Annotated in this window: 58 protein-coding genes (2 of these 58 running past the window's edge); 33 read left to right on the top strand and 25 right to left on the bottom strand. The window is 69.9% G+C overall.

Translation table 11 applies throughout. The annotated features are described in order from the left end of the window. The 3 genes in view from HDA39_RS31580 to HDA39_RS31570 are tightly spaced (at most 37 nt apart) and all read left to right on the top strand, a layout consistent with a single transcriptional unit that may run on beyond the window. On the top strand, positions 1-317 hold the 3' portion of the coding sequence (locus HDA39_RS31580; protein ID WP_184801414.1) for a hypothetical protein. Its footprint begins 22 nt before the window's first position; the window shows 317 of its 339 coding nt (coding positions 23-339); its start codon lies beyond the left edge, outside the window; it ends in the stop codon at positions 315-317. Beyond that, entirely contained in the window at positions 314-745 is a 432-nt protein-coding gene (locus HDA39_RS31575; protein WP_184801413.1) for a MerR family transcriptional regulator, read from the top strand. The genes HDA39_RS31580 and HDA39_RS31575 overlap by 4 nt, the downstream gene beginning before the upstream one ends. A gap of 37 nt (positions 746-782) precedes the next feature. Beyond that, the gene (locus HDA39_RS31570) at positions 783-1,118 is read left to right on the top strand and encodes a YnfA family protein (RefSeq protein WP_184801412.1); all 336 of its coding nucleotides are present in this window, start codon (positions 783-785) and stop codon (positions 1,116-1,118) included. Positions 1,119-1,210: 92 nt separating this feature from the next. Here the strand turns inward: HDA39_RS31570 and HDA39_RS31565 are convergent, their stop codons facing one another. The 4 genes from HDA39_RS31565 to HDA39_RS31550 are packed head-to-tail and all read right to left on the bottom strand — an operon-like array spanning position 1,211 to position 3,384. Then, complete coding sequence (locus HDA39_RS31565) at positions 1,211-1,612, bottom strand: arsenate reductase ArsC (RefSeq protein ID WP_337925976.1); 402 nt, start codon at positions 1,610-1,612, stop codon at positions 1,211-1,213. Continuing rightward, on the bottom strand, positions 1,609-2,319 hold the full coding sequence (locus HDA39_RS31560; RefSeq protein ID WP_184801411.1) for an aquaporin: 711 nt from the start codon (positions 2,317-2,319) through the stop codon (positions 1,609-1,611). The genes HDA39_RS31565 and HDA39_RS31560 overlap by 4 nt, the downstream gene beginning before the upstream one ends. Continuing rightward, the gene (locus HDA39_RS31555; protein WP_184801410.1) at positions 2,316-2,996 is read right to left on the bottom strand and encodes an arsenate reductase/protein-tyrosine-phosphatase family protein; all 681 of its coding nucleotides are present in this window, start codon (positions 2,994-2,996) and stop codon (positions 2,316-2,318) included. Before HDA39_RS31555 ends, HDA39_RS31560 begins: the two co-directional genes overlap by 4 nt. A 37-nt stretch (positions 2,997-3,033) precedes the next feature. Next, positions 3,034-3,384 (bottom strand): ArsR/SmtB family transcription factor, encoded by a 351-nt coding sequence (locus tag HDA39_RS31550; protein ID WP_184801409.1) that lies wholly within the window; start codon positions 3,382-3,384, stop codon positions 3,034-3,036. Between the two features lie 81 nt (positions 3,385-3,465). On the opposite strand from HDA39_RS31550, the gene HDA39_RS31545 reads away from it, so the two are divergent. Continuing rightward, positions 3,466-4,863: an FAD-dependent oxidoreductase gene (locus tag HDA39_RS31545; protein ID WP_337925975.1), complete on the top strand. Its 1,398-nt coding sequence runs from the start codon at positions 3,466-3,468 to the stop codon at positions 4,861-4,863. On the opposite strand, the gene HDA39_RS31540 is transcribed toward HDA39_RS31545, so the two are convergent. Next, complete coding sequence (locus tag HDA39_RS31540) at positions 4,864-5,616, bottom strand: SAM-dependent methyltransferase (protein WP_184801405.1); 753 nt, start codon at positions 5,614-5,616, stop codon at positions 4,864-4,866. 177 nt (positions 5,617-5,793) lie between these two features. On the opposite strand from HDA39_RS31540, the gene HDA39_RS31535 reads away from it, so the two are divergent. Both HDA39_RS31535 and HDA39_RS31530 read left to right on the top strand, forming a co-directional pair. Beyond that, positions 5,794-8,100 (top strand): glycosyl hydrolase family 95 catalytic domain-containing protein, encoded by a 2,307-nt coding sequence (locus HDA39_RS31535; RefSeq protein ID WP_184801403.1) that lies wholly within the window; start codon positions 5,794-5,796, stop codon positions 8,098-8,100. A gap of 17 nt (positions 8,101-8,117) precedes the next feature. Further along, the gene (locus HDA39_RS31530; RefSeq protein WP_184801401.1) at positions 8,118-8,648 is read left to right on the top strand and encodes a hypothetical protein; all 531 of its coding nucleotides are present in this window, start codon (positions 8,118-8,120) and stop codon (positions 8,646-8,648) included. Here HDA39_RS31530 and HDA39_RS31525 read toward each other — a convergent pair. Next, the gene (locus HDA39_RS31525) at positions 8,645-9,565 is read right to left on the bottom strand and encodes a helix-turn-helix domain-containing protein (protein WP_184801399.1); all 921 of its coding nucleotides are present in this window, start codon (positions 9,563-9,565) and stop codon (positions 8,645-8,647) included. The two genes, HDA39_RS31530 and HDA39_RS31525, sit on opposite strands and share 4 nt — an antisense overlap. A 172-nt stretch (positions 9,566-9,737) precedes the next feature. Between HDA39_RS31525 and HDA39_RS31520 the strand changes: the two genes are divergently transcribed. Next, entirely contained in the window at positions 9,738-10,070 is a 333-nt protein-coding gene (locus tag HDA39_RS31520; protein ID WP_184801397.1) for a PadR family transcriptional regulator, read from the top strand. Then, the gene (locus HDA39_RS31515) at positions 10,067-11,341 is read left to right on the top strand and encodes an HAAS signaling domain-containing protein (RefSeq protein WP_184801395.1); all 1,275 of its coding nucleotides are present in this window, start codon (positions 10,067-10,069) and stop codon (positions 11,339-11,341) included. Before HDA39_RS31520 ends, HDA39_RS31515 begins: the two co-directional genes overlap by 4 nt. A gap of 9 nt (positions 11,342-11,350) precedes the next feature. On the opposite strand, the gene HDA39_RS31510 is transcribed toward HDA39_RS31515, so the two are convergent. The 4 genes from HDA39_RS31510 to HDA39_RS31495 form a co-directional block, all read right to left on the bottom strand. Next, positions 11,351-12,118, bottom strand: a complete 768-nt coding sequence (locus HDA39_RS31510) for a GNAT family N-acetyltransferase (RefSeq protein WP_184801393.1) — start codon at positions 12,116-12,118, stop codon at positions 11,351-11,353. A gap of 228 nt (positions 12,119-12,346) precedes the next feature. Next, positions 12,347-13,390: an adenylate/guanylate cyclase domain-containing protein gene (locus HDA39_RS43895; protein ID WP_337925974.1), complete on the bottom strand. Its 1,044-nt coding sequence runs from the start codon at positions 13,388-13,390 to the stop codon at positions 12,347-12,349. A gap of 16 nt (positions 13,391-13,406) precedes the next feature. Next, a complete protein-coding gene (locus tag HDA39_RS31500; RefSeq protein WP_184801391.1) occupies positions 13,407-13,814 on the bottom strand; it encodes a cyclic nucleotide-binding domain-containing protein in 408 nt (135 codons plus the stop codon). Positions 13,815-13,900: 86 nt separating this feature from the next. Then, positions 13,901-14,578 carry a TetR/AcrR family transcriptional regulator gene (locus tag HDA39_RS31495; protein WP_184801389.1) on the bottom strand — a complete coding sequence of 226 codons (678 nt, stop codon included), beginning with the start codon at positions 14,576-14,578 and terminating at the stop codon, positions 13,901-13,903. Positions 14,579-14,638: 60 nt separating this feature from the next. Between HDA39_RS31495 and HDA39_RS31490 the strand changes: the two genes are divergently transcribed. From HDA39_RS31490 to HDA39_RS31470, 5 genes are all read left to right on the top strand, one after another. Then, a complete protein-coding gene (locus HDA39_RS31490; protein WP_202893173.1) occupies positions 14,639-15,331 on the top strand; it encodes a hemerythrin domain-containing protein in 693 nt (230 codons plus the stop codon). A gap of 98 nt (positions 15,332-15,429) precedes the next feature. Further along, positions 15,430-16,689, top strand: coding sequence for a glycosyltransferase (locus HDA39_RS31485; protein WP_184801387.1), 1,260 nt, complete (start codon positions 15,430-15,432; stop codon positions 16,687-16,689). 107 nt (positions 16,690-16,796) lie between these two features. Further along, positions 16,797-18,323 (top strand): DUF4185 domain-containing protein, encoded by a 1,527-nt coding sequence (locus tag HDA39_RS31480; protein ID WP_184801386.1) that lies wholly within the window; start codon positions 16,797-16,799, stop codon positions 18,321-18,323. Beyond that, positions 18,320-19,918, top strand: a complete 1,599-nt coding sequence (locus HDA39_RS31475; RefSeq protein ID WP_184801385.1) for an RICIN domain-containing protein — start codon at positions 18,320-18,322, stop codon at positions 19,916-19,918. Before HDA39_RS31480 ends, HDA39_RS31475 begins: the two co-directional genes overlap by 4 nt. A gap of 152 nt (positions 19,919-20,070) precedes the next feature. Then, the gene (locus HDA39_RS31470) at positions 20,071-20,289 is read left to right on the top strand and encodes a hypothetical protein (RefSeq protein ID WP_202893172.1); all 219 of its coding nucleotides are present in this window, start codon (positions 20,071-20,073) and stop codon (positions 20,287-20,289) included. 136 nt (positions 20,290-20,425) lie between these two features. Here HDA39_RS31470 and HDA39_RS31465 read toward each other — a convergent pair whose 3' ends face one another. Further along, positions 20,426-21,988, bottom strand: a complete 1,563-nt coding sequence (locus tag HDA39_RS31465; protein WP_337925972.1) for a threonine/serine exporter family protein — start codon at positions 21,986-21,988, stop codon at positions 20,426-20,428. 366 nt (positions 21,989-22,354) lie between these two features. Between HDA39_RS31465 and HDA39_RS31460 the strand changes: the two genes are divergently transcribed. The 5 genes from HDA39_RS31460 (at position 22,355) to HDA39_RS31440 (ending at position 27,890) form a co-directional block, all read left to right on the top strand. Then, positions 22,355-23,512 (top strand): Gfo/Idh/MocA family protein, encoded by a 1,158-nt coding sequence (locus tag HDA39_RS31460; RefSeq protein ID WP_184801384.1) that lies wholly within the window; start codon positions 22,355-22,357, stop codon positions 23,510-23,512. Continuing rightward, the gene (locus tag HDA39_RS42685) at positions 23,509-24,651 is read left to right on the top strand and encodes a dihydrodipicolinate synthase family protein (protein ID WP_184801383.1); all 1,143 of its coding nucleotides are present in this window, start codon (positions 23,509-23,511) and stop codon (positions 24,649-24,651) included. The genes HDA39_RS31460 and HDA39_RS42685 overlap by 4 nt, the downstream gene beginning before the upstream one ends. Beyond that, positions 24,648-25,463 carry a TIM barrel protein gene (locus HDA39_RS31450; protein ID WP_184801382.1) on the top strand — a complete coding sequence of 272 codons (816 nt, stop codon included), beginning with the start codon at positions 24,648-24,650 and terminating at the stop codon, positions 25,461-25,463. Before HDA39_RS42685 ends, HDA39_RS31450 begins: the two co-directional genes overlap by 4 nt. A gap of 28 nt (positions 25,464-25,491) precedes the next feature. Then, complete coding sequence (locus HDA39_RS31445; protein ID WP_337925971.1) at positions 25,492-26,250, top strand: sugar phosphate isomerase/epimerase family protein; 759 nt, start codon at positions 25,492-25,494, stop codon at positions 26,248-26,250. Between the two features lie 218 nt (positions 26,251-26,468). Continuing rightward, the gene (locus HDA39_RS31440) at positions 26,469-27,890 is read left to right on the top strand and encodes a diguanylate cyclase domain-containing protein (RefSeq protein WP_337925970.1); all 1,422 of its coding nucleotides are present in this window, start codon (positions 26,469-26,471) and stop codon (positions 27,888-27,890) included. A 19-nt stretch (positions 27,891-27,909) separates the two neighbouring features. On the opposite strand, the gene HDA39_RS31435 is transcribed toward HDA39_RS31440, so the two are convergent. The 4 genes from HDA39_RS31435 to HDA39_RS31420 are packed head-to-tail and all read right to left on the bottom strand — an operon-like array spanning position 27,910 to position 30,018. Next, positions 27,910-28,374, bottom strand: a complete 465-nt coding sequence (locus HDA39_RS31435) for a hypothetical protein (RefSeq protein WP_184801381.1) — start codon at positions 28,372-28,374, stop codon at positions 27,910-27,912. A gap of 31 nt (positions 28,375-28,405) precedes the next feature. After that, positions 28,406-28,888, bottom strand: a complete 483-nt coding sequence (locus HDA39_RS31430; protein WP_184801380.1) for a GNAT family N-acetyltransferase — start codon at positions 28,886-28,888, stop codon at positions 28,406-28,408. 21 nt (positions 28,889-28,909) lie between these two features. After that, the gene (locus tag HDA39_RS31425; protein ID WP_184801379.1) at positions 28,910-29,776 is read right to left on the bottom strand and encodes a Fic/DOC family protein; all 867 of its coding nucleotides are present in this window, start codon (positions 29,774-29,776) and stop codon (positions 28,910-28,912) included. Continuing rightward, the gene (locus HDA39_RS31420; RefSeq protein ID WP_184801377.1) at positions 29,773-30,018 is read right to left on the bottom strand and encodes an antitoxin VbhA family protein; all 246 of its coding nucleotides are present in this window, start codon (positions 30,016-30,018) and stop codon (positions 29,773-29,775) included. Before HDA39_RS31420 ends, HDA39_RS31425 begins: the two co-directional genes overlap by 4 nt. 143 nt (positions 30,019-30,161) lie before the next feature. Here HDA39_RS31420 and HDA39_RS31415 point away from each other — a divergent pair, with 143 nt between their 5' ends. Further along, positions 30,162-31,742, top strand: a complete 1,581-nt coding sequence (locus tag HDA39_RS31415) for an alkaline phosphatase D family protein (protein ID WP_184801375.1) — start codon at positions 30,162-30,164, stop codon at positions 31,740-31,742. A 42-nt stretch (positions 31,743-31,784) separates the two neighbouring features. Here HDA39_RS31415 and HDA39_RS31410 read toward each other — a convergent pair whose 3' ends face one another. Together HDA39_RS31410 and HDA39_RS31405 are read right to left on the bottom strand one after the other, a co-directional pair. Then, positions 31,785-32,606 carry a polysaccharide lyase family protein gene (locus HDA39_RS31410; RefSeq protein ID WP_184801373.1) on the bottom strand — a complete coding sequence of 274 codons (822 nt, stop codon included), beginning with the start codon at positions 32,604-32,606 and terminating at the stop codon, positions 31,785-31,787. After that, complete coding sequence (locus HDA39_RS31405) at positions 32,606-34,192, bottom strand: alkaline phosphatase D family protein (RefSeq protein ID WP_337925969.1); 1,587 nt, start codon at positions 34,190-34,192, stop codon at positions 32,606-32,608. The genes HDA39_RS31410 and HDA39_RS31405 overlap by 1 nt, the downstream gene beginning before the upstream one ends. A gap of 120 nt (positions 34,193-34,312) precedes the next feature. On the opposite strand from HDA39_RS31405, the gene HDA39_RS31400 reads away from it, so the two are divergent. Next, positions 34,313-35,185 carry an aldo/keto reductase gene (locus HDA39_RS31400; RefSeq protein WP_184801369.1) on the top strand — a complete coding sequence of 291 codons (873 nt, stop codon included), beginning with the start codon at positions 34,313-34,315 and terminating at the stop codon, positions 35,183-35,185. A 79-nt stretch (positions 35,186-35,264) separates the two neighbouring features. Continuing rightward, a complete protein-coding gene (locus HDA39_RS31395; protein WP_184801367.1) occupies positions 35,265-35,600 on the top strand; it encodes a tetratricopeptide repeat protein in 336 nt (111 codons plus the stop codon). Positions 35,601-35,635: 35 nt separating this feature from the next. On the opposite strand, the gene HDA39_RS31390 is transcribed toward HDA39_RS31395, so the two are convergent. Further along, positions 35,636-36,766 (bottom strand): hypothetical protein, encoded by a 1,131-nt coding sequence (locus HDA39_RS31390; RefSeq protein WP_184801365.1) that lies wholly within the window; start codon positions 36,764-36,766, stop codon positions 35,636-35,638. Between the two features lie 146 nt (positions 36,767-36,912). Between HDA39_RS31390 and HDA39_RS31385 the strand changes: the two genes are divergently transcribed. The 3 genes from HDA39_RS31385 to HDA39_RS31375 all read left to right on the top strand — a co-directional run bounded on the left by HDA39_RS31385 (position 36,913) and on the right by HDA39_RS31375 (position 39,093). Then, on the top strand, positions 36,913-38,037 hold the full coding sequence (locus HDA39_RS31385; protein ID WP_184801363.1) for an LLM class flavin-dependent oxidoreductase: 1,125 nt from the start codon (positions 36,913-36,915) through the stop codon (positions 38,035-38,037). Next, on the top strand, positions 38,034-38,639 hold the full coding sequence (locus tag HDA39_RS31380) for an FMN reductase (RefSeq protein ID WP_184801361.1): 606 nt from the start codon (positions 38,034-38,036) through the stop codon (positions 38,637-38,639). The genes HDA39_RS31385 and HDA39_RS31380 overlap by 4 nt, the downstream gene beginning before the upstream one ends. 79 nt (positions 38,640-38,718) lie before the next feature. Further along, positions 38,719-39,093 (top strand): YciI family protein, encoded by a 375-nt coding sequence (locus HDA39_RS31375; protein WP_184801359.1) that lies wholly within the window; start codon positions 38,719-38,721, stop codon positions 39,091-39,093. Between the two features lie 42 nt (positions 39,094-39,135). Here the strand turns inward: HDA39_RS31375 and HDA39_RS31370 are convergent, their stop codons facing one another. From HDA39_RS31370 to HDA39_RS31355, 4 genes are read right to left on the bottom strand one after another with little or no spacing between them, the layout of a single operon-like run. Beyond that, positions 39,136-39,978, bottom strand: coding sequence for a fumarylacetoacetate hydrolase family protein (locus HDA39_RS31370; protein WP_184801357.1), 843 nt, complete (start codon positions 39,976-39,978; stop codon positions 39,136-39,138). Then, positions 39,975-41,519, bottom strand: a complete 1,545-nt coding sequence (locus tag HDA39_RS31365) for a hypothetical protein (RefSeq protein WP_184801355.1) — start codon at positions 41,517-41,519, stop codon at positions 39,975-39,977. The genes HDA39_RS31370 and HDA39_RS31365 overlap by 4 nt, the downstream gene beginning before the upstream one ends. A gap of 47 nt (positions 41,520-41,566) precedes the next feature. Then, entirely contained in the window at positions 41,567-42,394 is an 828-nt protein-coding gene (locus HDA39_RS31360; protein WP_184801353.1) for a carbohydrate ABC transporter permease, read from the bottom strand. Then, positions 42,394-43,275 carry a carbohydrate ABC transporter permease gene (locus tag HDA39_RS31355; protein ID WP_238356187.1) on the bottom strand — a complete coding sequence of 294 codons (882 nt, stop codon included), beginning with the start codon at positions 43,273-43,275 and terminating at the stop codon, positions 42,394-42,396. The genes HDA39_RS31360 and HDA39_RS31355 overlap by 1 nt, the downstream gene beginning before the upstream one ends. A gap of 204 nt (positions 43,276-43,479) precedes the next feature. On the opposite strand from HDA39_RS31355, the gene HDA39_RS31350 reads away from it, so the two are divergent. The 7 genes from HDA39_RS31350 to HDA39_RS31320 are packed head-to-tail and all read left to right on the top strand — an operon-like array spanning position 43,480 to position 52,376. Beyond that, complete coding sequence (locus tag HDA39_RS31350) at positions 43,480-44,805, top strand: ABC transporter substrate-binding protein (protein WP_184801349.1); 1,326 nt, start codon at positions 43,480-43,482, stop codon at positions 44,803-44,805. 5 nt (positions 44,806-44,810) lie between these two features. After that, positions 44,811-45,863, top strand: coding sequence for a Gfo/Idh/MocA family protein (locus tag HDA39_RS31345; protein ID WP_184801347.1), 1,053 nt, complete (start codon positions 44,811-44,813; stop codon positions 45,861-45,863). Continuing rightward, complete coding sequence (locus HDA39_RS31340; protein ID WP_184801345.1) at positions 45,860-48,103, top strand: heparinase II/III family protein; 2,244 nt, start codon at positions 45,860-45,862, stop codon at positions 48,101-48,103. The genes HDA39_RS31345 and HDA39_RS31340 overlap by 4 nt, the downstream gene beginning before the upstream one ends. Further along, the gene (locus HDA39_RS31335) at positions 48,096-48,884 is read left to right on the top strand and encodes an amidohydrolase family protein (protein WP_184801344.1); all 789 of its coding nucleotides are present in this window, start codon (positions 48,096-48,098) and stop codon (positions 48,882-48,884) included. The genes HDA39_RS31340 and HDA39_RS31335 overlap by 8 nt, the downstream gene beginning before the upstream one ends. Then, the gene (locus HDA39_RS31330) at positions 48,881-49,684 is read left to right on the top strand and encodes an amidohydrolase family protein (RefSeq protein WP_184801342.1); all 804 of its coding nucleotides are present in this window, start codon (positions 48,881-48,883) and stop codon (positions 49,682-49,684) included. Before HDA39_RS31335 ends, HDA39_RS31330 begins: the two co-directional genes overlap by 4 nt. Then, positions 49,681-51,042 carry a hypothetical protein gene (locus HDA39_RS31325; RefSeq protein WP_184801340.1) on the top strand — a complete coding sequence of 454 codons (1,362 nt, stop codon included), beginning with the start codon at positions 49,681-49,683 and terminating at the stop codon, positions 51,040-51,042. Before HDA39_RS31330 ends, HDA39_RS31325 begins: the two co-directional genes overlap by 4 nt. 20 nt (positions 51,043-51,062) lie before the next feature. Continuing rightward, positions 51,063-52,376, top strand: a complete 1,314-nt coding sequence (locus HDA39_RS31320; RefSeq protein ID WP_184801338.1) for an aspartate aminotransferase family protein — start codon at positions 51,063-51,065, stop codon at positions 52,374-52,376. On the opposite strand, the gene HDA39_RS31315 is transcribed toward HDA39_RS31320, so the two are convergent. Beyond that, on the bottom strand, positions 52,377-53,144 hold the full coding sequence (locus HDA39_RS31315) for an SDR family NAD(P)-dependent oxidoreductase (RefSeq protein WP_184801336.1): 768 nt from the start codon (positions 53,142-53,144) through the stop codon (positions 52,377-52,379). A gap of 97 nt (positions 53,145-53,241) precedes the next feature. On the opposite strand from HDA39_RS31315, the gene HDA39_RS31310 reads away from it, so the two are divergent. After that, a complete protein-coding gene (locus tag HDA39_RS31310; RefSeq protein ID WP_184801334.1) occupies positions 53,242-53,781 on the top strand; it encodes a GNAT family N-acetyltransferase in 540 nt (179 codons plus the stop codon). A gap of 14 nt (positions 53,782-53,795) precedes the next feature. Here the strand turns inward: HDA39_RS31310 and HDA39_RS31305 are convergent, their stop codons facing one another. Next, on the bottom strand, positions 53,796-54,002 hold the full coding sequence (locus HDA39_RS31305) for a hypothetical protein (RefSeq protein WP_184801332.1): 207 nt from the start codon (positions 54,000-54,002) through the stop codon (positions 53,796-53,798). Positions 54,003-54,083: 81 nt separating this feature from the next. Here HDA39_RS31305 and HDA39_RS31300 point away from each other — a divergent pair, with 81 nt between their 5' ends. Further along, positions 54,084-54,458 carry a hypothetical protein gene (locus HDA39_RS31300; protein WP_184801330.1) on the top strand — a complete coding sequence of 125 codons (375 nt, stop codon included), beginning with the start codon at positions 54,084-54,086 and terminating at the stop codon, positions 54,456-54,458. A 63-nt stretch (positions 54,459-54,521) separates the two neighbouring features. On the opposite strand, the gene HDA39_RS31295 is transcribed toward HDA39_RS31300, so the two are convergent. Beyond that, positions 54,522-55,367: the 3' portion of a DUF72 domain-containing protein gene (locus HDA39_RS31295; protein WP_184801328.1), read on the bottom strand. 42 nt of this gene lie beyond the right edge of the window; 846 of the gene's 888 nt are visible here — the last part of the coding sequence; its start codon lies off the right edge, out of view; the stop codon is at positions 54,522-54,524.

The raw sequence follows: 55,367 nt of genomic DNA, 5'->3' as shown, positions 1-55,367 counted from the left end.
GGAGTTGGGTTCCGGAGGCGTGCACGCTTCCTACAGCTGAGCAGCCGTTGCGGGTTGCTGAGTTCGATGGGTTGTTTGCTGAGGGGTTGCTTGGGGTGGAGCGGCAAGGGCCTACTGAGCTGGAGCTGGTGCTGAAGGCATCTTGTGAGGTGGTTGCTCGGGAGCTGGTGGCGCGGGAGAGCGAGTGTTGTTCGTTCTTCGGGTTTGTGTTCAGTGGGGGTGACGACGGGGAGCTACGGCTGCGGGTGAGTGTTCCGGTGGCGCGGGTCGACGTGCTGGATGGGCTGGCGGCGCGGGCTGCGGGGGTGTTGGCGTGACGGGGAGTTGGTTGCGGACTGGGCAGGTTGCTGAGGCTGCGGGGGTTAACCAGCAGACTCTGCGGTACTACGAGCGGCGCGGGTTGTTGAGCGAGCCGGATCGGAGTCCTGGTGGGCATCGGTTGTACTCGCCGGCGACGGTGACTGTGTTGCGGGTGATCAAGGCGGCGCAGCGGCTCGGGTTCACTCTGGAGGAGATTTCGGAGTTGCTGGAGGCTGGGCGGCATCGTCATGGGCGGAAGGCTGACGCCGGGTTGCAACGGCGGGCTCGGGAGAAGTTGGTGGATGTCGAGGCGAAGATCGTTGACTTGAACGTGATTGCAGGGAGTTTGCGGGCGGCGCTCGACGCGGGGTGTGACGAACTGGTCGACTGCGCGCACAATCCTGCCTGTCCGCTGCCGTTCGCGGATCTGGGGCGGGACCGGTGAAAGGCCTGTACGGCGGGCGTTCGGTACCTTCGCACTCATGACGTTCGCGAAGTCGATTGCGCTGTTCGTGCTGGCGGCCGTGGCCGAGATCGGTGGGGCGTGGTTGATCTGGCAGGGGTGGCGGGAGCATCGTGGTGTGCTGTGGATCGCCGGCGGGATCGTTGCCCTGGGCGCCTATGGGTTCGTCGCGACGTTCCAGCCGGATCCGAACTTCGGGCGCATTCTGGCGGCGTACGGCGGAATCTTTGTCGCGGGCTCGCTGGCTTGGGGCATGATCGTCGACGGGTTCCGGCCGGATCGGTGGGACGTGATCGGCGCGTCGGTTTGTCTGGTGGGGGTCGCGGTCATCATGTACGCGCCGCGGAGTACGTGAGGTGGTTCGATGAGGCTCGAGGTGCTGCAAGTGCCGGACTGCCCGAATCTGCAGCCGATCCTTCGTGAGGCGCTGCGAACGGGTCGGTGAGGTCAGGCGGTCTGCAGTTCCTTGGCGAGTTTCTCGATGCGGGTGCGGATGTCGTCGCGGACCTGGCGGACGACCTCGATCGGTTGGCCGGCAGGGTCGGTGAGAGCCCAGTCCTCGTAGCGTTTGCCGGGGAAGATCGGGCAGGCGTCGCCGCAGCCCATGGTGATGACGACGTCGCTGTCCTGGACTGTTTCGGTTCTCAGGAGTTGCGGGACGGCGGTGGTGATGTCGATGCCGACCTCTTGCATGGCTTCGACGGCGACAGGGTTGAGCTGGTCGCGGGGTTCGGAGCCGGCCGAGCGGACCTCGACGGTTTCGCCGGCGAGGTGGCGGAGCCAGCCGGCGGCCATTTGGGAGCGGCCGGCGTTGTGGACGCAGACGAAGAGGACGACGGGTTTGGTCACTTGGGGGCTCCGGTTTGGTGTGGGGTGACGGTCCTGGCGGGGTAGAGGAGGGCGAGGACGCCGATGCCGAGGGCGGCGCCGAGGAGTTGGGCGGCGATGAAGCCGGGGAGGGATCCGGGCGCGATGCCGGCGAAGGTGTCGCTGAAGGCGCGGCCGATGCTCACGGCGGGGTTGGCGAACGAGGTCGACGAGGTGAACCAGTACGCCGCTCCGATGTACGCGCCGACAGCAGCCGGTACGACGGCTGATCGGCCGGACCGGCCGAGAGCGAAGATCAGTACGACGAGCCCCGCGGTCGCGACGGTCTCGCCCAGCAGCAGGTGCCAGCCGCTGCGGTCGGTGGTCGACCAGGAGACGGCCGGTTCGGCGTACATGAGGTTGGCGAGGATTGCGCCGGCGATCGCACCGATGGTTTGGGCGGAGATGTAGGCGGCGAGGTCTCGCAGAGGCAGGCCGGTGCTGGTGCGGCGGCCCAGCCAGTGGTCGACGGCGGAGACGACGGGGTTGAAGTGTGCGCCTGAGACCGGGCCGAGCATGAGGATCAGTACGGCGAGGCCTAGTGCGGTGGCGAAGGCGTTTTCGAGTAGTTGCAGGCCGCGGTCGCCTGGGGACAAGGAAGCCGCTGCGATTCCTGATCCGACCACGACGGTGACCAGGAGACCTGTGCCGAGTGCCTCGGCGAGCGCCCGCCGCCAGAGGGCAGTCACTGGGTGACCGGTGAAAGCACCGGGACCAAGCGATCGACGCGGTCGGCGATCTCTTCGTAGGCGTTCTCGAACGCCGCGTCGGTGTCGGTCGCGGCGGGGTCGGGGATCGACCAGTGCAGCCGGGGACGGGCGGCGGCCGGGAGGTGCTCGTACGCGATGTCGCACACGGCGATCATCAGGTCGTCGGCGGCGACCACCTCCTCCACGGGCGAGGTGCTCCAGTGGGACGGATCCAGGCCGTGCTTGCGGGCGACCCGTACGGCGCGCGGGTGCGGCGCCGCCGCCGGTCGAGTGCCGGCAGAGAGCGCGGGGATGTGGCTGCGGCGCGACCAGATCGAGGCGGCGAGCTGGGATCGGGCCGAGTTGTGCGTGCAGACGAAGACGACGCGCGGTGCTGTGAGCGAGGGCGTTGCCAGCGACTCCAGCGCTTCGGTGACCAGGCGGACGTAGGTCCGGCGGCGGTCGCCTTCGGAGCGGCTGCGGGCGACCAGGCCGGCGTCCTCGAGCACTTTGAGGTGATGGGCGATGAGGTTGGTCGGCAGGTCCAGCACGGCGGACAGCTCGCCGGGGGCGGCGTCCCCCGCGACAAGGGTGTCCACGATCGCGAGCCGCGCCGGATCGCCGAGTGCGGCGTGGATGCGGGCTCGCTCAGTCAGAGATAATCGCTCAGCGTTCATTGACTCAATGATTACTGAGCTAGTTCACGCCGTCAAGCTAGCCGGCGGGAACCGCGAGCAAGGACGAGATTCGCCGGAGGGTTTCGGGGATCGGCCAGTAGTAGACCCAGGTCCCGCGGCGTTCACAGTCGACCAGGCCGGCCTCGCGGAGGACCTTCAGGTGGTGGGAGATGGTCGGGCCACTCACGTCGAACTTGTCGGTGAGGTCGCAAACGCAGGTCTCGCCGGTGTTCGACGCGATGAGCGACATCAGGCGGAGGCGGATCGGGTCGGAGAGGGCCTTGAAGAGCGCCGCACCCTCGACCGCCTGCGCCGGATCCAGAGCCGCCTCGGAGATCGGCGTACAGCAGGTGCCGGCCGACCGGACAGTGAGCCCTTGTTTCGACATGGGTCTATCTTGACTCTTGTCTAATCAACAGGCAAGCTGATGATCGTTGATTAGATGAACGTCGATACAGGGAGACGGATCGTGAGCGAGCAGAGCGGTGCCGGGCCGGTTGTGGTCATCGGAGCAGGGCCGGTTGGGCTGGCAGCCGCCGCGCACCTGGCCGAGCAGGGCGTTGACTTCCTGGTCCTCGAGTCCGGGCCGGGCGTCGCGGCGGCGGTCGAGGAGTGGCGGCACGTGAAGCTGTTCAGCCCGTGGCGCTACGACATCGACAGCGCGGCCCGCCGCCTGCTGGAACAGGCCGGCTGGGTGGAGCCCGATCTCGGCAGGTTGCCGACGGGCGGCGATTTGATCGACTCCTATCTCGAACCGTTGACGAAGACTCCGGAGCTGAACGACCGGATCCGGTACGACGCGCAGGTCGTCGCGGTGACTCGGGTCGGGTTCGATCGCGTGCGGACAGCGGGGCGCGAGCAGGCGCCGTTCTTGATCCGGCTGGCCGACGGAGGCGAGATCCTCGCGTCGGCCGTGGTCGACGCGGCCGGTACCTGGCGGCGGCCGAACGTGCTCGGTGGCTCCGGAATCCCGGCGCGCGGCGAGGCAGAAGTTGCCGACGGCATCGTTCACGCGCTGCCTGACGTCCTCGGACGTGATCGGGAACAGCATGCCGGGCGTCGTACGGCGGTCGTTGGTGCTGGGCACTCCGCCGCGACCACGCTCCTGGATCTGGGCGCGCTGGCTGAGGAAGTCGCCGGGACGGAGATCGTTTGGGTTGTGCGCGGTGCCGATCAGGCCCGCACGTACGGCGGGGGCGACGCCGACGAACTGCCCGCCCGCGGCGCACTCGGGAGCCGCTTGAAGAAGCTCGTCCAGTCCGGCCGGGTGGAGCTCGTCAGCGGCTTCCGCATCGACGCCGCTGCCCGCAACGCTGACGGGCGGGTCGAGTTGGCAGCCGGTGAGCGTCGCGTTGTCGCAGACGCGGTCGTCAACTCGACGGGCTTCCGGCCTGATCACGACATGGTTGGTGAGCTTCGGCTCGACCTGGATTCGATCATGGGGTCGACGCGGGCGCTGGCGCCGTTGATCGATCCGAATCTGCACTCATGTGGGACGGTGCCGCCACACGGCGTTGATGAGCTGGCTCATCCCGAGCCCGGGTACTACGCGATCGGGGCGAAGTCGTACGGGCGGGCGCCGACGTTCCTGCTGGCGACCGGGTACGAGCAGGCGCGCTCCGTCGTCGCGGCGCTCGCGGGTGATTGGAAAGCGGCTCGCGACGTACAGCTTGAGCTGCCGGAGACCGGTGTGTGCTCGTCGAACCTCGCGTACGGCGACAGCAGCGGCGAGACCGCCGGCGGATGCTGCGGACCGGCGCCGCAGGCCGTCGAGATCTCTCCCCCGGCGGGCCGAGGCCTTGCCACGGGCATCAGTGGCGGCCTGCTGACCGTCATCGACGAGAAGCCGGCAGGCTGCTGCGGTTGATCAGGTGCGCGCGATGACGCGGGTGAGGCCCAGCGTGCGGCCGTTGTCGGCGCGGAGCATCTGGGCCTCTTCTCGCCCCGGCGTACCGGCGTCCAGGTCGCAGGCGTCGTTCCACTGGAGCCAGTCGTGCCAGCTGTGGGGCAGGCGGTCGGCGAGCTCGACGGTGACCAGGCCGGTCTTCTCCCAGTGGTGGCGCCACCAGGCGGGGCTGTGCCAGGCGCAGAAGTCCCATTTCCAGTACGACGCCAGATGCGGCGGCGGAAGCGTTTCGGGCTCGTCGATCGAGCCGGGGAGGGAGATTCCCAGCCGGCCGCCGGGTTTCAGGAAGCGGGTGAGGTAGCCGAGGTAGAGGTCGTCGGTGCCGAAGTAGTGGTACGCGCCGATGCTGATGACGGCGTCGAAGAAGTTCTCGGCGTACGGCAGGGCGTGGGCCTCGGCGTGGATCGGGTGAACCTGGTCGTCCACGCCGGCTTCGGTGATGCGGCGGAGGTTCTCGTCGGGCTGGATCCACAGGTCGGTTGCCCACACCTCCACGCCGTACTCCTTGGCCAGGAAGATCGAGCTCAGCGCCGTACCGCAGCCCAGGTCGAGGACACGCTGGCCCGGCTGGAGCGGCAGGTGCTCGATCAGGGCCTCGGCCTGCCAGAGCGGGTTCGGGCCCATGGACGCGTCGACCATCCAGCGGGCCGGGTACCCGGCGGAGCGCGGGTACCGGTCGTTCTTCAGCAGTTGGGCGAGTTCGGCATCATCCATTGGATCGAAGTGTGGAGAAGCACCCGCGGCCGGGCAAGCGAATAAGTGTGCGGTGGTTCGTCGAAGGGGTGTACCAGACACGAGGAGCTGATCTACCGGCCGACGTTGCACGGGTGACGCCGTCCAGATGGCAGATCCGCGGGGCCTCGCGAGGACGGCCGCGCTTAGGGTGATCCGGTGCTGAAGCGTGAGGTGGTTGAGCGGGTTGCCGACGGCGTACCGGCAGGGCGGCTTTGGTACGCCGGGCCCGCGGAGCGGTGGTTCGAGGCGTTGCCCGTGGGCAACGGGTTTGTCGGCGGGATGGTTTACTCCGGGACCGACGCCGAGCGGGTGCGGTTGTCGGCGTCAACGGCCTGGTCCGGCGCACCGGGAAGCAGCGACCTCAGCCCGACGGCGCTGAAGTACCTGCCGCAGATCCGGCGGCTGCTGCTCGCGGGCGAGTACGCCGAGGCGCAGGCGCTGGCGGGCCGGCATCTGCTGGGGACGCCGTCGTCGTTCGGGACCAACGTGTCGTTGCCGGAGCTCCTCGTCGAGCACGGGATCGACGGCGACGTCAGCGGGTACGAGCGGTCGCTGGAGTTGAGCGACGCGATCGTCCGGTCCCGGTTCACGCGCAACGGCGTGGCCGTGGAGCGTGAGGTGTTCGCGAGCAATGTCGCCGGAGTGCTGGTGGTCCGGGTGACCAGCAGCGCACCCGTTTCGCACAAGGTGAGCTTCAGCGGGGACGGGATTCCGGCCGAGGTCACGGTGGACGGCGAGACGCTGATCTTGCGCGGGCAGGCGTACGAGGAGCTGCACAGCAACGGGAAGGTCGGCAGCACCGTCGAGATCCGGGCCGAGGTGCTGACCGACGGGACGGTCGAGGCGAGCGAGGCCGAGGACGTACTCGTCGCGACCGGGACGACGGTCACGGTGATCGTTGCTGTTGGCACCGATTGGCTGGGTGCTGATCCGGCGGAGCAGGCGAGTGAGCGGCTGCGCGACGTACCGGCGTACGAGGTGCTCGAGCAGGCGCATGTCGAGGATCACGCGGCGTTGATGAGTCGAGTGGGGCTGGAGCTCGGGATGAGCGTCAGTCTGCCGACCGACGAGCGGCGGCGGTTGTTTGCCGAGGGCGCCGATGATCCCGAGTTGGTTGCCTTGTACTTCCAGTACGGCCGGTACCTGACAATCGCCGGCTCGCGGCAGAACTCGCCGCTTCCCCTGGCACTGCAGGGATTGTGGAACGACGGCCGCGCGTCGAGCGGGCCCTGGACCAACGACTTCCATCTCGACATCAACACCCAGCAGAACTACTGGGCCGCGGAGATCACCAACCTCGGCGAGTGTCATCAGCCGCTGTTCGGGCTGATCGACGGGCTGCGGGCGAGCGGGAGTGTGACCGCAGCGGAGATGTACGGCGCGCCGGGGTGGGTTTCGCACACCGTGTCGAATGCGTGGAGCTACACCGCACCCGGCTGGGGGCTCGGGTGGGGACTGCACGTGACCAGCGGGATCTGGATCTCGTTGCAGCTGTGGGAGCACTTCGAGTACCACCGGGATCTGGAGTTCCTTGCCTCACGGGCTTATCCGGTGCTGAAGGATGCGGCGCAGTTCTTCCTGGCGTACCTGACCGAGGATCCCGAGACGGGTTACCTGCTCAGCGGGCCGTCGGACTCGCCGGAGAACTGGTACCTGTCGCCGGACGGCGAGAAGTGCTCGATCTCGCTGGGGAACACGACGGACCGGGTGCTGATCGAGGCGCTGTTCCGGATCTGCGGCGAGGCGTCCGAGCTGCTCGGCATCGACGAGGGCTTCCGCGCGGAGGTCGCCAAGGCACGGGAGAAGTTGCCGCCGTTCCAGGTCGGCAAGCACGGCCAGCTGCAGGAATGGCTGCACGACTTCGACGAGGCCGAGCCGAACCACCGGCACACCTCGCACCTGATTTCGGTCTACCCGGAGCGGCAGATCACGCCGCGTGGGACGCCGGAGCTGGCGCGGGCGGCCGAGGTCGTCATCGATCGCCGGCAGAGCGCGGACGGCTGGGAGCAGACCGAGTGGGTCGAGGCCAACCTCACGGCGTTCTACGCGCGGCTGCAGAAAGGAGACCACGCGTTGCGGCACCTGCGGTCGCTGATCGCGGACGCGAGTGAGGACAACCTGCTGTCGTACTCCGTCGCCGGCATCGCGGGCGTGGACGAGAACATCTACGCCTTCGACGGCAACTCCGGCGGGACCGGCGCGATGGCGGAGCTGTTCGTCCAGTCGACCGGTCTCGAGATCGAGCTGCTGCCGGCGCTGCCGACCGCTTGGGCGAGCGGATCCGTCACCGGTCTGCGGGCGCGCGGCGGTTACACCGTCGACCTCGAATGGGCCGAGGGGAAGCTCGTTGCCGCCCAGATCACAGCGGCGGAAAGGTCGACCCCGCAACAGGTCCGGCTCGGCGACGAGCTGATCGCCCTCGACCTGCAGCCGGGCGAGACCGCCCGGATCACGACCTCTTAGGCTCCTACGCTGGGTGAATGCGCCTCACTCGGACCGGCCTGGCCGCGATCGTGCTCTGCGCGACCGCGGTCCTGACCGGTTGCGGGCCGAGGTTCGCCGCCGCCAAGGTCGGCATGACCGTGGACGACTCCGGCAACCCGGTGATCGTGCTGGAGGACTGCAAGGAAGGCGACATGGTCGAGCTGCAGCTCTTCGACGAGTCGCTTCCCGCCCAGCCGAACTCGACCGGCGGCACCACCACGCTGCCGATCGCCGTCTACACGGCGTCGAAGGGCTCGAAATCGGTCCGGCAGATCCCGGTGAGGTCCGGCGGCGACGGCTGGAAGCCGGTGACCGTGGTCAACGACCTGTCGCCGCGTACGTCGTACAAGGTGCGCAGCTGGGGCGAGGACCACCAGTCGTTCGGCGGGCAAACGATCTTCACGCCGAACGACCTGAAGACGCTGACGCCGGGCGAGGTCCGGTACGGCGTACAGGTGAAGACCGCGTCCGGCGTGTACGAGGACCAGTACCGCGTCTCGCCGCTCGACGAGTTCAACTGCGATTAGCCCGCGACGAACTCCATCGGGTCGCCGAACCCGAGGTCGGTGACGCCGGCGCTGTGGAACGCGCCGACCAGCACGCACCGCCGATGGGCCGCGAAGGTGAGCACGTGCGCCACCATTCCGCCGTACGTGAAGACCCGCGGCGGTTCGCAGGTGGTGTCGACAAAGCTCTCGTCGAACCGGCCCTCGTCGTTCAACCGGTTGACCAGGGCAACGAATCGCGATCCCGCGTCGGCATGCCGGGACCGCAACTCGGGGATCGGCGTGGTGACGTCGCGCCCGCACTCCGGCACCTGGAACGGCCGGTCCTCGACCGAGGCCAGCCACATCTCCTCCTGCCAGACCAGCCGGTCCAGCAGGTACCGGATCGACGTGTCGTCGTCGATCCCCTCGACCGACGACACGATCGGCCGGTCCAGCGCCGCGGCGTCGAGCCGGGCGCCGCGTTCGATCAGTTCGCCGGTCAGCCACACGTGGTGCTCGACCATCCGGACCAGGACATCCATCCCTCTCACCTTTCTCCTCGCCGGCAGGCGCAGGCCCGCCGGTGGCTGGAAGTGCACGCCGCTCGGGGCGGCCAGGAAGAACACGCGGGACGACGCGCACCGCCAGGCGCGCGGCGACATCCCGTACGCCCGCACGAAGGCCCGCGTGAACGCCTCGTGCGAGCCGTACCCGGCGTCGATCGCGATGTCGAGTACGCCGACATCCTCGGCCAACAGCCGGTACGCCGCCCGTTCGAGCAGCAGCCGGCGCCGGAATGCTGCCGGCGGCTCGCCGGCCGCGGCGCTGATCACCCGGTCGAAGTGGAACCGCGACAGGTGGGCCCGGCGCGCGAGCGCGTCCCCGGTCGGGGCCTGCTCGGCACCGCTCAGGCTTTCCGACACGGCCGACACGAACTCGGCGTACACGTCCTTCATGGATCCACTGTGCCGCCTGCACCGCCGGCGCGACTTGATCGATCTTGCGGGGCTCGGGGTTTTTGTGATGCGGACTACTGTGGGATGTGTAGTAGTGTTAACGGCAGAGCACCGCCGATCCCGGTCTGAGGGGTCCGGGGCGGCGGTGCGTCGACTTGCCGAGGAGTTGTCGATGGATCCGAGCCAGTTGCTCAAGGGCGTGCTGGACCTCGCCGTGCTCGCCGTGCTGCGCGACGCCGACGGGTACGGGTACGACGTACTGCGGCGGCTGCGCGCCGCCGGGCTCGTGGAGGTCGCGGACGCCTCGGTCTACGGGACGCTGCGGCGGCTGTTCGCGGCCGGCGCGCTGACGTCGTACGTGCAGCCGAGCGAGGAAGGGCCGCACCGCAAGTACTACGGGCTGAACCAGGTCGGCCTCGACCTGCTGACCGAGTCCACCAAGACCTGGAACCACTTCGCCGGCACCATGGCTGGCCTGCTGACCACCAAGGAGGAGGCGGCGTGAACAGCACCCTGACCGGAACGATCGCGACCTATCTGGCGCAGGTCAAGGCGGAGCTGGCCGACCTGCCGCCGGGCGAGCTGGAGGACGTGCTCGACGACGTCGCGAGTCACCTCACCGAGGTCGCGGCCGAGTTCCAGCAGGAACCGACCGAGGGTGAGCTCTGGGAGCGGCTCGGCACTCCCCGCCAGTACGCCGACGAGCTGCGCACCGCGGCCGGCTACCCCGCGTCGACGCGGCCTCCCGAGCTGAACGAGAGTGCCGCCGAGAAGTCGTTGCGCTGGGCAATCATCGCGGGAGTCTTCGGGCCGTTCTTCGTCCTGATCGGCCTGCTGACCTCGTCGCCCGAGGCGGCCGGGTTCCTCGGACTGATCGGCCTGGCCGTGCTGTTCGCCGCGGCGTTCCTCGGAGTCCGTGCCCTCGGCAACAACAGCCCGCGGGTCGTGCTCGACACCCCGCGCGGGGTGCAGGGCACCGAGTTCGTCCGCGGCCTGATCGCGCAGATCCCGCCGAACGTGCGGACCGAACTGGTCAGCATCGGCCAGCCGGTCTGGTGGGTCGTCCGCGGCGCGCTCGGCGGCGGCGGGTTCTTCGCGCTGTTCGGTGCCGGAGCGGTCGCGGTCGTCGGCGCGATCGCGGGTGCCGGGGTGTCGATCTGGATCGGCCGGCGGAGTCAGCAGGACCGGCGCTGGCTCTGGTACGTCGTACCGCTGAACGTGATCGCGGCGCTGGCGCTGCCGGCCGCGCTCGCGGGGAGCTTCGTCGCCGGGTCGAACGGGCTGTTCTCGATGCGGAACTACGACAACACCAGCAACAACTCGTCGTACCAGCAGGGGCTTTCGCTGGACGGTTCGCCGATCGAGAACCTGTACCCGTTCGACGAGAAGGGCCAGCAGGTCAGCGTCCGGCTCTACACGGAGAGCGGACAGGCGGTGAACCTGCCCGTCCGGGACTGCTCGGCGAACTACGGCACTGACCAGCGGGTGACCAACCAGTTCCCGCTGACGATGGTGGATCCGGACTCGGTCGGCACCTACGACCCGGAGACGGGTGAGCCGGTGGGCTGCCGGGAGGGCACGAAGGCGCCGTTCGTGCCGCCGCCGGCGCCGGCTACGCCGACGGTTGGTACGACGCCTGGTCCGACTGGTGGGCCGACGCCTGGCGTGACGCCGACGCCTACCGCCGGTACTACTCCTGCGCCGACCGCCAAGCCGCCGGTGACGCCTTCGGGCAAGCCGTCGACGGGGGTCACGCTGACCGTTCCGACTCGCTGACTCGCTGGGCTACAGCTGCGCCACCCCGACCGGGTGGTAGCTGTAGCCCAGTGTGCGGTACAGGCCGATCGCGGTTTCGTTGCCGCCGTCAACCATCAGACCGACCCGCCCGTGCCGCTTCACCAGCTCGGTCGTCACGAACGCACACACCTGCCGCGACAGCCCACGCCCACGGGCCGACGGCAGCGTCGCGACCCCGGCGATGAACCCGACCTCGGGGGCGCTCCAGGCATCGGCCGCGACACTCAGCAGTCTCCCCTGCTCCGGCTCGGGGGCGCTGAGGTCAGCTCCATCCGGGCGGGCGCTCGGCTCTGAAGCCTCGATGCCCGCCCACCGCGTAACCCCGGCCGCACCCGGCCAGGCGTACGACGTCGGCGAGGCCTCTTCGAGCAACTCGGCGACACCCGCGTCATCGGCGAGCCATCGCGCTGTCACGGTCTCGGCCGGAGGCTCGTCGGTCTCCATCCAGCCGAACGTCGCCCGCAGACTCAGCTCCGGGATCCGCTCGACTACCTCGCGAATGAGCGGCTCCGCACCGAACGGCCGGTACGTCGGCCCGACGATCCCCAGCACGCCACGGACCAGCGGCGCGACGTCGTCGATCGGCCCTTTCACCACGATCCGGTCGTGCCGATTCAACTCAGGCGCAACAACCGCCACGGCGTCGCCGGCGCACCAGGCGCGGTTCCTGTCCTTGAGTCCTTGACCCGCCCACAGCACTCTCACATCCCCGTCGGCCGCTGCTACTAGGTCGGCCGGGCTCAAGATTTCGCGCACTCAACCATTGTCCCCGCAGCCAGTTCTTGGCCTGCGAGCGGCCGGTGATCCCACGACCAATAGCCCCCGCGGCGGGCGGTGCCGCCTCGGCGGACACCCACCACTCATCAACCATCCGCCGCCGACGCCATCCACGCTCAGCAAACAGCCTCGAGACCCAATCGCCCGGGGTTGGTCAGTGGTGCACGTCCGACCTGCCAGCTGATGCGCGGCGACCTCGGGCCGGTATCAGCTGTTGGTATTGCGTTGCAGCGCGTACGGCGTGAGGTGGTGGTAGCCGCGGACCGAGACCCGGCGGAGGCGGCGGAGGTGGTACGACGGGTGGCCGTCTAGGGCGGCGGCTAGTTCGCGGTCGGTGAGGACTCGGCCGGGTTTGCATTCCGAGGTGAGGCGGGCGGCGAGGTTGACGGTTTCGCCGTAGACGTCGCCGAGGCGGATCAGGATTGCGCCGTACGCGAGTCCGATGCGCAGGTCGGGGAGGTCGTCGGTGGCGGCGACGTGGTCCTGGAGGGCGAGGGCGACGGCGGCGCCTTGCGCGGCGGTGTCGGTGACGAACAGGACCTCGTCGCCGATGGACTTGATGACGCGGCCGCCGTTCTGTGCGACGACGTCGGCGGCCATGCCCTCGAAGCGTTCGATGAGTTCGCCGAGCTCGGCCTCGGTCAGGCGGCGGGTGAGGCGGGTGTAGCTGACGATGTCGGCGAACCCGACCGCGCGGATGCCGCGCGCCAGTTCGTCGGACGCGGCGACCGAGCGGCCGGCGGCGGCCGCGAGGTGGCGGCGCCAGACGTAGGTCTGCAGTTTCTCCATCGCCGGCAGCAGCATCCCGGCGACCTCGATCGCCTCGTCGGCCGGCAGTTTCGCCTGCGCGAGGAAGTCGAGGAACATCGCCGACTGCCACGACGCCAGCCGCGACTGCGTCTGCCCGAGCTTGCGCGCCAGCGACGACTCGACCGACGGGTCGATGAATCCGTCGTCCTCGAGCGCCGCGACCAGGCGGAGCGCCTCCACGTCGTCCGCGGTGAACGCGACCTCGTCGTCCGGCACGGTCGCGAACCCGAGCGCCCGCCACATCCGCTCGGCCCGCTCGTACGAGATGCCGGCCCGCTCGGACACCTGCAGCCGGGTGAACGTCCGCTCGCCGCCGAGCAGTGTCGTCTCGAACTCCTTGGCCAGGGCCCCTAGATCAGGAGGAGGAGAGACAGCGGAGGTAGGAACAGCTCGTCTCTCCCCGTCCACCGAGTCCTCGGTGGATTGCTTGTCCTGCTCCACGGGATCCGGTGTCGGGTCAGGCGTTGGGTTGGGGGCCACGGCGTTCGGCGATGGTGGCGTCGATGGCGTCGCGGAAGTTGGGGAGGCGGGTGGTGAGGTCGTCGAACTTCTCCCGGGTGAAGTGCAGCAGCTGCAGGCGCGAGCGCGCGGTGACTGTTGCCGTGCGCAACCGGTTCTGGCGGACCGCGACCTCGCCGGCGATGTCGCCGGGGCCGAGCTCGGCGATCTCCTCGCCCTTGACGCGGACCGACGCCGTACCGGCCAGGATCAGGTACGCCGCGTCCGGCGGCGTCTGTTCCAGGATCAGCGACCATCCGGCCGGCACCGACACCTCTTCGCCGGCCCGGAAGATGTCCTTGATCTCGCGGCCGGACAGGTCCGCGAACAACGGCAGGTCCCTGGGGGACGTCCTACCAAACGCCACGTCGATCCTCCGAGCCCGCCGGACCCGCGCCCGGCGCACAGTCGATGTTTCCCGTCGGTAACTCTAACGCTTGAACCGCCCGGGGGTCACCGAAGCCCTGCAGCTCGCCGGGAATCCCGCCCGGCACCCGCTCGGTCCGGCACTGCTCGCCCCGGATCCAGTACGGCGTACGCCTGCTCCCGCAACCACTCCTCCGCCGCGTCCCACGACCACCCGCAGTCCCGCACCAGCGACCGCCAGGCGCCGAAGCCGAACGACAGCCACAACACGTCCCCGACCTTCTCCGCGCTCAGCCCGTCCCGGACCGCCCCTAGCGCGACCAGGTGATCGGCCGCTTCCCGCAAGGCCGCCCGGAACGCCGTCGTACTCTGCTGCCAGGCCCGGTCGGCGACCTCGTGCGCGCCCAGCGCGGAGTAGATGATGTCGATCGCGTCCTGCGAGCCCTCGGTGGACTTCCGGATCCCCGCGGCCAGTTCGGCGACGACTCCCCGCAGGTCGCGGCTCGCCCGCACGCGTTCCAGCGACGCCGTCGCGTCCGACTCCTGAATGCTGAGGCTGATGATCTCCGCGAGGATCTCGGGCTTGTTCCCGACGCTCGCGTAGACGGTCTTCACCGAGACACCGGCCGCCGCCGCGATCTCCGCGACCGGCACCCGCGCGTAGCCCTGCGCCGCGAACAGCCGCCGCGCCGCGTCGACGATGTCGCGGCGGGTCCCTGCGGCGTCTTCTTGCCGTCGTGGGGAGTGGTAGGAGCGGGGCGTCATGGGTTCAGGCTACGCTCAAAGAAATCATTAGAACCATCTTCACCTGAATTGGAGCCACCCGTGACCGACCCGACCGAGGGCCTGCGCCTGTACGACGAACTGATCGCGGTGCACACGATCATGCGGCGCAGCACCGCACTGGTCGTCGACGCCCTGCAGGCCCTGATCGACGGCCGGCCGGTCCGCGTCGCGACGCTGGTCAAGCTGATCGACTGGCAGGCCGCGTTCGTCCATCACCACCACGAGAGCGAGGACGAGCTGTTCTGGCCGGTACTGCGCGGCCGCTTCCCCGAGGTCGTCGCGCAACTGGACGCGCTCTCGGTCGAGCACGACAAACTCGACGGCGCGCTGGAGCAACTCTCCACCGAGGCCGCCGCACTCCGCGGCGCGCCCGCCGACCTCGGGCTGCACGGCGCGCCTGCCGGGCAAGGGCTGCAAGGGCGGGCCGCTTCGCTGCTGCCGTCGGCGTTGGAGGTGCGCGACGTACTGGCCGGCCACCTGGACACCGAGGAGCCGATCCTGCGCGAACTCTTCCCCGACGTACCGGCCGGCGAGATCATCACGCTGCGCAAGGCGATCGTGGCCGGCGCGCCGAAGGCCGGCCCGGAGTGGGTCCTCGGCCTGATGGAGAACCCGACCCGCACCCAGGGCTACGCCATCATGATGGCCAACTTCCCGCCGCCGGTGCGGTGGTTGCGCCCGATCCTGCTGCGCTCGTACGCAAAGGCACGCCGTTCGCTCGCGGTCGACTGAGCGGCTGTGGACAACGGGCTGAGCTGAACCGGTCTAGACGGTTAGCATCTGGGGTCCGTGGGCCGGGTGTGCGGCGCACCAGGCTCAGGGGTGGGCTCATGCGGGTGGCGTTGGTGGGGATGGGGAGTCGGGGCGACGCCCAGCCGATGGCGGTGCTGGCGGCTGAGCTGATGGGGCGGGGGCACGACGTGGTGCTGGCGACCTCGTCGGATCTGGCCTGGATGGGGCCGGCGTTCGGCGTACCGACGGTGGACATGGAGATGAGTGCGCGGGAGTTTCTCGAGTCGGAGCAGGGGCGGCGTTGGCTTGCGGCGGGGGACGTTGCGTCGTACGTGAAATGGCTGATCGACCACAAGCATCAGATCGCCGATCAGCTGCATGCGGCGCTGCTCGAGCTCGTGGATGGCATGGACGTGCTGGTGTCGGGGACGGCGACCGAGCTCGAAGGCGTGGTGATCGCGGAGAGCCGCGGGCTGCAGTACGTCGCGGTGCATCATGCGCCGATGCGGCGGAACGCGGCGTTTCCGCATCTGCTGGTGTCGACCGCGGTGTTCTCGCCGGAGCAGAACCTGGCGACGTACGACGAGGTCGAGAAGAACAGCTGGCCGCTGTTCGCGCCGTTCGTCAACGATCTGCGGGCGAAGCTCGGGCTGCCGAGTACGACGGAGACGTCGTCGCGGCGGCTCGCGCGGACCGGGTCGCTGGAGTTGCAGGCGTTCAGCCGGTACGTCGTACCGGAGCTGGCCGATTGGGATGTACGGCGGCCGTTGACCGGGTTCCTGACACCGACTCCCGAGCAGCGGGCTGTTCTTCATCAGGCCAAGGACGACGGGTTGCTGGAGTGGATCGCGGCGGGCGAAGCGCCGGTGTACTTCGGGTTCGGGAGCATGCCGGTGCTCGACGCGCAGGCCGCATTGGCGCTGATCAGCAAGGTGAGCAGCTCGCTCGGTGTGCGGGCGTTGGTCGGCGCGGGGTGGAGCGACGTCGCGGCCGGTGCGTTGGAGGATGGGCAGGTCCGGGTGGTCGCCGAGCTGGATCACGAGGCGGTGCTGCCGTTGTGCCGGGCTGCTGTTCATCATGGTGGAGCCGGTACGACGGCCAGCTCGTTGCGCGCCGGATTGCCGACGGTGGTGTGCTCGATCTTCGCCGATCAGCCGTTCTGGGGTGCGCAGCTGGCGCGGCTCGGGGTGGGGACGACGTTGAAGTTCACCGAGCTGACCGAGCTCTCGCTGCTGGATGCGCTCGAGCCGGTGCTCACCGATGCCTACCGCGAACGTGCTCGGGCGATCGCCGAACGGCTGCTGGACGAGTCCGGTGCCGAGCAAGCGGCGGTGGCCGTCGAGCAGGCGACCAGCTGAACCATTTCCACCAGCAGTTCAGGCGTTGACCTCCCGCGGATCCCCGGTTACGTTGGCTCAGAAATCGATTTCCCATGCCTCCATACCGCCCCCGCTAGGAGACACGCATGCAGAAGCGTTTCGCCCTCCTCCTGCCACTGGTGCTCGCCGCCGCCCTGCTGCCCGGCACCTCTCCTCCCCCGGCCCGCGCGACCGCCGTACCGAGTCCTGCCGAGCAGATCGCCAAGCTCACCGGGCCGGGCTCGATCAACGACACCGAGGCCCGGTTCGCGCTGAAGGCGACCGACCTCGGGATCCTCTGGGACAACGGTTCCGGCGAGATCCTGACCGCGTTCGGCGACAGCTACGGCAGCGGCTGGACCGGGCCGGGTGGTGGCGTCGGCGATTCGGCGACCATCGACTGGCGCTGCAACCTGCTGTTCCGCAGCAAGGACCGCAACCTCGCCGACGGGATGACGCTGGACAGCGCCGCCGAGGACAGGCCCGGTCACGCCAAGGAGTTCCTGGACTGCAAGAAGATCGACCGCGACGAGCACACGGTGATCCCGACGGCCGGCGTCGCGGTCGGGAAACGCCAGTACGTGCAGTACATGTCGGTCAACTACTGGGGTCCGGCCGGCAGCTGGTTCACCAACTACTCCGGCTTCGCGTACTCCGACGACAACGGCGAGACCTGGACCAAGGACCCGAAGGCGCGCTGGCAGAACACGAAGACCTGGGACAACAACTTCCAGATGACCGCGCTCGTGCGCGACAAGGGCTTCGTCTACATGATCGGTACGCCGAACGGCCGGCACGGCAACGCGTACCTGGCCCGCGTTCCGGAGAAGCAGGTGCTGTCGAAGAACGCTTGGCGGTACTGGGACGGGCGGGCGTGGTCCGGGCGTGAGCGCGCCGCCGTACCGATCGCGATCGGGCCGGTGAGCGAGGTCTCCGTGCAGTGGAACGCGCAGCTCGGCAAGTGGTTGATGATGTACCTCGACGAGCAGCGGGCGTCCGTCGTACTGCGGTCGTCGGCCTCGCTGACCGGGCCGTGGAGCGGCGAGAAGGTCGTTGTCAAGGGCACCGACTTCCCGGGGCTGTACGGGACCTACATGCATCCGTGGTCGTCCGGGTCCGACCTGTACTTCACGATGTCGCAGTGGGATCCGTACAACGTGTTCCTGATGCACACCAAGCTCACCGACGACGGTGCCGTGACCAACCTGGTCACCGATCCGGGGTTCGAGGAGCAGGCCGGTACGACGCCGTCGGCGCCGTGGCAGTTGAACGGGCGGGGTGGGATCGACGCCGCTGATCTCGGGCACAGCGGGGCTCGGAACGCCTACCTGCGCGACTCGATCGGGGCGCACTCGGTGCAGCAGAACGTGGCGGTGCGGCCGGGGCATCGGTACCGGTTGTCGGCGTGGGTGCGGACGGCCGAGAACAACCGGGACACGGTGGTCGGCGTACGGACCTTGGCGGGGAAGGGTTTGAAGGCCAAGCCTGGTGGTGCGTACTCGGTGTACACGAAGGTGAGTGTGGAGTTCGACTCCGGTAGGGAGTCGTTGGTGCAGGTCTATGCCGGGTTCACCGGGCATGGGCAGGACGTCTGGTTCCAGCTCGACGACGTGGTGCTGGAGGAGGTCCGATGATGCGCCGGCTCGTGGTGGTTTTCGCGCTGCTGCTGGGTTCTGTGGTGGGCGCCGCTCCTGCGACCGCTCAGGTCGAGGCGACCGGGCAGCTGCTGCGCAACGACACCGGGTTGTACCCGCGCGCCGTACGGCTCGAGCACAACGGGACTGCCAACGGGCGGATCCTCGCGAGCGTGGTCACCTTCGCGGGGAACAACGGGCTCGGCGCGATCTACGAGAGCACCGACGGTGGCGGGACGTTCGCGCAGGTCGGCACCGTGGCCGATCCGGGATCCGCCGGCGGGAAGGGCCTGTGCTGCGCGACGTTGTACGAGCTGCCGCAGCAGGTCGGCGCGATGCCGGCCGGGACGATGCTGTGGGCCGCGTCGGTCGGCGCGGACGCACGGCCGATGGCGCTGAAGATCTGGAAGAGCAACGACCTCGGGCGGACCTGGTCGTACCTGTCGAACTGCGCGACGGCGCCGAACACCAAGGGGTTGTGGGAGCCCGAGTTCTCCGTCGCGGCGGACGGGCGGCTGGTCTGCCACTACGCGGACGAGACGGATGGGGCGCACAGCCAGAAGCTGATGGAGACGCGGAGCTCGGACGGGATCACCTGGACGGATCGGAGTCCGACGGTGTCGTCGCCGACGTTCGGGCACCGGCCCGGGATGCCCGTCGTACGGAAGCAGCCGAGTGGTTCGTACGTGATGGTGTACGAGATCTGCGGGCTGGGTGGGCAGTACGACTGCGTCGTCCACACCCGGACGTCGGGTGACGGGTGGAACTGGGGATCGCCGTCGGCGCTCGGCGTACGGGCGCAGACGCCGGACGGGAAGTACTTCACGCACGCGCCGACGCTCGCGTGGTCGGCTTCGGCCGGGGCGCCGAACGGGAAGCTGTTGCTGGTCGGGCAGATCCTGCAGAACGCGAACGGATCGGTTGCCGCTGACAACGGCCGGACGGTGTTCGTCAACTCCGAGGGGTCGAACGGGCTCTGGTACGAGATCCCGGCGCCGGTCGCGGTGAACAACCCGGTGAACAACTTCTGCCCCAACTACAGCTCGCCCCTGGTCCCGTCCGCCGACGGCTCGCGGGTCCTCCAGCTCGCCAGCGACTGGGACGGCACGGTCTGCAAGACGTACTACGCCTCCGGCTCCGCGATCGGCACGCAGGACGCCGCGGGTGTCGGCAACGCGACGTACCGGTTGGTCAGTGCGCAGTCGGGCCACTGCCTGGACGTCGCCGCGGACTCCCGGGTCCCTGGCGGCAACATCCAGCAGTGGACCTGCAACAACCTGGGCCCGCAGAACTTCCAGTTCACCTCCGAGGGCAACGGTTTCTTCCGCCTCCGCGGCCAGAACTCCCAACTCTGCGTCGAAGTCGCCAGCAACTCCTCCACTCCCGGAGCGAACGTCCAGCAATGGACGTGCCAGGACGGCGGCTGGCAACGCTGGCGCCTGGTCAACGTGGGCCGGTCGTACTACAAACTCATCGGCCAGAACTCCGGCAACTGCCTGGACGTAGCCGGCGGATCCACCGCTCCGGGCGCTAACGTCGCGACCTGGACCTGCAACAACCTCCAGCCTCAGACGTGGCGGTTGGAACAGCGCTGAGTTCCGAGCGAGGCCAAGGCCCAGGACCAGAGAGATCTGGGCCTGGGCCTTTGGGCGGCGTGCGGGTCAGCTGACGGCTTGCTTCACCAGGTGCCGGGAAGCGTCAGGCGGCGGTGGGCTGCCAGACGAAACCGTCCGGGTCGGTCAGGGTGGTGTCGCTGCTGAGGACGATGCGGTGCGAGCCGGTGGACCGGGCCGAAGCCGTGCTGACCGGAGATCGGGCCGCGCTGCTCGCGACGGCGGTGGCGTTCGATGCCGCCGGTTGCCGGTACCAGTCGGCGCGGACGCTCGTACTCGCCGGCGGCGACGACGCCGAGCGAGGCGCCGCGGCGCTGGCCGAGCTGGGCCTCACCGCACGATCGTCCGGCTGACCCTCGCCACCCTCTTCGCACCGGGGCGCTGACAGCGGGGCCGGGCCGGTGGTCCTCCAGCGGAGCTGGGCCTCACTGCACCGGGGAGCTGACAGCGAGGGCCCGGATCCTCCGCTCTCCATCGGACCCATGAGGGCTACTTGTGGCGGCGGGAGCGGCGGCTGGTGGTTCGGCGGGGGCGGGGCTGGCGGGGGCGGATGGGGCGACGGGGGCCGACCAGGCGGGGGCCGGCGAGGCGGTCTTCGAGGCGGCGGGCTTCTCGGCGGATGGGCTGGGCGACGTACTCGCCGAGGATGATGCCGGAGGCCAGGGCTACTCCGATGGCGACCGCGGTGGCGAGGCTGACGATGCCGATCAGGTTGCCTTGGGACATCAGTTCGAGGAGGCCTTTGTAGATGGTCAGGCCCGGGAGCAGGGGAATGGTGCCGGAGACAACCACGACCAGCGGCGGTACGCCGGTGCGGCGGCCCAGGGAGTAGCCGGCCAGGCCTACGACGAAGGCGGCCGCGGCGGTGGACCAGGCGGGGCCGAACTCGGCTCGCGCCATCAGCGTGTACGCGAGGGAGCCGAGGGCGCCGACGATGGCTACGGGGAGGAGCGAGCGGAGAGGCGCGTACGACGCGTAGCAGAAGGCGACGGCCATCAGCGCGCCGGAGATGACCATCACCGGGAGGTTCGCCAGCTGGATGGTTTGGGCTTCGATGGCGACCGGGAGGCCGAGTTTGATGCCCAGCGTGAGGCCCAGGCTGACGCCCGCGATGATGCCGCCGGTGAGGAGCATCGCTTCCAGGAGACGGGCCGCGGCGGTCACGTAGTACCCGGTGATGGCGTCCTGCACAGCACCGGTGAGCGCGATCCCGGCGAGCAGCATAATGATGCCTGCGGCAACGACCAGCGACGGTTTCACCGGCGCGTGCACGGCGTACAGGACCAGCGCGACGGCCGTCGCGACGAACGCGCCGGCGACCTGCTGGTAGAACGCGGGCAGCCGCTGCCGGTTGAACCACCGGTTGCTCAGCTCGATCACGACCGCGGTGACGACGGCGATCGCCGTGATCAGCCAGCCACCGCCGAGCAGCAGCGTCGCGCCGCCGGCCATCACGCCCCAGGCGAGCACCGAGCTCCAGCGCGGGAACGGCGGGCCGGCCGAGACGATGCGGGCGAGTTCGCGGCTGGTCTCCTCGCGACTCAGGTCGCCGCGGGCGAAGTGGCGGACGAGCCGGTCGACGTCGGTGAGACGCGAGAAGTCCTGGCTGCGGTACCGCACGACGCGCATGTGCGTCTCGGGCGCGACATCGGGCGCGGCCTGGTACGAGATCGCGATCGAGGTGAACGTGATGTCGACCTCGCAGCCGCGCAGCCCGCCCGCGGCGGTCACGCCGAGGATGGTCGCGGTCGCGTCCGCCGTACCGGCGCCGCTCGAGAGCAGGACCTCACCGATCCGCAGGGCGAGGTCGAGGGTGCTGTAGAGCTCGCGCTGCTCGTCGCGGGCCTGCTGCTCCTCCTCGGCTCGCCGGTCGTCGGCGCGCCTGCCGCTGGTACGGCGCTCGGCGGTCGGTACGACGTCCTGTACGGCGGAAGCCTGGCCGTCGCGGGACCCGTCTCCGCCCGCTGCCGACATCCCGTGGACGTCTTGTCCGACCTCGCCGGTCTGGCCGACCTCCGGGCCGGTGCTGCCGGTCCGCTCACCCTTGGACACCGCACTCCTTTCGTCTGCTGTGACGCTAACGCCCACCGGGGTGCCGTACCCAACCGGACGGCATCCACCGGGTGCTGGGTGTTGGCGGGGGTAGGTGATCCGGTGCGTGCAGGGGTCGGGGGCTGGTACTTGAAGGACGAGGTCGGGGGGTGGGCCTGCCCGAAGTGCGCGGCGGGATCGGGGGTCGGTACTCGGGGACGAGGGCGTGACTTGGTGGGCGAGGGGCGTGCTTCCGCAGCCGCCGGGCAGCAATCGCTTTCCGGCCGGTTTCGGCAAGCGGTTGACTCGGTCTGGTGGTCGACCTAAGGTTGCGGTCAGACGGCTCGGAAAGGGCTTTCCGAGCGCGCCGAAGGAAAGGCAGCAACAGTGAGCGAACGACGCGTCGGCATCGTGATGAACGGCGTCACCGGCCGGATGGGCCTGCGCCAGCACCTGGAGCGTTCCATCGTGGCGATCCGTGAGCAGGGCGGGATCCCCGCCGCCGACGGGTCGATGATCATTCCGGACCCGATCCTGGTCGGGCGGAACGAGCTCAAGCTGCGGCGGATCGCCGAGCAGTACGGGCTGACACGGTGGACCACCGACCTGTCGGAGGCGCTGGCCGAGCCGGACGTCGAGATCTACTTCGACTCCCAGCTGACCCAGCTGCGCGAGAAGGGCGTCCGGGCCGCGGTCGAGGCCGGTAAGGCGATCTACTGCGAGAAGCCGATCGCCGAGGGACTCGAGGCGGCGGTCGACCTGGCCAAGCTGGTCCGCGACTCCGGGCTGAAGAACGGCGTCGTCCAGGACAAGCTGTCGCTGCCGGGGCTGCGCAAGCTGAAGCGGCTGGTCGACGGTGGGTTCTTCGGCAAGATCCTGTCGGTGCGCGGCGAGTTCGGGTACTGGGTCTTCGAGGGTGACTGGCAGGAGGCGCAGCGGCCGGCCTGGAACTACAAGTCGGAGGAGGGCGGCGGGATCGTCGTCGACATGTTCTGCCACTGGCGGTACGTGCTCGACCAGATCTTCGCGCCGGTCAAGACGGTCTACTGCCAGGGCGCGGTGCACATCCCGCAGCGCTGGGACGAGCAGGGCAACGAGTACGTCGCGACCGCGGAGGATGCGGCGTACGGCGTGTTCGAGCTCGAGGGCGGGATCGTCGCGCAGCTGAACTCCTCGTGGGCGACCCGGGTGTTCCGCGACGAGCTGGTCGAGTTCCACGTCGACGGGACCGAGGGGTCGGCGGTCGCCGGGCTGCGGAACTGCCACGCGCAGCACCGGTCGGCGACGCCGAAGCCGGTCTGGAACCCGGACCTCCCGGCCGAGTACTCGTTCCGCGACCAGTGGTCCGAGGTGCCGGACAACGAGGTGTTCGACAACGGGTTCAAGGTGCAGTGGGAGATGTTCCTGCGGCACATCGTCGACGACGCGCCGTTCACCTGGGACTTCGTCGAGGGCGCCAAGGGCGTGCAGCTCGCGGAGCTCGGCCTGCAGTCGTGGAAGGAAGGCCGCAAGCTGGAGGTCCCAGCGCTGGCGATCGAGTCATGAGGCTCCCGCTCCAAGGTGAACTGGTCGACTACCAGTTGGTCGGTACGCCGGTTGCCCACGGCACCTACGAGCCGGCGCGCAGCCGGCTGGCGTTCGCGGCGGCTCATGTGGTCGCCGATCCGCTGGGCGACAACTCACCCGGTGCGCCTGCGGTGATCGACTGGGAGCACACGCTCGGGTTCCGGCGGCACCTGTGGTCGCTCGGGCTGTCGGTGGCCGAGGCGATGGACACAGCTCAGCGGGGGATGGGCCTGGACTGGGTCGCCACGCAGGAGCTGATCCGCCGGTCTGCGGCCGAGGCACCGGATGGCCGCATCGCCGTCGGCGTCGGCACCGATCAACTCACAGCAGGTCAGCACTCACTCGAGGCAGTCACAGCGGCGTACGAGGAGCAACTGGCGGTCGCCGAGGGCGTTGGCGCGCAGCCGATCCTGATGGCCAGCCGGGCCCTGTGCGCTGCAGCCTCCGGGCCCGACGACTACCGCAAGGTCTACGACAACCTGCTGGCGCAGTCGACCAAGCCGGTGGTCCTGCACTGGCTCGGCAGCATGTTCGACCCCGCGCTCGACGGCTACTGGGGCAGCGACGATCTCGACACCGCCGCCGACGTGGTGGTCGACCTGATCGCCGAGAACACCGCCAAGGTCGACGGCATCAAGGTCTCCCTGCTCGACGCCGCCAAGGAAGTTGCCCTGCGCAACCGCCTGCCCGAGGGCGTCCGCCTCTACACCGGCGACGACTTCAACTACCCCGAGCTGATCCGCGGCGACGAGGACCGTCACAGCGACGCCCTGCTCGGCATTTTCGCGGCGATCGCCCCGGCGGCCGCGGCCGCGCTGAAGGCACTCGACGACGGCGACCTGACCCGGTACGACGAGATCTTCGCGCCAACTGTCCCGCTGGCGCGGCACATCTTCTCGGCGCCGACGCCGTACTACAAGACCGGAATCGCCTTCCTGGCCTGGCTGAACGGCTTCCAGCCCGGCTTCGGCATGGTCGGCGGACTGCAGACCGGCCGCTCGGTCCCGCATCTGGCCGAGACGTTCCGGCTCGCGGACCAGGCCGGCGTACTGACCGATCCCGAGCTCGCCACGCAGCGGTTCCGGCTGCTGCTCGCCACGCACGGGATCGACGCGTGAACCGCTACAGCCTCAACCAGGCGACCACCAAGTACTGGCCGCTCGAGGACGTCGTCGCGGCCAGCGCCAAGGCCGAGCTGTCCTGGATCGGCCTGTGGCGCGAACCGATCCAGGAGTACGGCGTCGAGAAGGCCGCGCAACTGGTGAAGGACGCCGGCCTGCAGGTGTCGTCGCTGTGCCGCGGTGGATTCTTCACCGCGACGGATCCCGCCGAGCGCAAGGCGAAGATCGAGGACAACCGCCGGGCGATCGACGAGTCGGCGGCGCTTGGTACGGACACGCTCGTGCTGGTCAGTGGTGGCTTGCCGCCCGGCTCCCGAGATCTCGAGGGAGCAAGAAGCATGGTGCGGGATGGCCTGGCCGAGCTCGCGCCGTACGCCGAAGAGCGCGGCGTCCGGCTCGCGATCGAGCCGCTGCACCCGATGTTCTGCTCCGACCGCTGCGTGGTGTCGTCGCTCGGCGGCGCGCTGGACCTCGCCGAGCAGTTCCCGGTCCAGCAGGTCGGCGTGATCGTCGACGCGTACCACCTGTGGTGGGACGCCGACGTGTACCGCCAGATCGAGCGGGCCGGCGCCCGGATCTGCTCGTACCAGGTGAGCGACTGGACCGTGCCGCTCCCGGCCGACACGCTGCTCGGTCGCGGCATGATGGGCGATGGCGCGATCGAGCTACGCCGGTTGCGCGAGGCCTGCGACGCGGCCGGGTACACCGGGCCGGTGGAGGTCGAGATCTTCAACCAAGAGCTGTGGGACGCGCCCGGTCAGGAGGTCTTCGACCTGGCCCTCGCCCGCTACCAGGAACACGTTGCCTGAAGCCCCAAAAAACAAGGAGCACTGTCTCGTGACCGACCGGACCATTCCCGCCGACGGAATCGGCATGCACCTCTACACGATGCGCGACGTCCTCAAGGAGGACTACCCCGGCACCCTGCAGAAGCTCGCCGAGATCGGCTACCAGACGGTCGGAGTGAGCGGCCGGTTCGGCCACTCGGCCGCGGACATCCGGCGCTTCGCCGACGACGCCGGGCTGAAGATCGTGCTCGAGCACGTCGGCTACCCGCGGCTGACCGACGACTGGGAGGGCGCGCTGGACGACGTCCGGACGCTGGGCGGCGAGTGGGTCGTCGTACCGTCGCTGCCCGAGGGGCTGCGAACGCTGGACGGGTTCCGTGAGGCGGCCGCCGCGTTCAGCAAGGCCGGTGAGACCGCCCGGCAGGCCGGGCTGAAGCTGCTGTTCCACAACCACGGGCACGACTTCGAGGTCGTCGACGGCCAGGTGAAGTTCGACATCCTGGTGAACGAGGTCGAGCCGGACCTGCTCGGCTTCGAGCTGGACCTGTACTGGGTGGTGGACGGCGGCCAGGACCCGGCCGACTACTTCCAGCGGCACCCGGGCCGGTTCCCCGCGCTGCACGTCAAGGACATGGCCGCGGACGGCTCGTGGGAGGACGTCGGCGCCGGGAAGCTGGACTTCCCGGCGATGTTCGCGCACGCCGAGAGCGGCGGTGTTCAGCAGTGGCTGGTCGAGCACGACGCCCCGACCGATCCGTGGGTCTCGGCGCGGACGAGCTACCAGACCCTGGCGCAGATGCGGTACTGACGGCCGGTACGGCGTACAGTCGTCACTGACAGCACGTGACCGATCACCGTCCGGAGTCAGTATGATCGGGTACCGCCATGCCGGAGCAGTTGCTCTCCGGGCGCGATCTGTCACTCTGTGAGGGGGCCCTCACCACGGCGGGGTTCCCGTGAGGCCGCCGACGCCGTGATCGCCGGAGCAGCGCAGTGCAGAACGAGCCGACCGTACGGTTGACGGCAGTGCGCCGTCTGTACGAGGTGAGCGCCCGGATGGGCGCCGGCCGGAGCCTGGCCGAAACCCTGCAGGCCGTCGTCGAGGGAGTCGTCGACGGCCTCGGGTTCGGCATCGCCGTGCTCAACCTGCGGCATCCGGACGGCAAGTTCGAGGTGATCGCGGTGTCGGGTTCGCCGGAGGCCCGCGAGGCGTTGCTCGGGACGGTCAGCGCGGCGGACATCTTCGACGCCGAGTTCGCGATCGCGGACGTGTGGGGCGGGCTGCGGTTCGTGCCGCACGAGCGGCTGCCCGAGGGCGAGGTGGTCGGCTGGGTGCCCGACGTACCGATCTCCAGCGACCCGGGCGCGTGGCACCCGCTGGACGCGTTGTTCGCGCCGCTGCACTCGTCGGACGGCGAGCTGGTCGGGATGCTGTCGGTCGACCTGCCGGAGGACCAGCGGCGGCCGGGGCCGGTGCACCGCGAGCTGCTGGAGATCTTCGCGACGCAGGCCGGGCTGGCGATCGACAAGGCCCGGCTGACCGACCAGCTGCTGGCCGAGAAGGCCCGGCTGGAGGCGAGCGAGACGACGTTCCGGCTGGTCTTCGAGGGCGCCGGGAACGGGATGGCCACGATCGCGCTCGACGGGCCGGACCGCGGGCGGGTGGTGCAGGTCAACGACGCGTTCTGCCGGATCACGGGCTACACGCCGGCCCAGCTGGGCGGGTCGCCGCTGATGGACTACCTGCAGGACGAGAACGCCGGGCAGACCGATCGCGAGGTCGCGGAGCTGGTCTCCGGCGGTGGCCCCTACCGGTTCGAGCGGACGTTCCGCCGGGCCGACGGGAACGACATCTGGCTCGGCGGGACCGCGGCGATCGTCGACCAGGGCACCAAGGAGCAGCCGCGGATCGTGCTGATCCAGATCGACGACGTGACGGCACGCAAAGAGACTGAGCGCGAGCTGCAGCACCACGCGGCACACGACGCGCTGACCGGCCTGCCGAACCGGCGGCTCCTGCAGCACCGGTTCACCACGGCCCTGCAGCGTTCGCGGCAGAGCGGGCGGCGCGGGGTGCTGCTGTTCTGCGACCTGAACCACTTCAAGCAGGTCAACGACAAGTACGGCCACGAAGCCGGCGACCAGGCGCTGCGCGAGATCGCCGGGCGGCTGCTGTCCGCCGTACGGCATGGTGACACCGTCGCGCGACTCGGCGGCGACGAGTTCGCCGTCCTGGCCGAGGAGATCGACGGCGCCGACCTCGCCACCCTGATGCGTCGCATCGAGGACTCGATCAACCGCCCGCTGACCGGCATCGACGTTCCCGTCACGACCAGCATCGGTACGGCGGTCGTCAGCCCGTACACGGCCGACCTCGACGAGCTCCTCCGCACGGCCGACCAGGCCATGTACCACGCCAAGCGCAACTACCGCGCCGGCCTGACCTGACGGATCGGTGAGCCCGGGGTCACTTCCCCCGGCGCGGGCGGCGCGGGTTGCCGGTGCTCGGTGGCTTCGGGTGCCGCCCTTCGTCCCAGGTCTGCAGCTGCAGGATGCAGAACTGGTTGTACCGCTCGACCGAGCCCAGCTGGCCGATGCCGTAGAACGCGGAGATCGGCGTCCATCTGTTGCTCCCCGTGGCCGTCGTCCACCGGACCGCTGGAAACCCGGTCACCCGGACGACCTGCTCCGCCGGGATCGACCGGCTCAGCAGGATCCCCCGGACCTCGAGTCCCTCCGGGCCGTACCGGACGCCCATCCGGTGGGTTCGCACGATCAGGAACAGTGCCACGGCGACGATCACGACGGAAAGCCCCACCGTCAGCGGCCAGGCGCTCCGGGTGCTGATCAGATACCCCACCAGGACTCCGGCCACGGCGAGCCAGAGCACGGTCTGCGCGATCCGGGTGATCAACATCGGTTTCAGGTCCACCCCTGCATCCTCCCTGATGGCGCCGCAGGGTTCATGACCCCAGAGCCGTGAGGGCCTCGTCGGTGAGGCGGAAGGTGCTCCACTCGGTCTGGGGGCGAGCGCCGAGAGCCGCGTAGAAGTCGATGGCCGGGGTGTTCCAGTCGAGGACCGACCATTCGAGCCGCTCGTAGCCTTGCCGGACGCATTCCTGGGCGAGGGCGGTGAGCAGGGCCTTGCCGAGGCCGGAGCCGCGTTGCTCGGGGCGGACGAAGAGGTCTTCCAGGTAGATGCCGTGGACGCCGCGCCAGGTGGAGAAGTTGAGGAACCACAGGGCGCAGCCGACGATCTCGTCGCCGGCTTCCGCGACGTGGCAGAAGACGGCGGGCGCCGGGCCGAACAGGGCGGTCTCGAGCTGGGCCGCGGTCAGCCGGCAGGCGGTCGGCTCGCGCTCGTACTCGGCCAGGGCGTAGACCAGCTCCACGATCGCCGGTACGTCGTCCGGTCGCGCCCGGCGGATCCGCTCATCGATCTGCATGGGCCCATCCTGCCTGCCGGGTCAGACCTCGCGCTCGGGCGTCTTGCCCGCAGGTTGCGCGCGGACGGCCGACTGCTCGGTGCTCGGGCCGCTCTGCTCGGTGCTCACCGACGGGTACGCCGTGGCCTGCAGCTGCATCGCCTTCGCCAGCTCGGGATCCGCCGTGGCCGCGGCCGGCTGCGGGTCGCGCTCGACGACGATCCGGTCGAAGACGGGCTCCAGCTTGTCCGGCAGCAGGGTCCCGGTCCGGTCCGGGTCGGTCATCGACTCGTAGGCGGCCCAGTCCCACTCGGCCTTCTCGACCTGGTCGAAGTCCAGCCGGTACGGCGTGTTCTCGGTCAGCTGGTGGAGGAACAGCTTCGTGCTGGCGCCGTTGCCCTCGCGGAACGGGTGGGCGCAGTTGAGCTGGGTGTGCACGTCGGCGATCCGGCGGACGAACTCGTCCCGCGACAGGTTCGGCCAGTCGGTGGCCTGCACGGACGCACCGATCCGTTTCATCCAGTCGTCGGTACGTTCGTGCGCCACGAACGCCTGACCGTTCTTGACGATGTCGACGTCGCGGAACTGCCCGGACCACTCGTACACGTCCTGGAACAGGTGCTGGTGGATCGCCTGCAGGTGGGCCGCGTCGAAGGTGCGCGGAAGGTTCACCTCGCCGCGCTCGATCTCGCCCTGGCGCATCGCGCGGAGCTTGTACTCGACCGTGCGCAACGTCAGCCGGTCCTTCACCCCCAGCTTGTTGCGCAGGACGTTGCCGCCCTCCTCCCACAGCAGACTGTTCCAGCGCCGAGCCGCCTCGATCCTCTCCGGATCGACCCCGGAGACCGCCAGTTCCGGTTTGAGGACCTCAGGACCCGGCTTGGCCGCCGCCGGACCCGGCTCGGTCATGCGCCGTCCTCGACCGCACCGCCCTGTCCGGTCACCTTCGCGATCGTGCGCCGCGTGTACTCCGCCGCGTCGATCCGGCCCAGCTCGCGGTCGACCAGGTCGGAGACGTCCTCGCGGTCGGGCTCCCAGCCGTCCAGCCGCCCACTGGCCAGGGCGTCGCTGACGCGCTGCTTCTGGGCGTCCTCGAGCGGCTCGAACAGCTCCGGCCATTGGCGGGCGTAGCGGCACGGCTCGTACGTCATCTCAGCACTCCTGCGTGGTCGGTGGGCCGATCCCAGCGTATCGAGCAGTTCCGTTCACTTCGGCGTCGCATCGAGGTTCGCGGGCAGTCATCTGACAACTGAAGGCTGTTCCGGACCCCCACTCCCCGCTCAGGAGGATCCGTATGTCTGTCTCCCGTCGTCGATTTCTCGGGTACGGCGGTGCCGGCACGGCCGCGGTGCTGCTCGGCACCGGTGCCTGGGACGCATCGACCACGTACGCCGTTCCGGGCCGGACCGGCAACCCGTTCACGCTCGGTGTGGCCTCCGGCGACCCGAAGTACGACAGCGTCGTGCTCTGGACCCGGCTGGCCACCGACCCGTTCGCCGTCGACGGCAAGGGCGGGATGCCGAACCGTCCGGTCCGGGTCGAGTACGAGGTCGCCCTGGACGAGCGCTTCCGGTTCGTCGTACGGCGCTCGAGCGTGCTCGCCACGCCGGAGCTCGGCCACTCGGTGCACCCCGAGATCCGCGGGCTGCTGCCGGACCGCGAGTACTACTACCGCTTCCGCACCGGCCACGAGGTCTCGGCGACCGGCCGGACCCGGACCACGCCGCACCCGTTCACGACGCCGCGCAACCTGCGGTTCGCCTTCGCCTCGTGCAACGCCTGGCAGGACGGGTACTTCACGGCGTACGAGCACATGGCGCGCGAGGACCTCGACCTGGTCGTGCACCTCGGCGACTACCTGTACGAGTCCGGCGTGAAGACCAACAAGCGGGGTGTCGTGACCGACCCGCGGTTCCACACCGAGACGTTCGACCTGGCCCGGTACCGGCTGCAGTACTCGCTCTACAAGTCCGAGGCGCCGCTGCAGGCCGCGCACGCGGCGCACCCGTGGATCCACACCTTCGACGACCACGAGGTGGAGAACAACTGGGCCGGCGACCTGAGCCAGGCCGACACCGAGCCGGACCAGGACCCGGTGATCTTCCGGCAGCGCCGCGCGCAGGCGTTCCAGGCGATGTACGAGAACCTGCCACTGCGGCACGAGCAGATGCCGGCCGGCCCGAACATCCACTACCACCGGCGGCTGCCGTACGGCCGGCTGGCGGACTTCACCATCCTGGACACCCGGCAGTACCGCTCGGACCAGCCGTGCGGCGACGGCGACTCGTCCACCTGCGACGACCGGTTCGACCCGGACAACACGATGCTCGGCGGCAAGCAGCGCAAGTGGCTGCTGGACGGTTTCCGGCAGTCCCGCGCCCGCTGGCAGGTGCTGGGCAACCAGGCCCCGATGGGCCAGACCGACTGGACGCCCGGCCCGGAGACGCACGTCTGGCTCGACCCGTGGGACGGTTACGTTGCCGAGCGCAACAAGGTGCTCGCGGCCGCGCAGGACAGCGGGGTGCGCAACCTGGTCGTCATCACCGGTGATCGGCACCAGAACTACGCGATGGATCTGAAGCGCGACTTCGCCGACCCGAACTCGCGCACGGTCGGGACCGAGTTCGTCGGGACGTCGATCACCAGCGGCGGCGACGGCGCGGACACCACCGAGCAGGGTCAGCAGTTCCTGGCCGCGAACCCGCACCTGAAGTTCTTCAACTCCCAGCGCGGGTACGTCCGGGTCACCGTCGACGAGCGCCAGTGGCGCTCCGACTTCCGGGTCGTCCCGTTCGTCACCAAGCCGGACGCTCCCATCACCACGCGCGCGACGTACGTCGTCGAGGACAAGCGCGCGAACGTCCACCTGGCCTGAGCCCGGCGGTGGGGTCAGGGCGCGTGCCCTGACCCCGCCCGCTCAGGGCCGGCTGTAGACGCCGAAGGCGTCGAAGGCGATCCAGGAGCCCTGGTCCTTCACGAGCTCGACGACGTTCTGGCCGGTCCGGAAGAGGCCGCGCGGCAGCGGCCGCTCGACGTACGACGGCTTGAGCGGCGAACCGGGGTACGTCGAGTCCGCGATCGTGGAGCCCTTGGTCGCGCCCTGGGCGAAGGTGAGGCGTTCGACCTCGGTGCCGTTGACCAGCAGCAAGGCCGAGCCCGCGAGACCGGCGTGGCTGTCGATCAGCCACAGGGCGAGGTCGAGATCCTCGGTGGGCAGCGCGGTCAGGTCGAAGCGGAAACGGACCCGGTGGTTCTTCGAGCCGGCCCACTTGTCCGACGGCCCCGGGAACAGGTAGCTCCAGTGCTGACCGGGCAGCGACGTGCCGTAGGTGTAGTCGACGTCGTCCGGGAACGTCGCCGGGTAGGCGGCGCTGCGGTTCGGCGACAGGGCGAACTCGGAGCCCTTGCCGTCGTACTGGCCGACCCGCGCGACCGGCCGGCCGGAGACCGTCACCGAGGTCTGGTTGGCGACGGCAACAGTTGCCGAGGGCCTCGACCTCTGACCGGCCGCGTCGACCGTGACGACCCGGTACTTGCGCGTGACCCCTTCGAACCCCAGCCCGCGGTGCACGAACTGCGGGTAGACCGTCTTGCCCACCAGCTCGTACGCCGAACCGCCAGTCGCCGCGTACACCGCGTAGTGGTCGACCACCGTCGACCACGGAACAGCCCTCCACCGGAGCGTGACCGAACCGATCTGACCGGAGCCGCGCAGCCCGGTCGGTGCGGGAACCTTCATCACAGGGCCTCCAGTCGGGGCGAGCCGGCGGGGGTGCGGAACCGCGCGACCGTGCGGGCGGCGGCGTTGGCGTCGGCCTCGACGTACGGCACCGCGACGAACTCCGACGTCAACTCGGTCGGCGTCAGCGTCGCGTGCACGTAGCCGCGGCGCGCGTTGTAGAACTTCACGTACGGGTGCTGCAGCCAGTCCTTCGCGTAGTTGTCGGTCTCCGCGCCGTCGCCGTCCGAGGCGATCGACGAGCAGACCAGCTCGACCCCGACCGTCCGCGACGACGGGTCGGCGAAGTCGGCCTTCAGCTCCGAGGCGACCGCGCGGTGGATGTCGCCGGTCAGGACGACGGGGTTGCTGGTCTTCTCGAACGCGGAGATCAGCCGGCGGCGGTTCGCCGGGTAGCCGTCCCACTGCTCGACCCGGTCGTCGGTGACGGCGGTGACGACGACGCCGTTCGCGACCAGGTTCCAGGTCGCGGGGGAACGCTTCAGGCCGTCGTACAGCCACTTCTCCTGGGCCGGGCCCATGATCGTGCGGGTCTCCGACAGCCGGTCGGCCTCGTCGACCGGGACCGGGTCGCGGAACTGCCGGGTGTCGAGCAGGTTCAGCCGGGCGAGCCGGCCGACGTCGAAGCGGCGGTAGACCTGGCTGTCCGGCCCGTGCGGCAGGCTGTTCAGCGAGAGCGGGAGGTTCTCGTAGAAGGCGCGGTAGGCGACCGCGCGGCGGTACGGGAACATCTCTGGCGTGATGCCGTAGTACGAGGTGTTGGCGCTGTAGTTGTTCTGCACCTCGTGGTCGTCCCAGGTGTGCAGCCACGGCGCGGCCGCGTGCGCGGCCTGCAGGTCGGGGTCGGTCTTGAACAGCGCGTACCGCAGCCGGTACTGCTCCAGCGTCTCGATCTCGACCCCGTGCTCCGGCCCGACTGTGACGCCCTGCTTCCAAAGGTTGCCGCCAGCAAGGATTCCGTACTCGTAGATGTAGTCGCCGAGGAACACCACCGCGTCCGGCGCGCGCCGGGCCAGATCCTGGTACGCCGGGAAGTAGCCGTGGTACCAGGCCTGGCAGGACGCGGTCGCGAAGGAGAAGCTCGCCGCGGGGCCGGTCGGTAGCGTCTTGCTGCGGCCGACCGGGCTGATCTCCTGACCGGCGCGGAACCGGTAGAAGTACTCCCGCCCCGGCCGTAGCCCGCGCACCTGCGGGTGGACCGCGTGCCCCAGCTCGGGCGACGCGATCGCCGTACCGGTCCGGACGACCTTGCGGAACCGCTCGTCCTCGGCCACCTCGTAGCGCACCGGTACGTCGTACGGCGGCATCCCGCCGTGCCCGTCGAGCGCCAGCGGCTCGGGCGCGAGCTTGGTCCACAGCACGAACCCGTCGGCGACCGGGTCGCCGGACGCGACCCCGAGCGCGAACGCGCCGGACGGGACCGGGCGGCGCGGGGTGGCGTCGGCACTCGCGGGCGCCGTGACACCGAGCGCGACGGTGGCCGCGCTCAGCCCGCTGAGTTGAAGGAAGGACCGCCGGCCGAGGCCGGCGGGTTCAGGCGATGGACGGTCGACCATGAAGGAGGCTCCGTTCTCGAATTTCGTCACATTCTTACGTAAAAATCGTTCCGAAAGTAACCCCTTGACATGAATTCAGAGCCACCAGTCATCACTGCCAGCAGGAACTCCTGTTGGATTTCGATCGGCCCGTGGGGGAACTTGGAACGCATGGCTACCCACACGAAACGCCGGATCGGGACCGTCGACGTCAGCGCAATCGGGCTCGGCGGCATGCCGATGTCGATCGAAGGACGCCCGGACGACGAGAGCCGGTCGGTCGCGACGATCCACGCCGCGCTCGACGCCGGGGTCACCCTGATCGACACCGCCGACGCGTACCACCTGACCGCGACCGACGACGGGCACAACGAGTCGCTGATCGCGAAGGCGCTGGCGTCGTACGGCGGTGACACGTCGGACGTACTGGTCGCGACGAAGGGCGGGCACCTGCGGCCGGGCGACGGTTCCTGGACGCTGAACGGCTCCCCGGAGTACCTGAAGCAGGCGGCCGAGGCGTCGCTGAAGCGGCTCGGGGTCGACGCGATCGGGCTGTACCAGTTCCACCGGCCGGACCCGAAGACGCCGTACGCCGACTCGATCGGCGCGATCCGCGACCTGCTGGACGCGGGCAAGATCCGGCAGGCCGGCATCTCCAACGCGAACCCGGAGCAGATCAAGCAGGCGCAGGAGATTCTCGGCGGCCGGCTCGTGTCGGTGCAGAACCAGTTCTCCCCGGCGTACCGGTCGAGCGAGCCGGAGCTGGAGCTGTGCGACGAGCTCGGGATCGCGTTCCTGCCCTGGTCGCCGCTCGGCGGGATCTCGAAGGCGTCCGGCCTCGGCGAGAAGCACCCGGCCTTCCACCGGATCGCCCAGGAGCTCGAGGTCAGCCCGCAGCAGCTGACGCTGGCCTGGATGCTGGCCAAGTCGCCGCACGTGATCCCGATCCCGGGGTCGAGCCGCCCGGAGACGATCCGCGACTCCTACGCCGCGGTCGACCTCGAGCTGACCCCCGAGCAGGTCGCCGCGCTCGACGCGAGCTGAGCGGCGGAATAGCGCCGTACGGGCCTGGCGTTGGAGCTGTCGAAACATCAGCCCCGATGGGAGGTCCCCAGTGGAAGACATGCGTGCGTTGAGCTACGGCCTCGGCCGGCAGTACTTCGAGGAGAAGGACTACCGCGGGGCGATCAAGGCACTGAAGCCGGTCGTCGAGGAGACACCGGACGACGTGGGCACGCGGCTGCTGCTGGCGCGTGCCTACTACCACTCCGCTCTGCTGAAGCCGGCCGAGCAGCACCTGCACGAGGTGATCACCCGTGAGCCGACCGAGTACTACGCGCACCTGATGATGGCACGCACGCTCGAGCGGCAGTCCCGGGCGGACGAGGCCGTCAAGCACCGCCGGATCGTGGCGGCCCTGACCGGCGACGACAGCCACCTCGCGACGCACACCATTTAGAGCACGCCCCTAGGGGTACGCCGCGCGGCGTACCCCTAGGGCAGCAGCAGCTCCGGGAACTCGTCGACGCGGGTGAAGCGGCTGCCGGCGGGCATCCAGTCGAGGATGTGCGCCGGCTCCTTGGGCACGCGGAGCTGCGCCGCGGTCCGGCCGCCGGCCGCCTTGACCGGCTTGAGCAGAACCTCGGGGTCCGCACCGCCCTCACTGCCGCCCGGCCAGTTCACGACCGTCAGGGGCAAGCCGAACTCGGTGGTCTCGGCCACCTCCACGCCCGCGATCTCCGCCAGTTTCGCGACCGGGATCCAGGCCTGTGGCGCCGACCTCGACGTGCGGACGTTGACGGCGACCCAGTCCACCGGCGGGATCAGCCCGGGGTACCGGCTCGGCTGCCAGACGCAGTACGAGACGAGCCGGTTCGCCTCCGCGTCGTACGCCCAGCGCGGCGGCGCGGCCTCGGTCCGGCTGTCCTCGAAGGCCTGGCCCTGCAGGGTGTAGTGGCCGATCTTCTCGTACTGCAGCATCGGCCCGTACCGGCGCTCGAGCTCGACCTGCCGCGCCCGCTCGTACAGCGGCCGCAGCGGCGACCCGGCCTCGGGAATCCAGGGCTCGAGGCGGCTGCCGTCCACGACGCGATAGATCATGGGCGACAGTCCGCGGGGCCCCGCCTTCACCGACTCGATCAGCGCGTAGCCGTACGCCAGGGCCAGCTGAGGCTCCTCCGAGCCGACGAGCGCGAGGTCGTCGCCGGTCGGCGCGACCACCAGCAGCTCCCCCGGTACGTCGGCCTCGGCGAGCACGTCCGGCGCGGCCAGCAGCGACGCCACTTGGCCTGATGCGACCTTCACCTGGAAGCCGGCCGGGAACTGCCGGTGGGGAACGAACTCGACCGACTGGTCCCGCACGTTCCGCAGCGCCAGCGCGTAGGTCTCGGTGAAGTCCAGATCCTTGATCGTCATCCCGCCGGCGAACGCGTCCCGCCGGAACCGCTGACCGTCGGCGGTCAGCCAGGTCGTGAGCAGCGGCGCCGGAGCGGGCGGTACGTCGTACCGCAGCCCGTACTCCGGGCGCCCCTGGCTCGCGGTGACGCGCAACCCGAGCTGCGCGACGGTCCAGTCCCGCGGCTCGAACTCGTGCAGATAGGCGGACATCTCGACGTCAGAACTCACTCCGACTCCCCTCCCGTGGCCGAGCCAAGGAGACTAGCCAACGACCGGTCCGCCGATCGCCCGGCCCGGGGAATGTGGACTCGCCGGCTGGCGTTGTCCGCGATGAGATAGTTTAATAGTGAACTACCAATCCCTGAGGAGGGCAGATGCAGTTCGGCATCTTCAGTGTCAGCGACGTGACCCGGGATCCGGTCACCGGCACGACCGTCTCCGAGGCCGAGCGGATCAAGGCGATGGTGACGATCGCGCTGAAGGCCGAGGAGGTCGGCCTGGACGTGTTCGCCAGCGGCGAGCACCACAACCCGCCGTTCGTCGCGTCGTCGCCGACGACCATGCTCGGGTACGTCGCGGCGCGGACCTCGACGCTGATCCTGTCCACCTCGACGACGCTGATCACCACCAACGACCCGGTGAAGATCGCCGAGGACTACGCGATGCTGCAGCACCTGGCCGACGGCCGGGTCGACCTGATGATGGGCCGTGGCAACACCGGTCCGGTCTACCCGTGGTTCGGGCAGGACATCCGCAACGGCATCCAGCTCGCGGTCGAGAACTACGCGCTGCTGCGCCGGTTGTGGCGCGAGGACGTGGTCGACTGGGAGGGCAACTTCCGGACCCCGCTGCAGGGCTTCACCGCGACGCCGCGGCCGCTGGACGGCGTACCGCCGTTCGTCTGGCACGGCTCGATCCGCTCGCCGGAGATCGCGGAGCAGGCGGCGTACTACGGCGACGGCTTCTTCCACAACAACATCTTCTGGCCGGCCTCGCACACGAAGCAGATGATCGACCTGTACCGCCGCCGCTTCGAGCACTACGGGCACGGTGCCGCGGACCAGGCGATCGTCGGCCTCGGCGGCCAGATCTTCATGCGGAAGAACTCGCAGGACGCCGTCCGCGAGTTCCGGCCGTACTTCGACAACGCCCCGGTCTACGGGCACGGGCCGTCGCTGGAGGACTTCACCCGCGAGACGCCGCTGACCGTCGGCAGCCCGCAGGAAGTGATCGAGCGGACGCTCGGCTTCCGCGAGCAGTTCGGCGACTACCAGCGGCAGCTGTTCCTGATGGACCACGCCGGGCTGCCGCTGAAGACCGTGCTCGAGCAGCTCGACATCCTCGGTGAGGAGGTCGTGCCGGTCCTGCGCAAGGAGTTCGCGGCGCTGAAGCCGGCGCACGTGCCGGACGCGCCGACGCACGCGTCGCTGAAGACCGCGGCCGAGCGGGCGCACGCGCTGGAGTCGCTGGAGACCGTGGCCGAGGGAGCCGAACGATGACCGAACGCACGATCGCGGTGGTGACGGCCGGACTGACGAGCCCCTCGTCGACCCGGCTGCTCGCCGACCAGCTCGCCGCCGCCGTCGGGGACACCCTCGACGAGCGCGGGGTGCCGCGGCGCGTGGTGGTCGTCGAGCTGCGTGACCTCGCGCACGACCTGACGAACAACCTGCTGACCGGCTTCCCGTCCGAGGCACTGCGGGAGGTGCTGGAGACGGTGGTGAAGGCCGACGCGTTGATCGCGGTCACGCCGACGTTCAGCGCGTCGTACAGCGGGCTGTTCAAGCTGTTCTTCGACGTGCTCGACGACAAGGCGCTGGTCGGCAAGCCGGTGCTGATCGGCGCGACCGGCGGGACTGAGCGGCACTCGCTGGTGCTGGAGTTCGCGCTGCGGCCGCTGTTCGCGTACCTGCAGGCGGTCGTCGTACCGACCGGCGTGTACGCCGCGTCGTCCGACTGGGGTCCACACGCGACCGCGCTGCGCGCCCGGGTGGACCGGGCGGCGACCGAGCTGGTCGACCTGCTCACCCACCAGCCCGCGAAGGCCGCGGTCGACCCGTTCGCGAACCCGACGCCGTTCGAGGATCTGCTGAACAACTGAAATGTCGAGAGTCCGGCGTTGGCGCCGATGTAGCGTCGGAGGGCCGATCGGCGGCCTCTGAGACGTTGGGATCCCGACCATGAAGTACGTCCTGCTGATTCACTCCAGCCCGCAGCCGTGGGGCCACCCGACCGGCGACACGGTGCCCGAGCACCAGGCGCTTCCGAAGGCCGAGCGCGAGCGGCTGAACTCGGCCTTCGACAAGCTGCTGGCCGAGCTCCAGGCCAACGGCGAGCTGCTCGGCGGCGAGGCCCTCGGCGACCCGGCCCTGTCCAAGCTCTACCGCTACACCGGCCGCCCGGTCGTCACCGACGGCCCGTACTCGGAGTCGAAGGAGCACCTGGCCGGGTTCTTCCTCATCGACGTCGACACACCGGAACGCGCCGACGAGGTCGCCCAGGTCTTCGCCGGCCCCGGCGAAACCATCGAGCTGCGCCCGCTCCACGTGTTCTGACGCGTTGGCCGAGCCAGTACGGCGTACTGGCTCGGCCAGGCATCAGCTCCCCGCGGCGACCAAGCGGGAGTGCTGTTCGCCGAGGCCGTCGGCCCAGACGCGCAGGACGTCGCCCTCGCGGAGGTAGCGCGGTGGTTTCTGGCCCGCACCGACACCGGCCGGCGTACCGGTGCTGATCACGTCCCCGGGGTAGAGGGTCATGAACTGGGAGATGTAGTGCACCAGGTGCGCGACACCGAAGATCATGTTGGCGGTCGTGCCGTCCTGCAGGACGTCCCCGTTGACGTCGAGGCCGAGCCGGATCGCCTGCGGGTCGGGCACTTGGTCGGCGGTCCGGATCCAGGGACCGAGCGGGCAGAAGGTCGCCGCGTTCTTTCCCTTGTCCCACTGGCCTCCGCGCTCCAGTTGGAAGTGCCGTTCCGAGACGTCGTTGACCAGCACGTAGCCCGCGACCACTTCGAGCGCTTCGGCCTCGCTCGACAGGTACGCGGCCCGGGCGCCGATCACCACGCCCAGCTCGACCTCCCAGTCCGTCTTCTCACTGCCGCGCGGGATCACCACGTCGTCGCGCGCCCCGACCACCGTGTCCGGCGTCTTCAGGAACAGGATCGGCTCCGCCGGTGGTTCCTGACCGCCCTCGGCGGCATGGTCGGCGTAGTTCAGCCCGACGCAAACGATCTTGCCGGGCCGCAGCGGCGCGGCCAGGCGAACGTCCTCGTACGCCGCGACCACCGCCTCCGGGTCGGCGAGCGCGGCCTCGGCGCGCTCCCGCAACCGGCCGGGATCGAAGGCCCCGGCCTCGCCGGCCAGGGTCACCACCCGGCCGTCGTCGGTGAGCACGGCGTCCCGCAGACCGTCGTCGCTGTGGACTCGGAGCAGTTTCACTGATTCCTCCAGCCTTGCTGCTTCGCCCAGTTGAGGTAGGCGATCCCCAGGGCATGCGACCCCTGGACGGGAACGAGCTGCACGGCGTCGTACACGCGCAGGCTCTGTTCGTGGACGATCGCGTCCTGCTCGGCGTACGGCATCCAGCGGGCGCACTGGACCGCGTTGCCCGGGACGGCGTCCGCGGTGCCGTTGACGCGGTACCAGACCTCGGTGGCGGACCGGACCACGTTCTGCCGGAACGTCGCGGCGAACCGCTCGACGTCCTGGGCGAGCCCGCTGTCGATGCCCGCCTCGAAGGCGGCGTGCACGAACTCCGTGCTGATCGCCGCGTGGCTGATGTCCTCGATCTGCCGGCTCGCCGAGTAGAACGGTGTGTACTCCGAGACGCCGGCCTCGCGGGTGTAGCCGGCGTACAGCTCGCCGTACGGCGGCCAGTAGGGCCAGACGTAGGCACTGTCGGCCTCGAGAGTGAGCCCGGCGCGGTACGCGGTGAGCAGCTCGCTCACCCGGGTGCGGTAGCGCTGCTCGCCGGTCGCCCGGTACAGCTCGACCATGACCAGCCCCGGACCCTGACTCTGGTTGTACGGCTGGATCGTGCCGTCGAAGGGAATCGGGGCCCCCTTCGGCCACACGTAGTCGCCAGCTCCGCCCGGGCGCGTCGCGTACTCGCAGTCGTGGAAGGCGACCGCATCCTTCGCCGCACCGAGCAGGTCGAGCGCCGTACGACGGCGCGGTCCGCGGTTCAGGCCCGGCGTCTTCAGCACCATCCGCGCGTACCTGGCGAGCGGGTAGGCGATCATGCCGGTGTGCACCGCGAACACGTAGTACTGCGGGACGAAGGCGATCGTCGCCGCGCGCGGAGCGCTTCGGCGGCGGGGTGACTTCCTGAGGTCGACGGCCGTCCAGCGGACCGCCGGCCCGTACGCCGCGTTCACCGCGGGCACGACGTAGGTGGCCGCGCCGGGATCCAGCGAGACGCCGCGCAGCGTGACGACCGTGGTGGTCGCGGGATTGCGCAGGACCAGGTCGAAGGTGTCGCCGGAGACGTTGAGCACCTCGGCGGTCGACTCCGCGCTCCGCGTTCCGGCCCAGCGCAGCTGGACGGCGGGCTGGCCGGCGCCGTCCGGGAGGACGCCGTGACCAGCGGTGTAGTTGTGCGCGGTCCGCCAGACCTTGCCCGAGCGGCCGCGGTAGTCCTTGACGCCGCGGGCGTGGTCCGTCGTCCGGAGCAGCAGGGCCGCGCGCTCCTCGAAGGTGCGCAGGTACTGCTCGTCCTGGTAGGCCTCGTACATCCGGAGCAGGCCGAGCATGAAGTAGGACTCGCCCCACGCGTACAGACCGGTCTCGTTGTTCGTCGGGTTGCCGGCCAGGTACGCCGACTGGGCGGCCGCGAACGCCGCGGGCGACTCGTAGTCGAGCGCGGCCGTGAAGGGCTGACCGGCCGCGGACGCCGGGCCGGCCGGACCGCCGGTCCAGGCGAGGACGCCGGCGGCGGTGGAGCCGAGGAGGAGGTTGCGCCTGCTGATCGGTGGGGTCATCTCGTTGCCTCACTGGGAGAAGGTGCCGGACGGGACAGGTGCGGGGCTCAGCCTTTGACGGCGCCGCCCATGCTGTTGAGGATGCGTTTCTGCAGCAGCAGGAAGATCACGACGATGGGCAGCAGCGAGATCACCGTGCCGGCCGCCAGACCGCGGACGTCGGTCCCGCTGACGCCGGTCAGGTAGGCGATGCCGAGGGCGACCGGGAACTTGGACTGGCTGGTCAGCGTGATCATCGGCCAGATGAAGCTGTTCCAGACCGAGACGAAACCCAGGATCGCGAGCACCGCCAGGGTCGGCGCGACGATCGGGACCGCGATCCGCCAGAAGATCGCGAACTCGTTCGCGCCGTCCACCCGGGCCGCCTCCACCACCTCGTCGGGAATCTGCGCGAAGGCCTGGCGGAGCAGGAAGATGCCGAGCGAGGACAGGATCGCGGGCAGGATGACCGAGGCGAAGGTGTCGGTCAGCCCCAGCTGGCCCATCACCAGGAAGCGCGGGATCAGCATCAGCTCGCCCGGCAGGAACATGATCGACAGGAACAGCATGAAGAACAGCGACCGGCCGCGGAAGGCGATCCGGGCCAGCGGGTACGCCGTCAGCGCGGAGACGATCAGGTAGATCGGCACGGTGACGCCGACGTAGATCAGCGAGTTCACCAGGAACCGGGCGAACGGGACGGTCGTCCAGGCTTCCTTGAACCAGTCGAGCACCGGTGGGCGCGGGATCAGGTCCGGCGGGAAACCGAAGACGTCCTGGGCGGCCGACTTGGTGGCCGAGCTGAGCAGGATCAGGAACGGGCCGACGAACAGCGCCGCGACCGCGAACAGCAGCACGTAGAGGCCGATCCGCCGGACCGTGCGGCGCGTCGCCATCAGCGGTCCCTCCGGCGGGTCACCACGAGGTTGGCCGCCGCGATCACGATCATGATCGCCCACAGCACCAGACCGACCGCGCTGGCGTAGCCCATGTCGTAGTCCTGGAAGGCTTTCGACCAGATGTAGTAGCCGAGGGTGAGGGTCGAGTCGAGCGGGCCGCCGCGGGTCAGCACGTAGACGGACTCGAAGGCCTTCATCGCCTCGAGCATGCTCAGGATCAGCGTGACCGCGAAGGTGGGCAGCAGCGCCGGGACGATCACGTGCCGCAGCCGCTGGCGCGCGTTCGCACCGTCGATCCGGGCGGCCTCGACCTGGTCGGTGGGCACGGCCTGCAGACCGGCGAGATAGATCATCATGAACAGGCCCATGTTCTTCCAGCCCTCCAGCAGCACCACGGTGGGCAGCGCCCAGGCGCGGTCGAGCAGGAAGTCGATCGGGCCGAGGCCGGCCAGCCCGAGCAGCCAGTTGACGACGCCCTCACGGTCGAAGACGTAGCGCCAGGCCACGGCGACGGCGACCATCGACGTGATCACCGGCAGGTAGTACAGCATCCGGAACGCCTGGATCCCGCGCAGCTTGACGTTCACCAGCATCGCCAGGAACAGCGGGGCGACCACGGTGAGCGGCAGGAACATCACCAGGAACAGCAGCGAGTTCCGCAGCGCCAGGAAGAAGCGCGGGTCGTGGGCCAGCGTGGCGAAGTTGTCCAGCCCCGTCCAGCGGACCGGGCTGACGATGTCGTAGTCGGAGAAGGCCAGCTGGATCGCGATCACCGCGGGCCAGGCGAACATCGCGGCGTACATCAGCAGCCCGGGCAGCATGAACAGGTACGGCGTGTACCAGTGCTGGCCGACGACCCGGCCACTGAGACCCGGCATAGCGCGTCCCCTCATGTCTGAAACCTGGCTTCTGGATTCGCAATTTTCACGACCGTAGCTCACAACGGCAGGACTCGCCAGCGCTAACTCTCCCAAATTTTCCTGAGAAAATCCCAGCCGACCGGTTGACGAATCACGGCGACATCCGAACACTGTGATGTCTAGAAGTAGTGTTTAGGACATCCACTCAACTGGGAGAACGTCATGGCGCGAGCTGTTCGATCCTCGGTGCGGGCCCGCTTCGCCACCGCCGTGGCGCTGGCCGTGGCGCTGCCGCTCACGCTCGCGGCCTGCGTCTCCGGCAACCCGGCGAGCCAGGACGCTCCGGAGCAGTCCGGGGACGCCTACTCGGGCGAGGTCGAGTGGTGGACGATCAACCTGCAGAAGAACTACGGGCCGGACATCCAGAAGATGATCGACGCCTACCGGTCGGCGCACCCCGACGTGACCATCAAGTGGGTGGACGTCCCGGGCCAGGACATCACCACCAAGTTGCTGGCCTCGATCGCGAGCGGCAACGTGCCGGACGCGGTCAACTACACCTCGGCCACGACCGGGTTGTTCGCCGGATCGATGGCCGACCTGAACAAGTACTTCAGCGCCGAGGAGCTGGCGGCGTACGCGCCCGGTCTCGCCGGCCCCCTGGTCACCAAGGACGGCCGGCGGATCGCCGTCCCCTGGTACAACGGCGGCACGTCGCTGGGCTTCTACAACAGCGACCTGCTGACCTCCGCGGGGTTCAGCACGGCCAAGCCGCCCAAGTCGTACGACGACGCGCTCGCTCTGGCCAAGACCTACCACCAGTCCTCCGGCAAGGCCGCCACGAACTTCATGGCCTACAGCAACGTTGTGCAGGGCAACGACATTGCCCTGCTCTCGGAGGACCGGACGAAGGCGGCCTTCAACACCGCCGAGACGGTCGCGCTGCTGGAGAAGTTCAAGACCTCCTTCGACTCGGGCGCGATCGCCCCCGGCAGCCTCGGCGCCAACCAGCGCGAGCTGCCGCAGTCGCTGGAGAACCGGCAGATCGCGTTCAACCCGCTCGCCACCTCCAGCACCCTGCTGAACGTCGAGAAGAACTCCCCGGCGGTCTACAAGTCCATCGCGGTCGCACCGCCGGTCAGCGGCAAGTCCGGCAAGTACTACCTGCCCGGCCAGCAGGTCTTCGGCATCCCGGCGAAGTCGGGCAACCAGGCCGCCGCGGCCGCGTGGATCAAGTTCGTCACGTCGTCGGAGCAGCAGCTGGCGCTCTGCAAGCTGGTACCGATCTACCCGTCCACGCTGAAGACGCTCGAGGACCCGTTCTTCACCGACATCAGCGGCAGCACACCGGCCGACCAGGCCCGCAAGATCCTGCGGGACACCTTCGGCAACAGCGTCGACGCGTCGCTGGGCTCGGGCAACGACGAGCAGCTGCGCGAACTGTTCGACCAGCAGGTCCGGGCCTTCATGTCCGGGACGAAGTCCGCACAGCAAGCGCTGGACGCCGCCGAAACGGCGTGGAACAGCGCCCTCGCGAAGGGCAAGTGACCAGCATGGACCAGCTCCGGATCGGCATCGTCGGCGCCGGGATCATGGGTCGGGCGAACGCGCTGTCCCTGTCGGCCGTCGCCGGGGTCGAGGTCACGGCGTGCACCAGCCGCTCGGCCGACGGCGCCGGTCGGCTCGCCGACGAGATCCAGGAGCGCGGTGCTCCCCGGCCGGCGATCCGCCCGGACCTGGACGCCCTGCTGCGCGACGACCAGGTCGACGCCGTCGTGCTCACCACGCCGGACCACCTGCACGGCGAGATGATGGTGCGGGCGGCCGACGCCGGCAAGCACATCCTCGTCGAGAAGCCGCTCACCACGTCCGTGGCGGAGGCGGACGCGGCGGTCGCCGCCGTACGGCGCAACGGCGTGGTGGCGATGTGCCTGTTCAACCATCGCTGGGTCCCCGCCTACGCCCAGGCGCACGAGCTGCTCGCCGGCCTCGGTGAGCCGGCGGTCGCCTACGCCCGCAAGGACGACACGATCTTCGTGCCGACCGAGATGCTCTCGTGGGCCGACCGGACGACCTGTGCCTGGTTCCTGTCCAGCCACGACATCGACCTGGTCTCCTGGCTGCTGCGCGACCAGGTCAGCCGCGTCTACGCCACCGCGCGCTGGGGCAAGCTGCGCTCGCTCGGGATCGACACCCCCGACGCGATCCAGATCCAGGCCGAGTACTCGCGCGGTGCCGTGGCGACGTTCGAGTCGGCCTGGATCTACCCGAACACCTTCCCGACCATGGTCGACTCCTACGTCTCGGTCGTCGCCGAGGACGGCGTGGTCCAGCTGGACCGGCAGAAGGAGAGCGTCGTGGTCGCCCGCGAGGACGGCTACAGCTACCCGCGGAACATGCTGCAGCGGGTGATGCACGGCATTCCGGCCGGCGCGTACGCCGACGCGATCGCGCACTGGATCTCCTGCTGCCGCACCGGCGCGCAGCCGCTGATCACGATCGAGAGCAGCCGCAACGTGACCGCCGTACTGGAAGCCGCGCACACCTCGATCGCGACCCGGCAGCCCGTCGACGTCTCGATGCTCGCCGATCCCGGGGCCCGGTGAAGGAGATCGCCACCCAGTCCGCCGGCCCCGAGAAGGCCCGGCACATCGACGGCCGGATCAACCGGATCGGCACCGGTGACCTGATCAAGGCCTTCGGCTCGCCGTCCGGGGTCGACGACCTCGCCACGCTGCGCGCCTTCGTGGCCGGCCGAATGCGCAGACCGGCCTGGCCGTTGCGCGAGTGGACCGAAGCGATCCGTTCCCGGCCCGCGGCCGACGCGGTGCTGATCGACGCGACCGCGCTGCTCAGTGGAGTCGACGTGACCGGCACCGAGCACGGCCGCTCCCGGCGGTACGGCTTCCACTACCTGGACTGGCTGGTGCCGGGCGTGCACGCCTGGCTGCTGACCGGGGAGGGCCGCTACCTCGAAGCCTTCGAGAAGCACCTGGAGGACTGGGTCGAGCAGCGCGACTCTGTCACCGGCGAGTGGCCCGGGCTCGATGTGATCTGGTACTCCCTCGGCACCTGGGCCCGCTGCCGCAGTCTCCTGCCCACGCTCGAGGTTCTCACCGCTTCACCGTTGTCCGACCGTGCGTGGGGCGGACTGGTCAGCACTCTGGTCGGCGGCGCGCGCTGGGCGTACGACGAGCACGACGCCTTCCGGCACGGCAACTGGCAACTCGTCTGCGCCACGGAGCTCCTGCACATCAGCGCCGTACTGCCGGATCTGGCCGAGGCCGCGAGCTGGGCCGAGCGTGCGCGCCTGCGGATCGACGAGCACCTGCTGCTGGACGTCTATCCCGACGGCGGACACTACGAACGCTCTCCGGGCTACCACAAGATGTGCCTGACCTCGCTGCAGCTGGCCGCTGTCGTCGACTCCCGGTACGGGTCCGGAGAACTGGCCCGGCACCCGAAGCTGACGGCGATGTACGACTGGCTGCGCGAGCTCGTCTCGCCGAACGGCTGGATCCCCCACCTGCAGGACAGCCACGTCGAGTGGCCGGCCCGGAGTCTGCTGCGGGGAAGCTACGTGCTCGACAACCCCGTCCTGGCAAGCTCCGCCGCGCAATGGCTGAGCCCGGAGGAGTTCGCCGAAGAGGCGGCCATGCTTCCGGCCTGGACGGACACCGCCAGGCAGGCCCGATGGACGAGCACGCTCGCGTCAGCCGTCAGCACCCCTGCTCCCGCGCCGCAGCGCACCTCCGTCCTGGGCTATTCCGGGTACGTCGTCCTGCGCGCGGGCGATTTGCGCGCCGTGATCAACTGCGGGCCGCACATCGAGCACGAGCTGGAGTCGCACTCGCACCGCGCTGTACTCGACTTCGTGCTCGAGGGGCAGCACCGGCCGCTGCTGTGGGAGGCCGGCGGTCCGCCCAGCTACGACGACCCGGAGTACCTGTCCTGGTACCAGTCCGGCCGCGGGCACAACACCGTGCTGGTGGACGGACAGGAGCTGAGCACCGATCGTGTGGTGAGCACCGACCCGCTGGTCGACACCGATCTCCTGGCCGTCTTCACCGGACGCCACCAGGGCAACGGCGTACCGCAGGCCCGCACGATCGCGATGGTCCGGGAAGAGCCGTCGTACCTGGTCGTCACCGACAGCACACCAGGCCTTGACGGGCAGCACACCTTCCGCGCCTGCTGGCAGGCGCTCGACCCCTGGCGGCAGGTGGGCCCACTCGCCTTCGACACCACGGGTCCCGACGGTTCGGGGCTCCTCCTGCTCGAGGCCGGCGACCCGGAGACGACAGCGGTCGAAACGCTTGAGGGGACGGCTCGCCGGCCGGACCTGGTGCGCCCGGAAGCGCGGTACGAACCGCTGCACACATTGGCGCTCGACCGCGATCGCGGGGCCTTTACCACGGTGCTCGTCCCGCACACGGGGACCGAGTCGCCCAGCGTGACCGTCGTCCGGAGCTGGGCGACGTTGACCATCGACCACGGCCACACGGTCGATCGAGTCGGCACCAACCACTGGGTACGCACGCGGCGGGACGCAGGCGAACAGTTGTCCTGGGCAACGGGTTGGCAGGTTCGCGAGCTGGCCGACCGCGGCCGGCCGCTGTTCCGCAGTGCCGCGCCCGTCGATGTCGAGGCCACTCTGCGGGACGGCCGGCTGCAGCTGGCCGTGACCGCGTCCGGCCGTTGCCGGATCTGGATCCGCGTGGGTCAGGACGGCGAGGTCCGGCTGAACGGCGTACCGGTGACGACCGTCAGCGACGAGGCGGGCTGGGCGGATCTCACGCTCCCGTACGCCGGACGCTGGACCATCGAGGGGGCGACCCATGCCTGACGACGTCACCAGCGGCTGGTTCGACGCGCACATCGTGACCGGTGCGCACCCGGCGGCCCTGCTGCAGCCGACCGACCGGGACGCGATCGCGACCCACCTCGCCACGTATGAGCTGTCCGGAGCTCTCGTCAGCGCGATGGCCTCGTGGCTGCACGACCCGCTGACCGGCAACGCCGAGGCCAGCGCCGTCGCCGACGACCTGGCCGACCAGGGCGTCCTGGCCTGCTGGACGGCGGTGCCGCCGGTCCACGGCGAGCCGCACACGCTCGGCGGGCTGGTCGGCCAAGCCGCGGACGGGGAAGGAGTCGGGGCGTTCCGGCTCCATCCCCGGTCGCACGGGTACTCGCCCGTGTCCGCCGCGATGGACGAGTTCTACTCGGCTCTCGCGGTCACCGGCCTGCCGCTCTGCGTGGACGCCGCTGAGCTCGACTGGTCCCAGCTCGCGGTGATCGCGACCCGCTTTCCCACGTTGCGGATCGTCGTCTCTCAGGTCGGGTACCGGGAGCTGCGCAACCTCTCGGCGGCCCTGCGCGACCACGACAACCTGTCCGTCGACCTGGTCAACTTCGCGGCCCATCAGGCCGTGGAGTGGCTGGCCGCCAACGGTCTCGCCGACCGCCTGCTGTTCGCCACCGGGCTGGGGCTGCGCGATCCCGCCGAGAGCATCGTCCGGCTCGCCTGGTCGGGCGTCGACGACGCCACGGTCCGCCGGATCGGCTCCGGCAACGCGGCCGGGCTGTTCGCGGGACGGTTGCCTGCTGCTGTCGGGGGGCAACGATGATCGGCCGCCGGCCACCGGCCGGGCGCCAGGTGATCGACGTCCACGCGCACCTCGGCCCGTACTCGCTGTTCCACATTCCGGAGCCCGGCGCACGGCAGATGGTCGACGTGATGGACCGGACCGGGACCCAGGTCGCCGTGGTCGCGGCGAACCGCGGCATCCAGCAGGACGCCCACCTCGGCAACACCGAGACGCTGGCCGCGGTGGACGCCCACCCGGGCCGGATCGCGGCGTACGCGGTGATCAATCCGTGGCAGGACCCGGACCGCGAGCTCGAACGGCTCGCGGCCGACGACCGCTTCGTCGGGATCAAGGTGCACCCGTCGCTGCACCAGTACCCCGTGACCGGTGCGCGGTACGCCGCCGTGTGGGCGTTCGCCGCGGAGACCGGCTGCCCCGTGCTCAGCCACTCGGAGCACCGTTCGGCGTACGACGCGCCGGTGCTGTTCGAGACCGTCGCCGACAGGTACCCCGACGCTCAGGTGATCCTCGGCCACGCGGGCATCAGTCCGGCCGGCGTCGACGAAGCGGTCGCCGCCGCGAGCCGCCATTCCTCGCTCTGGCTCGAGGTGTGCGGATCGCAGATGACCGGCCAGTTGATCACCGGCATGGTCGAGCAGGTCGGGAGCCGGCGGGTGCTGTTCGGCTCCGACTTCCCCTTCATCGACCAGCGGATGTCGCTCGGCCGGGTGGTCTACGCGTCGCTGACCGAGGACGAGCGCGAAGATGTCCTCGGTGGGAACGCCCACCGTCTGTTCCGGTGGCGCCCGCTGCCGGGTGATCCGGGGGAGCCTCGATGAGCGACGACACCGACAGTTCCGCGGCCGGCGAACGCCTTCCACCGGTGGTGGTCGGGCTGTTCGGCCCGCGCCGGCTGGTCAAGACGATGGCCGAGGCCGGTCAGCAGGTCGCCGAGCGGCACGCCCCGAACCGGGTCAAGTTCGTCACCGGCGGGTACGACGACCAGGCCGAGGCCGAGGACCGCTACCGGCGGCTGCGCGACCGGATCGACTCCGCCGTGTTCCCCGGCCCCTGGCAGTTCGACCTGGCCGCGGACGGGCACTGGCTGACGGTCCCGTCCACGCACCTCCCGCTGACCGGCGCCGCCCTGTACGCCGCCCTGCTGCGCGCCTCGCTGACCATCGACGACGTCGACCTGAGCCGGGTGAGTATCGACTCCCTGGCTGCGGCCGACGTCGAGGAGGCGTACGCCGAGATCGGGCTCGACACCACGCACGTGCACGACATCCCGTACGACGGCCCCGAGTCCGTGGCGGGCTTCGTGGCCTTCCACCGGGCGAAGCGGGAGCAGGGCAGCACCCTGGCCCTGACCACGATCCTCTCGGTCGAGCGCGAGCTGCGGTCGCACGGCGTACCGGTGCTCCGGATCGCTCCGACCCGGTCCAGCGTGCGCGACGCCTTGGAGACGGCGGTGCTGCTCGGGCAGGGCACCCGGATGGGCGCGCACCAGATCGCGATGATCGCCGTCCAGCTGATCCCGACCGGTACGTCGCGCACCGAGTCCGGCGACTACTGGCAGCAGGAGCTCGCCCTGTCGACCCACCAGCGGCTGCTGTCGGAAGCGCGCCAGGTCGGGGCGACGGTGGCACGGCGCTCGGACACGCTCTTCCTGGTCACCACCACCCACGGCGCCCTGGTCCAGCTGACCGAGCAGTTCAGCACCGCGCCCTTCCTGAGCGCGCTGACGGCTCAGCTCGGCGTACCGGTGGCTGTCGGAGCCGGCACCGGCCAGACCGCACGGGCGGCCGAGGCCAACGCGCTGATGGCGGTCGAGGACTCGGTCAGTCGCGCGGGCCGGGTCGCGGTCTACCTCGACGACGCGAACGCGCGGACCGACCTCCCACCCGGCACCGGCCGCGCGGTCACCGAGTCCGCGCCGCAGGACGGCGCCCCGCCGATCGATCCGCGCGCGATCGAGATCGTCACCTCGATCGCCGCCGCGACCGGCGCCGGTCCCCAGGTGATCGCCGACGTCGAGACCGTCGCCGAGATCATGCAGGTCACCCAGCGGACCGGTCGCCGGATGCTCAAGGAACTGGTCGACGCCGGGCTCGCCTGGCCGCTGCCTCCCGCCCGGTCGAGCGGTGGCGGGCGGCCGCGCCAGCAGTTCCGGTTACTCACCGAGAAGCTCGAATAACCCCGACCCACGGAGGAACCATGCCGAGCACCGTTGCCCGAGGTTTCGAGCAGGCCGACCAGTTGTACGCCCGCGCCCAGCGGTCGCTCGCCGGCGGTGTCTCGAGCGACGCCCGTCGCGCGGCCGGGACGCCGCTGTTCGTCGACCATGCCAAGGGCGCCGAGCTCTGGGACGTCGACGGCAACCGCTACCTCGACTACGTGCTCGGCCAAGGCCCCAACTTGCTCGGCCACGCGTCCCCGCTGGTCGCCGAAGCGGTCACGGCCCAGGTCAGCCGGGGCATCGCGTACGCCGCCCAGCACGAACTGGAGGCGGTCGTCGCCGAGCAGCTCTGCGCGATGGTCCCGTCGGCGGAGCTGGTGCGGTTCAACAGCGTCGGGTCGGAAGCCGTGCACGGCGCCATCCGGCTGGCCCGCGGGCACACCGGGCGGCCGAAGATCGTCAAGTTCGAGGGCAACTACCACGGCTGGCTCGAGCCGGTGCTCTACAGCGTGCACCCCGACCTCGCCTCGGCCGGCGACGCCCGGCACCCGAACGCGGTCGACGGTACGGCGGGCCAGCCGCGCGACGGCGCGGCCGACCTGATCGTGCTGCCCTACAACGACCTCGACGCGGTGGCGGCGGTGTTCGCCGAGTCCGGCGACCAGATCGCCGCCGTGATCCTCGAGCCCCTGCTCTGCAACACCGGGTGCATCACTCCGGGCCCCGGCTATCTCGAAGGGCTGCGGGACCTGACCCGGCAGTACGGCGCGCTGCTGGTCTTCGACGAGATCATCTCCGGCTTCCGGGTCGCGCCCGGCGGCGCCCAGGAGCTGCTCGGCGTCGTACCGGACCTGTCGGCGTTCGGCAAGGCGATGGCCGGTGGCATGCAGGTGTCGGCGCTGGTCGGTTCGCGCGAGGTGATGGGGTCGATCGCGGATGGGACGGTGGCGCACGCGGGGACCTTCAACTCGCACCCGGTCGCGATGGCCGCGGCCGACGCGGTCCTCCGGCACCTCGACGAACAGCGCGACGCGGTCTACCCGCCGCTGGTCGCCCGCGGCCGGCAACTGATGGCCGGACTGCGGGCGGCGGGCGAGCGGCACGGCGTACCGCTGCTGGTCGACGGGCCCGGCCCGGTCTTCCAGACCTGCGTGACCGACCAGGCGGCGGTCACCGACTACCGGTCGTTCGCCGCCTGTGACCGCGCGACGATGGGTCGCTTCCACGCCGGGCTGTTCGCGCAGGGCATCAGCATCGTCCCGCGCGGCCTGTGGTTCCTGTCCACCGAGCACACCGGCGAGCAGATCGAGGAGACGATCGCGATCGCGGACGCCGTACTGGCCGGGCTGTGACTACGGCATCAGCTGGCCGCCGTTGACCTCGACGATCTGGCCGGTGACGTAGGAGGCCATCGCGTCGGAGGCCAGGTAGAGGATCGTGCCGACGCACTCGTGCGGGGTGCCGGTGCGGCCCATCGGGATGGTGGTGAGCATGGCCTTCATTTGCTCCTGACCGGTGTGGCGATCGTGGAACGGGGTGCTGATGACGCCGGGCGAGATCGCGTTGACGCGGATGCCGTCGGGGGCGAGCTCCTTGGCCAGACCGCGGGTGAAGGTGCTGACGGCGCCCTTGCTGGTCGCGTAGACGACCGAGCCGCCGCCTCCGCCGTGCCGGCCGGCGATCGAGGTGACGTTGACGATCGCGCCGTTGCCCTGCTCGCGGAACACCGGCACGATCCGCCGGCTCATCGCGAACACCGAGGTCAGGTTCACGTCGAGGATCCGGTGGAACTCGTCGTCCGGTACGTCGGCGACCGCGGCCCGCTTGACCAGGTCACCGGCGTTGTTGACCAGGACGTCGATGCGGCCGTGCTTGGCCAGTACGGCGTCGATCAGCGCGGCGGCCGCGTCACTGTCGGCGAGGTCGGCCTGGTGGACCGAGCCGCTGCCGCCGGCGGTGTTCACGGCGTTCAGCGTGTGCTGCGCGCCGGACTCGTTGGCGTGGAAGTGCAGCGCGACCGTCGCACCGGCCTCCGCGAACCCGACGGCCGCGGCCGCCCCGATCCCGCTGCTGGCGCCGGTGACGAGCACAACCTGGTCCGAGAAGTCGAGAAATCGCATACCCCCATCCTGCCGGACCGCCCGGGCACCGGCGGACCGCGGAGCCCCGACCCGCCGAGCCGGAGGCGGGGCCAAGAAAACAAAGTATGTTCGATGAATGGGTTACGACCTGGCGACGCTCGAACTCCGGCGGTGGCGAGTGGCTGACGCGTTGCGCCTGACGGCGGCGCACGCGGATCCGGACATGGCCAACCAGGGCGGCATCCGCGACACCGCCAGCGCGGTCGACTGGATCGGCCGGGTCGCCGACCTCGACAACGGCCACGTGTACGCCGTCGCCGACGGCGAGGACCACCCGGTCGGCTGCGTCGCGGTCACCAACATCGACCGCCACCAGGTCGGCTGGACCTGGTACTGGACCATCGCCGAGGTCCGCGGCCAGGGCATCGCCCGCGACGCCCTCCGCGCACTCGCCGACTGGGCCCACCACGACGCCGGCCTCTACCGCCTGGAGCTCGGCCACCGCACCAACAACCCAGCCTCCTGCGGCGTCGCCGCCGGCGCCGGCTTCCTGTACGAGGGCCTGGAACGCGAACGCCTCGCCTACGACGGCACCCGCTACGACGTAGAACGCCACGCCCGGTTGGTCTCGGACCCGCTGACGACACCGGAGCGCCCGGTCACCATCAGCACCTGACGGCGACCCGCCCCTCAGGACCCCGTCTCGACTACACCCGCGACACCTGTCGCCGCGTCCTCGCCCGCGTCGGCGACCGGAACTCCCGCACTGCCATCACCCCGAGCCCGGCCGACGGGACGCACCAGAACAGCGCGCTCACCCAGTCCCGCTCGACGAGCACCGCGAGCAGCCAGCATCAGCAACGCCACCGCCGCGAGCAGCCAGCGCTTCACCTTCATGAGTGGATGCTAGGTGCTCGCCCAGGTCGGGGACAGGCGTTGCGAGAGGCGGCGTGGGCCGGGAGACCATACGGTTGGGGTATGGGTAAAGGCAACCGGTTGTCGTTCTTCTCGTTGGTGATCGGTGGGGCGGCGGGGTTCGGGTTGCTGTGGATCACCCGGCGGGCCTGGGACGACTGCGGCGTGAAGGTCAACGGCGTCGGCAACGGGCCGACGTTGCTGTTCGTCGGGCTTCCGGTCGCGATGGTCGTGAACATCGTGCTGTTCAGCGTCGTCTGGCGGGTGATGAAGAAGGGCGGCGGCGGCAAGTTCCTGATGCCGCTGATCGGCGCCCTCGTGGCGATCGCCATCGCCGACCTGGCCCTCTTCTCCTGGGCTGGTACGCCGGCCGGCATGGCCGCGCCGATCTGCCCGGGGAACGTCCCCGCGTGGTGGCCGGAGTGGATCCCCACCTGAGCTGACTGGAGGCCGGCCCGGGGGTCTGTCGCGAGGGTCCGGTCGAGCGCCACAGCCATCAACTCAACCCGATATCCCCAGCCGCCCGGCCAGCGCCTGCGCGTCGTACGGCGCCCGCACCTTCGCGTCGTTGTCGAAGTACGCGAACACCTCGCGCTGCCGCCGCGGCGCCGGCGATCCGACCCGTTGCCCGTCGGTCGGCGTCCGCCCGCCGTGCCACGTCCTGATCCGCCCCGCCCACCGTTCCAGCGCGGCATCGTCGTACCCACTCACGTACAGCTCATCCGCCCCATGCAACCGCACATAGACGAAGTCCGACGCCGTCACGTCGTCCAGCATCGGCCACTTCCCCGCTGTATCGGCGCAAACCAGCCCGATGTCGTGCTCCCGCAGCAACTCCACGAACCGACCATTCTCGTACGACGAATGCCGCACCTCCAGCGCGTGCCGCACCGACCGATCAATCGATGCCTCCAGCAACGACCGGTCCGTCATCCGCTCGTTGTGCCCCCGCGCCAGCACCGCCGCCTCACCAGTTGTCCGAGGCAACAACTCGAAGAACCGCGCGAGCCGCTGCTCGTCGTACCCCAAGGTCCCCGGCAGCTGCCAGAGCACCGGCCCGAGCTTCTCCCCCAGCGCGAGCACCCCGGAGGCGAAGAAGTTCGCCAGTGGCGTCCCGACGTCCTCGAGCTTCTTCATCTGCGTGATGAACCGCGGCCCCTTGACCGAGAACACGAACCCCGGCGGCGTCTCGTCGTACCAGCGCTGGTACGACGAGGGCCGCTGCAGCGAGTAGAACGACCCGTTCAGCTCGATCGAGTTCAACCGCCGCGACGCGTACTCCAGCTCGGCCCGCTGCGGCAGCCCGTCCGGGTAGAACACCTTCCGCCAGGGCGCGTACCGCCATCC

The organism is Kribbella italica (assembly GCF_014205135.1).
Classification (GTDB): Bacteria; Actinomycetota; Actinomycetes; order Propionibacteriales; family Kribbellaceae; genus Kribbella; species Kribbella italica.
This window is presented reverse-complemented; position numbering and strand designations above follow the sequence as displayed.

Coding starts and splice junctions, on each gene's coding strand:
- HDA39_RS31525 (WP_184801399.1), bottom strand. CDS start 9,565: ATGAAGGACGTGTACGCCGAGTTCGTGTCGGCCGTGTCGGAAAGCCTG.
- HDA39_RS31430 (WP_184801380.1), bottom strand. CDS start 28,888: ATGCAGATCGATGAGCGGATCCGCCGGGCGCGACCGGACGACGTACCG.
- HDA39_RS31530 (WP_184801401.1), top strand. CDS start 8,118: ATGCGCCTCACTCGGACCGGCCTGGCCGCGATCGTGCTCTGCGCGACC.
- HDA39_RS31415 (WP_184801375.1), top strand. CDS start 30,162: ATGTCTGTCTCCCGTCGTCGATTTCTCGGGTACGGCGGTGCCGGCACG.
- HDA39_RS31410 (WP_184801373.1), bottom strand. CDS start 32,606: ATGAAGGTTCCCGCACCGACCGGGCTGCGCGGCTCCGGTCAGATCGGT.
- HDA39_RS42685 (WP_184801383.1), top strand. CDS start 23,509: ATGAGGCTCCCGCTCCAAGGTGAACTGGTCGACTACCAGTTGGTCGGT.
- HDA39_RS31350 (WP_184801349.1), top strand. CDS start 43,480: ATGGCGCGAGCTGTTCGATCCTCGGTGCGGGCCCGCTTCGCCACCGCC.
- HDA39_RS31305 (WP_184801332.1), bottom strand. CDS start 54,002: ATGAAGGTGAAGCGCTGGCTGCTCGCGGCGGTGGCGTTGCTGATGCTG.
- HDA39_RS31320 (WP_184801338.1), top strand. CDS start 51,063: ATGCCGAGCACCGTTGCCCGAGGTTTCGAGCAGGCCGACCAGTTGTAC.
- HDA39_RS31375 (WP_184801359.1), top strand. CDS start 38,719: ATGAAGTACGTCCTGCTGATTCACTCCAGCCCGCAGCCGTGGGGCCAC.
- HDA39_RS31365 (WP_184801355.1), bottom strand. CDS start 41,519: ATGACCCCACCGATCAGCAGGCGCAACCTCCTCCTCGGCTCCACCGCC.
- HDA39_RS31330 (WP_184801342.1), top strand. CDS start 48,881: ATGATCGGCCGCCGGCCACCGGCCGGGCGCCAGGTGATCGACGTCCAC.
- HDA39_RS31555 (WP_184801410.1), bottom strand. CDS start 2,996: ATGAACGCTGAGCGATTATCTCTGACTGAGCGAGCCCGCATCCACGCC.
- HDA39_RS31310 (WP_184801334.1), top strand. CDS start 53,242: ATGGGTTACGACCTGGCGACGCTCGAACTCCGGCGGTGGCGAGTGGCT.
- HDA39_RS31325 (WP_184801340.1), top strand. CDS start 49,681: ATGAGCGACGACACCGACAGTTCCGCGGCCGGCGAACGCCTTCCACCG.
- HDA39_RS31360 (WP_184801353.1), bottom strand. CDS start 42,394: ATGGCGACGCGCCGCACGGTCCGGCGGATCGGCCTCTACGTGCTGCTG.
- HDA39_RS31400 (WP_184801369.1), top strand. CDS start 34,313: ATGGCTACCCACACGAAACGCCGGATCGGGACCGTCGACGTCAGCGCA.
- HDA39_RS31550 (WP_184801409.1), bottom strand. CDS start 3,384: ATGTCGAAACAAGGGCTCACTGTCCGGTCGGCCGGCACCTGCTGTACG.
- HDA39_RS31395 (WP_184801367.1), top strand. CDS start 35,265: ATGCGTGCGTTGAGCTACGGCCTCGGCCGGCAGTACTTCGAGGAGAAG.
- HDA39_RS31355 (WP_238356187.1), bottom strand. CDS start 43,275: ATGCCGGGTCTCAGTGGCCGGGTCGTCGGCCAGCACTGGTACACGCCG.
- HDA39_RS31480 (WP_184801386.1), top strand. CDS start 16,797: ATGCAGAAGCGTTTCGCCCTCCTCCTGCCACTGGTGCTCGCCGCCGCC.
- HDA39_RS31425 (WP_184801379.1), bottom strand. CDS start 29,776: ATGACCGAGCCGGGTCCGGCGGCGGCCAAGCCGGGTCCTGAGGTCCTC.
- HDA39_RS31335 (WP_184801344.1), top strand. CDS start 48,096: ATGCCTGACGACGTCACCAGCGGCTGGTTCGACGCGCACATCGTGACC.
- HDA39_RS31485 (WP_184801387.1), top strand. CDS start 15,430: ATGCGGGTGGCGTTGGTGGGGATGGGGAGTCGGGGCGACGCCCAGCCG.
- HDA39_RS31345 (WP_184801347.1), top strand. CDS start 44,811: ATGGACCAGCTCCGGATCGGCATCGTCGGCGCCGGGATCATGGGTCGG.
- HDA39_RS31300 (WP_184801330.1), top strand. CDS start 54,084: ATGGGTAAAGGCAACCGGTTGTCGTTCTTCTCGTTGGTGATCGGTGGG.
- HDA39_RS31540 (WP_184801405.1), bottom strand. CDS start 5,616: ATGGATGATGCCGAACTCGCCCAACTGCTGAAGAACGACCGGTACCCG.
- HDA39_RS31520 (WP_184801397.1), top strand. CDS start 9,738: ATGGATCCGAGCCAGTTGCTCAAGGGCGTGCTGGACCTCGCCGTGCTC.
- HDA39_RS31475 (WP_184801385.1), top strand. CDS start 18,320: ATGATGCGCCGGCTCGTGGTGGTTTTCGCGCTGCTGCTGGGTTCTGTG.
- HDA39_RS31570 (WP_184801412.1), top strand. CDS start 783: ATGACGTTCGCGAAGTCGATTGCGCTGTTCGTGCTGGCGGCCGTGGCC.
- HDA39_RS31380 (WP_184801361.1), top strand. CDS start 38,034: ATGACCGAACGCACGATCGCGGTGGTGACGGCCGGACTGACGAGCCCC.
- HDA39_RS31420 (WP_184801377.1), bottom strand. CDS start 30,018: ATGACGTACGAGCCGTGCCGCTACGCCCGCCAATGGCCGGAGCTGTTC.
- HDA39_RS31315 (WP_184801336.1), bottom strand. CDS start 53,144: ATGCGATTTCTCGACTTCTCGGACCAGGTTGTGCTCGTCACCGGCGCC.
- HDA39_RS31385 (WP_184801363.1), top strand. CDS start 36,913: ATGCAGTTCGGCATCTTCAGTGTCAGCGACGTGACCCGGGATCCGGTC.
- HDA39_RS31495 (WP_184801389.1), bottom strand. CDS start 14,578: ATGACGCCCCGCTCCTACCACTCCCCACGACGGCAAGAAGACGCCGCA.